We start from the raw sequence: 57671 nt of genomic DNA on the forward strand, positions 1-57671 counted from the left end.
TAATCAATACGAAGCCGTGGCGCTCATTGTCAGTATCTGGGCGGTAAGCAACACAGCTAACTCAATTACATCAATCCTTTTTTCCGTTCCCGGGGGTGCTGGGTCGCAAGCGACCATTATGGATGGCTATCCGATGGCTCAGAATGGTGAGGCAGCCAGGGCGCTTGGAGCGGCCTTTACCGCGTCCGCGATTGGTGGCGTAATCGGCGCCTTCGTTCTTCTGCTTGCGATACCGATTATCCGGCCCTTGGTTCTCATTTTCGGGCCACCTGAGTTTTTCATGCTCGTCATGCTGGGTGTCGCAATGGTAGGGGCGCTGAGTGGCAAAAATATTGTAAAGGGAGTGGCGGCCGGTGCGATTGGCTTCGCTATTTCCATGATTGGGATACAAGGTCAGACGGGGTTTCCCCGATTCACTTTTGATCAGATTTATCTTTTCGATGGGATAGGGTTGATTCCTATGACCATCGGATTGTTTGCCATACCTGAGCTCATTTTCCTTGCATCGCAGAAGTCGACGGTATCGAAAGTCCCATTGTATAACTTGAAGGAAGGAAGAGCGCAAGGCGTCCGCGATTGCTGGGACAACAAGTGGTTGATCGTCAGGAGCAGTTTTATCGGTGTCTGGGTCGGAGTCATTCCGGGATTGGGCTCGGCAGTCGCGGACTGGTTCGCTTACGGGTCAGCACTGCAAACGTGTAAAGGCGCTCGCGAGACCTTTGGCAAGGGAGACGTCCGGGGCGTGATCGCGGTAGACGCTGCGACCAATGCAAAAGAGGGTGGTTCGCTGATACCCACACTCGCGTTCGGCATACCTGGCAGCAGTACACTGGCATTAATTTTCGGTGGCCTGGTGATGGTAGGGATCACACCAGGTAGAGAAATTCTTACAACACGACTTGATATCACCTTTTCAATTATCTGGTTGTTGATTATTGCGTCAGTTCTCACGTCGGTTGTCTGTCTGTTATTCACGCGCCAGTTGGCCATGGCAACAAGGGTGCGATCCTCTATATTGGTCCCCATCATACTTGGGATGGCAGCAGTCGGCAGTTTTGCCAATTCGAACTTAACCGAAGATTTGGTTGTGATGGCTGTTTTTGGAGTGATCGGTTATTTCATGCGGGCCAGCGACTGGCCGCGGCCTCCTCTTTTGCTTGGGATGGTGCTTGGACCACTGGCAGAAAACTTTCTTTGGACCTCCTATCAGATTTTTGGATTCGAATTTCTCTTACGTCCCGGAGTGATCACTCTTGGGACTGTAATGACCCTTATTATCGCTTATCCGATCTATCAAAAGAAAAAAGCGGAAAAAATCCAGCGCATTATCAAATCCAATGGTAAGAGTTCATAAAGAGGCCTTGGCAATGTTTATAAAAATAATAAAGAACCATGCGTTAACTGCGATTTTTTGCGGTCTTTTTTTTTATTTGATTTATGAAAGTATCGGTTTTTCGATACAGGCAAGACTGTTTCCTTTAATTATCGGTATCGTCGGTGCCGTATTGACTGGTATTCAGCTGGTTCGCGAATTACGCAGCACTCTATTTGCCTCGTCCGAGCCTGAAATTATCAAGGACGATCCAGGCCCGGGAGGGGACAGTGACTTTGCGATAACGGAGTCCGAACTTACGTTGGAAGGTCGCCTTCGGGCACTGGAGCAATTCGGATGGGTTGCCGGGCTTTTGCTCAGTATCTGGCTTTTTGGATTTTACGTTGGGGTTCCCCTGTTGGTGGGGCTCTATATGTTGCGAGAAAAAGAAAAATTGAAGGTAGTGATTCCAGCTGTGGCAGGTGTTGCTTTGGTTGTCTGGGGTGTTTTTCACAAGCTGATATCTCTGCCTTTTCCCGAGGGCATAGTTTTTAATGCACTGGGTTTTTGAAGATCGTTTTGGTGAGAAGTCTGATGTGTGCCTGAAGACGATTTTAAAAGACGGGTTATTTGAAAAGTTTACCTTGAGTCAAATGGCAAAAGAGGAGGTAAAAGCTCATTTGGCAACTAAGCCATTGAGAAAGAGAAGCACCACAAAACATGGGGTCGCCTGATAATGTTCAAGATGTAAGCGCATCCCGCCACGAAATAGACATCGCATATCTCAGGATGATTCGGTCTATTTATCCAAATATTTGGAGGCAATTATGACAATAAAAAAGCGAAATATTATCTCAGTTCTTTCTGCATGTGTTTTGGGTTTCGGTGTCGCCAGCACTGCCCCGTCCGTCAGTGCGCAGGAAAATTTTTACGAAGGAAAAACGATTAAGGTCGTTATCAGGTCCACACCGGGGGGAGGGTATGACGATTATGGCCGACTCGTTGCCCGGCATATTGGCAAACACATTCCCGGTAACCCGGATACGGTCGCGGTGAATATGCCGGCTGCCGGCGGCCTGGTGTCGACAAACTATATGTACAACCGAGCGGCACAAGACGGGACAGAAATTCTAATACCGTCCCGTGAGTTTGTATTTGCCCAGAGAGCAGGCGTGCCGGGTGTTCGGTATGACGCAAATAAGTTCAATCTGCTGGGAAGCATCGAATCTGAAGGACGGGTGTATTTGGCAGGCCCGGATGTCCCAGTGGCAAACCTGGCAGACCTTGAAGCTCTTGGGGAAACCTTCCTCTTTGCTACCAGTGGAGTCGGGGCAGGGGATTATCTTTTCATGCAATTGTTGGAGGAGGGTGGCTACGACGTCAGGGGAATCACCGGTTTTACGGGCAGCAGTGAGGCCAACCTTGCTGTGCTGCGCGGGGATACACATGGCACCAACCGTACTTTCGGAAGCGCTGTAGATGTCATCGAGAACGAAGGATTCAAAGTTTTCGCAAAAATAGGAAAGATTCCTCCCGAGTACAACGATACGGACGATCTTTTTGATTTTCTAAAGGGAGACGTTCTTCAGTTGGCGAAGGTTATGGCGGTTCCATTATCTGTCGGCCGCCCATTTATCACCGGGCCAGATGTTCCTGCAGATCGTGTGAAGATTCTTCAGGATGCCTTTAAGGCAATGGTCGAAGACCCTGAGCTGCTTGCCGACGCTAAACGTGCTGGTCGAGGCATTAGCTATACCAGTCCGGAAGAAATGCGGGACTTGTACGATGCCACCTTGAATGCATCTGACAAAGTCATGGACCTTGTTGGAACGAATTAATCACCTGAAATCGAGCAGCGGAAATGAAGGCTTATGGGGTTTCCGCTGCTTGCATACCCAACGCTTATTAGGCCCATAGCAAGAGCGTGGTCAGTGCAATTTTGGCACCGACCAATTTACCACGAGGAGTCGAGGACGATGGACGAAAAATCCAAGTACAGCACGAATATTGAAGATCATTACCACAGTAAAAAAGACAGAATCTTCGTACGTGGCATTCAGGGGGAGTACAACCTGAATGAAGAACTCAAGCGACTGCGCGCGCAGCCACGAGTGCGTCGAGGTAAGGACCTTAAGTTTGTTGATGGACCGCAGGCGTTTACGAAGCATTACGTGGAGCCCAAGGACAACATCACTCAGACATTCCACCTGCACCTTGAGGAATACGCCCCAGGGGCGGAGTCACAGAAACACGGACATGTGAATGAGGCCGCATTCTATATTCTCGACGGCACGGGTTATGAAATTCACGACAACATCCGTTACGACTGGGAAGCGGGTGATATTGCGATAGTGCACGCCAACTGTGTGCACCAGCATTTCAATGCAGACCCTTACAAGCCGGCACGTGCACTGGTCATCAAGACTAAGCCGATGTATGTGTTTATGAACATGCTGTTTCAGAAAACGGTCATCCCTCGACCAACTGAGCCGACCGAACATGGCAAGGGCTTTGTGCCGCGTGAAGAAGGCGACAAGTAAAAGCACACCTTTAATTTAAACAGTGATGGAGAGTGTAGTTATGGCATGGGGTGAATTCAAAGCTTGGTCTCAGGGCATGTTGTCGCAGCCCTTGTATCAGCATTTGCTGGACGATGCGACAGAGAAGCCGGCGCGTGATCAGGAGCGGAAAAAAACGGTTAAACCGCACGAAATGCCGTGGGAAATGTCTCGTCAGGGATTACTCAAGCACCTGATCAACGAGGAAATGAACACGCGAATGGACACGGTGGATGTCTACATGCAGATTATCCCGCCGGGCAGCCGGTCGGGTAAGCATCGCCATCTTGCTGAAGAGTGTCTTTATGTTCTGGAGGGTGAAGGATACGACCTGCATCAGGACTGTGATGTAGAGATTACGGATGAGTATTTCTGGAAGCCTCAGGAAGAGGTGCAGAAGTTTGAGTGGGAGGCTGGCGATATCATCTACATTCCGCCGAATACCATTCATCAGCATTTCAATGCGAATCCGGACAAGCCGGTGCGGCTGATTTCCGCCATCAACCGCATCTACAAACACTGCGGTCTGAACGATCTGGAGCAGATCGAAGATGCGCCAGAGTATGACCCGTCAGTCGAACTGAACGCAGAGGTCATCGCACGCTATTTGAAGAAATAAGGTGATGCCTTAACAGGAAGTGAGCGGCGGGCCTGGCAACGAGTGTTCAACCTTCGTCCAGGCCTCGCGCCGCAGGCTATCAATTTGCTGGTACTGAATTGGTCGAAACCGATTTGCCCAATTCTGTATCCGAACGACCTGACATATCAGCGACTGCTTGCCCCGTTACATCTGGAACAGCACTGGTCGTTGGAATGCCTAATCCATCTTCTTGACGGTGAAACAATGGGACAATACCGCGTAACGGTTGACACTGGAGGGACTTTTTCAGATTTTGTTTATGTTAATGAGGACACTGACGAAGTTACGATCGCCAAGATTCCCTCAACCCCGGACGATCCTTCGAAGGCTATTCGTGCCGGCGTCCAGTTGCTAATTGATAAGGGCGTGCCACCGTCCGACATACGCTATTTTTGTCATGGCACCACGGTTGGCACCAACGCTCTGCTGGAAGGGAAGGGCGTGCGTACTGCGCTTCTGGTGACCGAAGGCTTCCGGGGCATTTACGAGGTACAGGAGCAGTCACGGCCGCATGGTTCGGTCATATTCGACATCATGTATGACCGGCCCGCCCTCCTGGTGCCCGCCAATCTTACTTGCGAAGTGCCCGAGAGAGTGTCTTTCAAGGGCGAGGTCTTAAAAGAGCTGGATGAAGAAACCCTTCGCCAGACACTTCGCAAGCTGGCGTTAAAAGATGTGCAGTCAATTGCCGTCTGTCTGCTTTTCTCTTTTTTGCATCCCCAGCACGAACAGCGTGTACGCGACATTATCGGCGAAGAACTACCGGGCGTCAGCGTATCTCTTTCGAGTGAAGTGATACCGCAAATCCGGGAGTACTATCGTCTCTCAACCACGGTTATAAACGCCTACCTGCAGCCGATCCTCGCCCGCTACATCGCCAATCTGGACGATCGCCTTGCACAGGCCGGCGTTGAAACAAAGCAGAAGTACATCATGCAGTCGAATGGCGGCATGGCGACCTTTTCTGCAACGGCGAAAAAAGCCGTCGCCACAGTGCTCTCCGGCCCTGCCGGTGGTATAACCGCTGCTGTTCACGCATGCAGAACGACCGGTGCCCAAAACCTCGTCACCTTCGATATGGGCGGGACCTCATGTGATGTTGCTCTCATCAAGGATGGTGAGCCGTCGATCGCCACTCGCGGCAAGATTGACGGCCGTGATATTGCGTTGCCGATGATCGGTATTAACACAGTCAGCGCGGGCGGCGGAACTCTCGCACGGGTTGATCGCTTCGGAATTCTGGAAGTCGGGCCTGAGAGTGCCGGTGCCGTACCTGGCCCCGCCTGCTACTCAAGGGGTGGTGAACAGCCGACCATCACCGACTGCAATCTCGTACTTGGCTATCTGGGCGAGGACAACTTCCTTGGCGGCGGCATGCCGCTCGATAAAGCTGCGGCCATGCGGGCCGTCGAAACCGTTGCCAAACCTTTGGGCATGGACGTTATGGATGCGGCGGAGGGCATAGTTCGCATAATCAATGTCAAAATGCAGGAAGCTGTTAAGGCAATCTCCACCATGCGTGGCCACAACCTTCAGGAGTTTATGTTGCTTGGTTTTGGCGGCGCCGGGCCTCTGCACGCAGGCCGTATTGCGGCTGATCTTGGCATGGCCGGCATCATCGTACCGCTGTATCCGGGTGTCTATTCCGCGATGGGGTTGGTGATGTCCGATGTGAAACATGACTACATTCGCTCGCGCCTGAGCAATATTGCGGAAGTCCGCGAGAATGAGGTTGAAGATCAGTTTGAAAGCCTTGTTCAGGATGCCCACTCCGAACTCCAGGCCGAAGGCTTCGATACGACTCAGATAAGCATTGAACGCTCTCTGGACATGCGCTACGCCGGGCAAGGGTATGAAATCACAGTACCCATCCCGGACCAATTGTCCGAAGGCGGGCTGGCCCAAGTCAGGGCAGAGTTTGATGAGGCGCACCGCCAGACCTTCGGTCACACAGCACCCGACCAACCCGTGGAAATCGTATCATACAGGTTGCGCAGCGTCGGGCGCGTGCCACCGGTCAACCTGCCAAGTTTCGAGCCTCAGGGACTGTCTCTGGAAGATGCTATCCGTGAACATCGACCCATGCGGTTTGACAAGCACACCCTTGAGTGTCCCGTCTACCAGCGTGAAAAGCTGGATGTCGGGGTCAGCTTTACCGGGCCCGCGGTCGTTGATCAGCTTGACTGCACGACGGTCGTTTTCCCGGGGCAGACTGCTCGAGTGGACAGCCACAAGAACCTTGTTATCACTATAGAAGGGGGCTGAAATGTCATCCTTGCAGAATGAATCGAATCCTGATGCGGTCGAACTCGAGATTATCCGTGCCAGTCTCAGCGGTATTGTTCAGGAGATGCAAAACTCGCTGTTCCGTACGGGATTTTCGACCATTATCCGTGAGTCTCAGGATGCGTCTTGCGCGATTATCGGGCCGGATGGCGCAGTCATTGCGCAGCATGTTGTCCTGCCGTTACACATTGGCGCTTTCCCGGCTTGCTGCGAAGCCGTTCTTCGCAGCTATGACGATATTGAAGAAGGGGATGCCTTTCTTATCAATCATCCTTATGAAGGTGGCAGCCCACACGCGCCTGATATGGCTCTGATTACACCAGTCTTTTTTAACGGTGAGCTCATTGCATTTTGTGGGTCCATCGCACACAAAAGTGATCTCGGAGGGCCGGTTCCAGGCTCATGTTCCGGTCAGGCTAGGGAGACTTTCAACGAGGGGCTGCATCTGCCGGCCGTCCGTTATCAGCGCGGCTCGCGTCGAGATAACGAGATAGAGCGTATCATCGCTGCCAACAGCCGCACACCCGAACTGGTACTCGGTGATATCCGCGGCCAGCTTGGCTGCAGTCGTCTTGGTGAAAAGCGACTCATCGAGCTTATTGGCAAGTTTGGCCGGGATCGCACAGTGGCGAGTTTTGTGCGCCTGCTTGAGCTCAGCGAAGTCAAGATGCGTGCTGCGATTGCCGAATGGCGTGACGGCCGTTATGAGGCCGAGCGCTTTATCGATGACGATGGGGTCGAGCTCGAAAAACCGGTGCGCATCCACGTCGTGATAGAGAAGGCGGGTGACCGTCTGAAATTTGACTTCAGCGGCTCTGCTGATCAGGCCAAAGGCCCAGCAAACATCCGCCCGCCACTGGTGCGCGCGGCGATCGGTTACGTGCTGATTTCGCTCGTTGATCCGAACATGTTTATTAACAGTGGCCTGCTGCGCGCGTTCGAGATGGATGTGCGTGAAGGCAGTGTTCTGAATCCACGGTTTCCGGCACCGGTGAACACCTACAATCCAACAGTCCACGCCTTGGTTGAAGCGCTTTACGGGGCTTTGACCGATATTGCTCCAGGCATGGCCCGGGCAGACGGCTGTGGGAGCCGCTCGATCATACTCGGTGGCCGGAATGCCAACACTGGCAAGGGCTATGTGCAGTACGAAATACTGGGCGGTGGCGCTGGCGCCAGGGCGCGCAAAGATGGGGCGTCGGGCACGTCAGTAAACCAGTCAAATGCCAAGATCGCGTCCATTGAAATTGTCGAGAGTGAGTTCCCGACTCGCATCTTGCGTTTTGAACTTATACGGGATTCAGGCGGTGCAGGAAAGTTCCGTGGCGGGCTCGGCATCCGGCGTGAATATCTCAATCTGGAGGATGCCAGATTCTCTATCCGCTCGACAAAGCACGTCATCGCTCCTAATGGAGCAGCGAATGGCGGTCCAGGTCGCACGGGCGACATTATAATTAATCCGGACACCGACAACGCAGAACGCCTGCCTACACGTTACGCCGACTATCCCTTGAACGCAGGAAGTTGCTTTCGACTGGATACGCCGGGTGGGGGTGGTATGGGCAACGCTTACGAACGAGATGTCGATCTCGTTCTACGTGACGTAAAGGAAGGCTATGTCTCGATAGAAGGCGCAAACCGCGACTACGGTGTTGTAGTTCAAGAGCAAAACGGTGCACTGGCAATTGACGAGCGCGCGACCAAACGCCTGCGCTCAGCGGAGTCGGCGGGCGCGTGAATAAAAAACTCAATGCGGAGTACAACGAATGAAGCTTTCAGGAAAGGTCGCTATTGTCACAGGTGCCGGGCGTAATATCGGTGAGGAAGTGTCGCGTATGCTGGCGGCTGAGGGCGCAAGTGTTGCTGTCGTGGATCTGGACGAAGCTCGAGCTGAAAAGGTGGCGGCCGATATTGTCGCGGCCGGTGGCAAGGCGCAGGCATTCATTTGTGATGTTGCCAATGAGGATGATATCAGAGCGACTGTCAACGGCGTGGCGGATGCCCTGGGAGGCGTCGATATTCTGGTGAACAATGTTGCGATGTCCGATAACAAACACATCTTCGATATCACCACTGAAGAATGGAACCGAACAATCGCAATTACCCTGACAGCTCCCTTTCTGTTCGGTAAGCATGCGGCAAAGGCAATGGCTGAAGGCGGAAATGGCGGCAGGATCATCAACGTCAGCTCCACCTCTGGTTATTACGGTCGGGACCGCGCTATTGCGTATACCGCAGCAAAGGGCGGGGTAGTCAACCTGACTCGCTCTATGGCAATTCAGCTCGCGCCGCATAATATCCGCGTAAACAGTGTTGTCCCTAACAAGATTGGCTCGCCGGTCGGTAAAGACAATTTTGACCCTACCCGTCCAGTCTCGAATCTTCGTGGCCGGCCGGGCGTTCCAGCCGATCTCGCCAAGGCGATCCTGTTTCTGGCATCGGACGAGTCTGACTTTATCTCTGGCACTGATCTGTTCGTCGACGGTGGGGTTTCGGCAATGATGCCCGGAAGCAAGTAAGTCTGGCGCCAGGCCAGGGTCTATTGCGGCAGGTGCGTCTGTCAAAAATGCCGGGCATGTCGCCGAACGTTGGGAAAGGCCGCTTAGGGGGTAAAACATGCCATCAAAAAGCTGGAGGGGATCAATCGGGGTCGTTAAACCCACTGCCCGGGGCGCTCTGGAGGACTTCATTCGTCTCCTTCCCGAGGATATTGAGGTAGTGCCTGTTTACCTTGGCCTTAAGTTGGGTACTGAAAAAGAGTTTATGGACGCGATGGACTCCATAAAAGAGAAAGTTGCCGAATTGGCTGAGTTGGATGTAGATATCATTCATCCGGAAGGTGCCCCTCCGTTCATGATAAGAGGGTATCAGGGTGAGGCCGATATCATTAATGAGTTGGAAAAAAAGCACGGTAAGCCGATCTTCACCTCCGGTACGAGTCAGGTAGAAGCGCTGCGGGCTCTTGGTGTCACCAAAATGGTTGGCATCACCTACTTTTCGGGAGATATCAATAAGAAGTACGCAAGCTACTTCACTGAGGCCGGATTTGAGGTGCTTGCGATGGAGGGGATTCCCGTTCCTTTCAGCGACGTGACGCTCCTTGCGCCTCAGGAAATCTACGCTTTTATAAAGAAAGAATTCTTGAAACACCCAAGTGCTGACGGAGTTTATCTTCTAGGCACTGCGTGGCCCACTCTCGAGATTGTTCAACGGTTGGAACAAGACCTGCAGGTACCCGTAGTACATCCAGTGCCCGCAAGGGTATGGGCAACCCAGAAGCGACTGCATGTCAGTCAGCCCGTCAAGGGCTATGGGCGTTTGCTTGAGGAGATGCCCTGAGGGCGGTTCAGTTTCCAGCGCACTTTCTGGTTAATATTGCATTGATGGGATACTTGTTTGTTTGATTCTTATTTAAGTAATAACAAGGAATATTGTTCTCGATAATACCTGGAGGCGTTATGGCAAATTAACTAATCATAAAAACTGAGTAAATCTTTAAAGATTAAAAATACTATATCTCTAGCAAAAAAAATAAATCAAAAAGGAGATTACATGATGAAAACTTATGGAAGTTCGTTCTGCAAAGCACTCGCTGTCTTTGCAGTATTAGTGCTCTCTTCCACCAGCACCAGCACCAGCGCAAATGAAAAGGACGTTGCAGACTTCTACAACGGGAAAACAATACAGATTCTCGTCGGATATTCCGCAGGTGGCGGATACGATGCCTATGCACGCACATTAGCTCGCCATTTTTCCAAGCATATGGCTGGTAACCCCAGTGTGATTGCTAAAAACGTACCGGGTGCGGGTTCCCTCGTATTGATGAATCAAATTGCTAATACTCTTCCCCAGGATGGCACCGTATTCGGAGCCGTTAATTCCGGGATGGCTTATGAACCGCTTTTTGGCAATGATAAGGCCCAGTTTGACGTAAATGAGGTTAACTGGATTGGCAACTTGAATGTTGAGGTCGCGCTGGGAATGGCCCGAAAAGATTCCGGGATCGAAAAGCTTGAAGACCTGAAGACCAAGCGGATGACCATGGGGTCAACCGGTGCTGGTGCGAACAGCAACGTTATTCCTCGAGTTCTCGCCAGTCTGTTTGATCTCAACATCAACGTTATTGCCGGTTATCCGGGTGCCAACGATGTGCGCTTGGCAATGGAGCGTGGCGAAGTCCAGGGCATCGGGACGCTTCTTCTGAGCTCCACCAAGGCTACCGCTCCGGAATGGTTGGAAGAAGGTAGTGACTACAATGTTATTTATCAGGTAGCGGATCAAAGACATCCCGAGCTGCCCGATGTAACGCTGGTCAGTGACTTGGCCAAGACCGAAAGGGAACGGCAAACCATTAATCTCCTTATTGCTCGCCTGAAGATGGGGCGTCCTTACGTTGCACCTCCAGGAATCCCGCAAGAACGAGTGACGGCGTTGCGCAACGCAATGGCTGAAACGGTTAAGGATTCTGAGTTTCTGGCGGATCTCAAAAATCAGAATCTGCCTGTAACGTTTGTACCGGGAGACGAGATGCAAGGCTATTTTCGCGAGGTGTATCAGTATCCACAGGACGTCGTGGATGTGGTCAAAGATGCTATGAAGTAACAACTGATGTGCGACATGGCTTAGTGACCCTGTGTGCCAACCTAAGTATGAACCACCTGATTTTGAGTTAACATAGAAATCAGGGTGCTTTAGGAGGCCGTTATGCCAAAGCCAATGATACAAATTCCACTCAATCCCAAGCTGGAAAAGCGGGGGCGTCGCTCATCGGTAATCCCCTCTAAAAATGGGGGGATTACCTTTGGTTTTGGCACTATCGCAGTAGGGCATTTAAAATAATACGCCGTTCGACATAGCAGAATAATAGAAAGGTTTTGATTTAGCAGAAAGAGAGTCTGGTTTGGGCCTTGGACGCTAGCACCAAATGCTAGAACAGGTTGTCAGCTGCCAGTGCTGCGATTCCAGCTAATAGAGGAAGTGGAAGGCAGGCAAGCAGGCGCCGACGTACGAACCTGGACCCCAGCATGGGTAATTCGAAAGCGATAATGCGATGGAACGCCAGCAGCAACCATGCAGTGAGCAGAGCGATCATTTGAGGTATTCCCATGCCGGCTTTAAACAGTGCTAGAAGAAGGGGGAACGCAATCATCGGGCCGCCAGGCAAGAAACCGCCCAGTATCGAGGCCAGGAGAATTCCCTGCAGCCCAGAAGAATCGCCTAATAACGCTACTACATACGCTTTTGGAATCAACTCAGCCAGGAAGCTGCCAGCGAGAATGGCAGCGGGTATTCGGAACAGCAACGGCAGCGTATCAGCAACACCCTTGGAGACCACCTCTTTGTGAGACACCTGGTGTTTCCGGTGCGCGATCAAAGCCAGACAGGAAAGGATAGTAATGAGCGTGAAGTAGGCGCTAAGCATTACGATTCCTGCGCCGGACCAGAAGTCTTGCAAGCATCCAGGCGATGACTGGAAGTGGCAATGAAACCAAAAGGCGTGTCAAAACAAAGTCCACACCAAGGAACGGAAGTTCCCAGATAAGCACCCGGTTCAGGCCGAGCACACTCCAGGCAGTGAGATAGGCAACACAGATTTCAAACGACGCCCCGGTGCGATAAAAGCCCACGACGAGTGGGAAGGCTGCAAACGGCCCCCCCGGGGTGACGATACCACCCAGAATTGCCACCGCCAGGCCACGAAGACCACTCTCAGAACCAAGCCAGCGCTCCACCACGGCGGTCGGAAGAAGTTGCCGCACGTAGCCGCTGATAACCATCGCGATCAGCATGATCGGCGCAATCATGACAACAAGCGTTACGCCGCTGATTGCTGCGAGTTCGAACACCTCCTCTCCTTTCATCCACCAAAGGGCAGCACCTGAAGCTAAAGCAAGTGCAATAAAAAAGAGAGTGCTGGGATCGAACAGTTCCCGCTTAACGTAGGCGAATAGTGACATTAGATTCAATTAAGACCTCATGAAGACGACATGGAAGTCTATTGCTCTGGCAAAAGGGAATCATAAGGGTTTTCTGGCGGAGGCGGAATCACTGCTATCAAGAAGAGATTCCGCTCGGTCTCCGGATACTTAGTCGTAATAGGGAATGACGAGAACCGGGAACTTGCCGTGATGCATCACTTTGTTGGTTGTGGAACCTATAACCTGCCCAATGGCACCATGAGTCCGGCTGCTCATTACGATCAAGTCCGCATGTTCCAATTCCGCTGTGCGGAGAATGGTTTGCGAGGCATATCCTTCCAGAACCTGTATTTGAATGTCAACCGGGCTGTCTGATTCTGGGTATTCGTCAGTCAGAAATTTTCTGACGTTTTCTTTCATTCTGGACTCGGCCTTGGCCGTTGCTTTTGTCAGTATTTCCTGAATATCCACGCTACTATTTATCTCGAAATCTTTCATCGTGTCGCGTAGTTCTTTAACGTGATTGACAACATGGGCATAAATCATCTTGGCCCCATATTGTTGGGCAATAGAGCAGGCAAGTCTCATCGACGGCCAGGTGCCGCCCTTTAAGTCAGAAACGTAGAGAATGGTCTTTATTGTTGAAAGCATCTTTGTCAACCTCAAAAGTTGCGATTGAATCTCACTGCGATTATTCGTAGCGCACCGAAATCTGCCATGACAGGGCAACTATTAATGGACACTGATAGCGGCCCTCTATACGGAACATTATCCCATATAGAAGAATAGTTCAACTATGAATTATAAAATGTCCCGCTTTGTTGAAGGCTGGAGAATAAGTGTCAGCATTTGCTTGACGATACTTTCATTAAGGGGCAAAGTGAAACGGTGTTCCTTATAACGTAACACTCGATGCGCTCATACCGTAACAACAATTACAATCGGAGATTAGTGAGACTATGAAACTTTTAATATCTGCCGTTATTGGCTTGGGAGTATTGTCTGTAAGCCTTGCTGTCAGCAGTGCATCGGCACAACCCAATTTCCCGCAGCGGGATGTCGAGTTCTTGGTGGGCTATAACCCGGGTGGTGGTTACAGCACCTGGGCGCAAGCAGTAGCTCCTTTCATTGAAAAACACCTTCCCAACAATGTAAACGTTCGAGTCCGACACATGCCGGGGGCCGGCAGTGTCATAGCAACCAATTACATTTATCGTCAGCAGCCCGATGGCTACACAATCGGAATCGTGAATCTGGGCGGTCTTGCTGCAGCTCAAGCGGCGGAGGAAGTCGCGTATGATCTGACTGAAATGACATGGCTTGGGAGACTTTCCCTTGACCCGACCATCATGTCGGTCAGGGCGGATTCGGATATTGAAACGATCGAAGACTTTATGAAACTGGATAGTATTAAAGTGTCTACCCAGGGAATGACAGCCAACTCGACCATAACTGCGGCTGTTACCCTGGATCAGATGGGCAAAGAATGGACAGCAATTAATCATAACGGTACCAGTGAGGCGGTTTTGTCAGTTGTGCGTGGCGACGCAGATGTGATCTGGGGCTCAATGGATAGTCAGATGTCATTTGTTCGAAGCGGGGAAACTCGGGTCTTGATGTATTATGACGGCCAAAGAAACCCAGAGCTGCCAGGTGCACCGCTGCCGTCTGAGGTTGGATTGTCGGTTGAACTCAACCAAGGCTTCAACAGCCACCGGGTGATTGGCGCTCCACCGGGAATGTCAGCGGAGATCCGTGCAATCCTGGGAAAAGCCATTCGCATGGCAGTCCAGGACCCGGAGTTTCAAGTGCAGCTTGACCGCATGGAATATTCTTCGCAGTACGTAGACGGGGACGCGACAGCAGAAATCGTGCGGGCCTCTGTGGTCGGTTTCAGGGATTATTCTGACGTCATTTCGAGTTTACTTGAGGAATGATCTATAGCGCCTGTGAACGGCGGCGGCTTTCGGCCTGCCCCGTTGCAGGCCACCAAGGGGGCCAAGCCTCAGGGTAAAGGCAAACCCACGAAAGTCACCAAAGCCGATGTGGCCCTTAGCCACATCAACAAACTCTACGCCATCGAATGCAAGATCAAAGAATTGAGTGTAAGCGAGCGTTACCGCATCCGTCAGGAACTGAGCGTGCCCGGACTGAAGACTTGGCTGGAAGCCAATGCCGGCAAGGTCGCAAAGGGTACCCTGACGCGCAAAGCCATGGACTGCACACTCAACCAGTGGCCCACTCTAATCGGCTACTGCGAGCGCGGTGATCTGCAGATCAGTAACGTGCTGGCTGAAAACGCCATCCGTCCGTTCGCTCTGGGTCGCAAAGCCTGGCTGTTCGCCGATACCTCACGGGGCGCCCGTGCCAGCGCAACCTGCTATTCCTTGGTCGAGACGGCTCTATGCCGCACCCCCATTCGGAAGCCTGTATTCCCCGGACTTGCCGTCAGCCTATTCGGCATAGTTTGATCTCTCTCTCGTCATTCGATGAGGAGTAGAGGACATGACTGCCAATGCATACTTTAAGTTACCAAAGGTACTTCGACGATTGTACGAAGGTCCGTTGGGGGATTACGTTGATCTGTATGCCGCACAACTGCTGAGATAGGATCATTGCTATCAGAGTGGACGCGCTGTATCCGAATTGTGGGTGATTTCAGTCAGTGGTTGGCCCGCAAGCATTTCAATATTAATGACGTGGACGAGAGTCTCGTGGTGCACTACCTTCGTTACCGGACGCAATATCAACGGCCGTTTTGCAGCGACCGGCCTGCACCTTGCCAACTTCTCGGACTGCTTCGACAGATCAATGTTATCGCGCCACAAACAATCATCCCGCCAAAGCCACTTGAGCAAATCGAACAGGACTTCGAGCATTACCTGTTAAGAGAGCGCGGACTTTCTCAAACAACGGTGATTCGACATCGGCCCCCCCCCCACCGCTTCGGAAGTTTCTTCAGGAATGCTGTAGCAAGGGAGCGGCAAGGTTTCCGAGACTTTCCTCGGAAGACATTATCCGTTCTATAGCCGACCACGCTCATGACCATTTCCCCCGAACAGCAAGATCCATGTGCTGGACGCTGCGCGCATTTACTCGTTATTTGGTGTACAGGGGGCATATCGTTGACGATCTCGCCGCCGCTGTTCCAAGTGTGCGGAGCTGGCGATTCGGACCACTGACTATCTTCCACCTCCTAAGATCCAGCTTGTGCTCGATGGTTGTGACCGGACAACTGCGATTGGGAAACGAGACTATTCAGTGCTACTTTTGATGGCACGCCTCGGATTGAGGGCCAACGAGGTTGCCACACTGGAGCTGGAAGACATCGACTGGCACTCGGGCCTCCTGACTGTAAGGGCAAGGGCCGTCAACTCGTAGTTATGCCCTTCTTGTCCGAGGTCGGCATTGCGCTGGCCGATTACCTGCAACACGGGCGATGGACTACCGACAGTCGCCGGATATTCATCCGTTCACTCGCTCCACACCGTGGATTCACATCATCGAGCAGTATCTCGATGATCGCTGTCTCTGCGCGGGAACGGGCCGGAGTAGATGTGCCTCGTAAAGGTACCCAAATTTTTCGCTACAGCCTTGCAACTCAGCTGTTAGGTGCAGGCGCGTCTTTACGCCAAGGTGGACATCAACGCTCTTCGTAAACTCCGGCTGCCGTGGCCGGGAGGTGTTCAATGAGCACCTTGCGGACAGCGCTGCGAGACTATCTCTCGCTACAGCGGGGCCTAGGATACAAGTATGTTCATCAGGAACGCACCCTGACGAGCTTCACCCTGTTTATGGAACGGCGCAAGACTACTTTCATTACGACTAAGTTGGCGCTTGAAAGGGCAACACAATCGCCCGGGAGACACGCCAGTTGGGCCCTACCTCTGCTCAGATACGGAAATACAAACACTGCTGACAGCTGCATTGGCGCTGCCCCCCGAGCAAGCGCTTCGACGGTGGACATACCACTGTTTGTTTGGGCTCTTGGCGGTCACGGGCCTACGAATTGGCGAGTCACTGGCGCTGAGGCGTGATGATGTCGACATTGAAGAGGGTATCCTCACGATTCGGGGGGCCAAATTCGGAAAATCACGCTTGGTGACAATACATCCGAGTACCCGACAGGTTCTATTGGATTATGCGCCTCGACGGGATGTGCACCTCGCCACTCCCCACAGCTCGTATTTTCTCGTTGCGGAGCGTTGTGGTTAGTTGCTACCGCATTATGTCTATTGGGTTTTCTGGGCTCTGTCGCGCCAGACCGGACTCCGGGCTGCGACCGCTCACGCAGGTCCGAGGCTGCACGGCTTTCGTCATCGATTTGCGGTGGCCACGTTGCTCGACGGGTACCGGGCCGGGAAGGATGTGGACAACCTGGTGCCTGTGCTGTCGACGTATCTCGGTCATACGTGCGTTCGTGACACCTATTGGTATCTGTCAGCTTGCCCCAAGCTCATGGAACACGCCACGCGCCGACTTGAGAAACACTGGGAGGCATTGCCATGAACACTCCCACTCTGCCGGCTCTGCTGGAACGCTTCTTTACCGATCGGCTTATGCGTCAGCCACACGTCAGTGCGAACACCATAGCGTCCTATCGCGACACCTTCCGGCTGCTGCTGGTGTTTACCCAAAAACAATTGGGCAAGCCGCCGTCATCTCTCAACTGGGACGATATCGATGCAGCGTTTGTCAGTGCATTTCTCGAGGATCTGGAAGTCAATCGTTCGATTAGCGCCCGGGCCCGAAACCTGAGGCTGACTGCCATTCGATCTTTCTTCCGTTTTGTGTCCTAAGAAGAACCCGAACACAGTGCACAAATCCAGCGAGTACTGGCAGTGCCCGGTAAGCGTCAGGACAGTAGGATAGTGTATTTTCTGGCGAGACCAGAAATTGAGGCGCTACTGGCGGCACCGGATCAATCAACGTGGATCGGTCGTCGGGATCACATGTTACTGCTGCTTGCTGTACAGACAGGTTTGCGACTCTCCGAACTCACAGGTCTTGACCGCGCTTCGGTTGTGCTGGGCAGCGGTGCCCACGTTCATTGTCTGGGTAACGGCCGGAATGAGCGTTGCACACCTTTTACACGCACTGTCTCGAGGGCAGTTCAGGAATGGTTAAAGGAACCGGCCAAGTGTGACAGCACGGCATTGTTCTCGACAAGACAAGGCCGGCGACGGAGCGCCGACGCGGTCCAGTACCTTGTTGCAAAATATGCGGATATCACGCGGCAGCATTGCCCTTCACTAAAACAGAAGCGGATCACCCCGCATGTTCTGAGGCACAGCGCGGCAATGGAGCTGCTTCAAGCGGGGGTAGACTGTTCAGTTATAGCATTGTGGCTGGGGCATGAGTCGGTTGAGACCACCCAGGTTTACCTTCATGCTCATATGGCTCTGAAGGAAGCTGCGCTGGCAAAAATAGATCCATTAGGGCATGCCGGAGTAAAGTGCTATCAGCCCGGAGATGAACTGCTGGCGTTCCTGAATAACTTGTAGCTGATCGCAAACTATGCCGAATCGGCACCGTTAGTGAATGACCCAAAATGGTGTGGTGTCGGCTTATTTACGCAAACGACAAAGCTAGTTCTGCATATTTCTGGGTTCGACATAAACGGCTAAGGCCAACGGCCTGGAACCCTCCGCTTATATCTAGTATGTACTGGAGTGCATTGCTGAAACAGACACGTTGGAAAAGCTGGAAGCCTTGCTACCGAGGAATGTCGACTTGGAGCGGGCTTAAAAAAAATGCCGCAGATCGACTGAAAGCAAGTGGGTCGATTTAGCGGCGCTTACCATCGATTTAGTGTCTTTGACAAACTCCTGTCCGCTCAGCCGCTTTGCTGAAAGGTATCCAGATACATCCTGGACGCCTTCCTTGCATGCCTAGCCCCTATGCCACAATCTGTTCGGGCGTAAACCGTTGGCGCGGCACCTGGCTTAAATCTGTGCTTAAAAAACGTAGCACAAGAGCGGGCTCTGGCGTGGGGACCCGTGTCGAGTGAATTTCGCCGGGCAAGTACGCCACGGCATCACCGCCTTTTAGCCGATCAATACGATCTAACCGCACGGTATTGCTGGCGGCATTGTGGATATAAACCAGAATTTCCACTTCACCTTCGTATACCCCATAGACAACCCAATACGGCCCGTGGTCATGGGGCGTATTGGTGCGAAACCCGGCGTGATAGTGATTCATCTGAATGAATCCGTGGTCCGAATCTGTGTAGAGTGAGAAGCCGGACGATTTTTCGGCTTTCAGGGTACGCACCCAAGCGGTGTCGGGTGTTGTGGAATGAAGCCACTCGCTCATGAGCTGGCGCACGCGATTCGCTGTGTCCGGGTCTGTGGCGCTGTCTGGCTGCCACAGGTCATGTACAGCCGCGATGTAGTGTTGTTGGGCAGGGTCTTTTGCCTGTTTATTCATCTTATTGACTTCCAGGAAGATTGAATCTGTTATCCCAAAATATGCTTCTGTCAGTACATAGCTGATTAATGCATTGCCGAGCCGCCATCGACTACCAGTGTCTGCCCGGTAATGAAATCGCTGGCAGGGGAACTTAGAAACAACACAGCACCCAACATATCCTCGGGTTTCTGCACTCGTTTCAAGGCTCGCGTCTTGGCGGCAGCCTCGCGCATTTTAACAATGGACTCATCGGGATTTTCTTCACTCAGCGTGTTTCCCGGGGCAATACAGTTAACGCATACATTGTATTTCCCCAGTTCGTTGGCCAAGGTCTTTGTGAAACCCAGAATGCCAGCTTTAGAGGCAACGTAGTGGATCCGGCCATTGGAGCCCTTCAGGGCAGTTCCTGAGCTGATCGTAATAATCTTGCCATATCGATTTTTGCGCATCTCAGAGGCTACGGCCTTGCACACTAGCCAGGTCCCTTTCAGGTTTACTGACATCATCTTGTCCCACTCAGATACCGATAGTTCATCAAAGGGTGCCCGCGACATGGGAACAGTGGCAAACATGGCGGCGTTATTGACCACAATATGAACGGTGCCAAATTCATTAATCGTCGCTTCTACCATGTTGTTTACATCGGCTTCGCTGGTTACGTCAGTGCGCACGGCTAGCGATTTGTATCCCTCATCCTGTAATTCTTTTGCCACCGCTTCGCCGGCAGCGCCGTCCAACTCTGCAACCACCACCGCGGCACCATGCTCTGCCAAGTGACGGCAATAAAACCTACCAATACCATGTCCGCCGCCGGTTACAATGACCACCTTACCTTCAAGCTCATTGCTCATTGCTTGACTCTCCACATTAAATATAAAATGTTGCCCTTTATCCGGTTCAACAGTCCCTCCATCAGTACAATCGTTCCCCTTTAATCGTGACGCGGCGCAACTTTCTCAGTTCTCTCGCATCAAATTCTTCGCGGGCATGCAACGTGCAGCGATTGTCCCACATCAGCACATCTCCGGGCTGCCACTTGTGGCGATAGATGTACTTTTCCTGTTCTTGGTGCGCAAAAAGCTTTTGCAGCAGAGCTGTGCTTTCCGCTTCACCCATGTTTACAACCTGGCGGGTCATCACCCGATTGACATAGAGTGCTTTACGACCGGTTACCGGATGACGATAGACCATGGGCTGCGGGTAGGAGAGCTCAGTTTCTGATCGGTAGTCTGAGATTGAGCGAGTGGAAGCGTAATCACTCTTGCCGGGGTCATAGCTGTTGATTGCCATCCGCTGCTCAATGAAGCTTTTGGTCTCTTCACCAAGGTCTTCGTATGCCGTGTACATGTTGGCAAACAGGGTATCCCCACCGCTCTTTGGTATGTTGATGGCATACAGGATGCTGGCCATCGAAGGTCGTTCGAGATAACACATGTCCATGTGAAAATACATTTCACCATCGGGCAGTGCGCCCTGGTAATGGCCATCCTTTTTTTCGTTTGTGACGTACATGATTGCCGGATTTTTCGTGATCTCGAACTTCTTCAGCGTATGAGCCAGCTCTCCGAACTTTTCGCCAAAAACGATTTGCTGTTCTTCGGTCAGGGACTGGCCACGGAAAAGCACAATACAGCGCTCATACCAGTGCGTCTTAATGGTATCTAGCTCAGCATCAGAGATGCCTTTAGCGAGGTCGACGCCATGGATAACGGCACCCATGGCCTCAGAAAGAATGGCAATATGCAGATTGACCGTCTCAGTCTCTATGTTCATGGTTTTCTCCTATATTCAAAGCCTGAGTGGTGCCTCACCTGACAGAGGATTACCGCAAATTCCAAGACTCAACAGCGATCCATCACCAAAGAATTCCAGGAAACAGGGAATACTCGAGAAGTCGGCGAAAAATCAGATAGACAAAAGCGACGGAGCCCACTGCAATAGCAGTGCTAAGAAGATAACTGAAGCGACCGTGAAACCTCAGGAAAAGGAATACATACAGGACGACTGTGACCATGAAGCCCAGCAGATAAATCATTAGCAACAATAGACTCAGCCAGCCGAACCCCCAGAGTTGTTTCCGGAGTTCTTCTAGATCGACTACCGTTTCGGCTTTTCCAAATACCGATTTGAATACATGTATACCGAGTTCCAGTGCCGCCAGTCCGATAAAGATCACGCCCAGAAAGCGTGGAAACATGCCGCTGCTCCGTTCCCACTCCAGGGCGATCAACCAGCCACCAACGGCTAACCCCAGCAAAAGCAGCGCCGGTATGATGCCTGCGCTGAATGGCAATCTAATTGTTTTCATTTAGCGAGCATTCCTCGAATCTTGTGCACTGTCGGAAAGGCCAGTGCCAGCACAACTAAGCAGAAAATAATCAGCGAAGTGGTATCCCGGAAAAACCCTGTCCAGTCTCCACGGAAAATGGTTATAGACTGCAGGAAGCTACGTTCCATCATGCTTCCCAGCACCAACGCAATAACCAGCGTAATGCGTGGAAATTCAAACTTGATCATCATGTAACCGATAAACCCGAATATCACTGCGACGACCACGTCACCCATGTGGGCATTCAGCGCATAGGCACCAACCAGGGAAATCGCCAACACGGCTGGAATAATAATTGCGGAGTTCAGAAAGGAAATCATTACCAGCAGCTTTGCAGATGCCAGCACGACTAAGCTAGCCATTAAAGTTGCCAAAGCCAGCGCGATGATGAGGACCATAATGCTCCACTCACGTTCGATCAGGAGCATGGGTCCCGGGGTCATGCCATGCATTATCAGCACACCGAGGAACAGCGCCATTTCAGCGCTGCCGGGGATGCCGAACGCCAAGGTTGGGATCAACGATCCCCCATCCTTGGCATTATTGGCAGCCTCAGGAGCGATCACACCACGCACATCGCCGCTGCCGAAATGATTGTTTTTGCGGGTGAACTGCGACGCAAAAGAATAGGCAAGAAAGGAGGCAACCGTGCCACCTACGCCTGGCACCATGCCCACTATGGAACCAATAATAGAACCGCTGAAAACTGTAGGCATATTGGAAAATACCGACTTTATACCAAGCGATGTACCTGCCAGTTTGATCTTGGTGGGATCAGTATCCTTAGCTATCGCGCCCCCTTCGACGTACAGCTTTATCATCTCGGCAATGGCGAACAGACCAATCAGGGTGGGCACCAACGAAATGCCATCCCAAAGGAAATTGGAATCAAAGGTATAACGTTGTGTGCCGCCAAAGTCATCATAACCGACAAAGCCAATCATCAACCCAATGCAGGCAGCCAGCAACCCGCGGAGAAGGTTGCCGCTGGCAACGGTCAATGACGTCAGGCCCAGCACCGCAAGCATGAAAAACGCTGGCGGTCCGAACATCAGGACAATGCTTTTGGTAATGGGCAATACGACGATCAGGATTGCGACCCCGATCAGACCGCCAATGGAAGATGCGGCCATCGCCGCGCCAATGGCGATGCCGGCTTTGCCCTGGCGGGTCATCGGGTAACCATCGAAACAGGTGGCAGCGTTGGGCGCCGTCCCGGGCGCATTGAGTAGAATGGCGGCCACCGAGCCGCCAATGGCACTTGAACCAAGAATTCCCCCCATCAGGGTAATCGCCTGTTCCGGCTGCATACCGAAAGTCAGTGGCAACAGCAGGGCGACCGCAGTAGTGCCACCCAATCCGGGGATAACGCCAAATAGAACACCGATCAGAACACCGAGCATCAGGTAGACGATGGTCATCCAGTCTGCCAAAAAGAAATTAACGGCTAAATTGAGAGATTCCAGCATGCTAATTGTTGCCTTCTATCTTTCTCAATTGGGGTTCCCGAGGCTGTCACGGAACCGGTTGAACAGACCAAAGCTGGAATTAACCTCTGCGCCCGCTGCGTCACCGTCAAGCACGTTGATCTGCATGCCCATGGACTCGGCGGCCTTCAGGAAGGCCGGATTGCTGGTGGCAGCCATGAAGGCATCGCGCAGGATTTGCAGACGGTCCTGCGGAATGCCCGGAGGTCCGGCAATGGATCGTTGAAGGTTGATAGGCGTGAGTTCTGGATAACCGGCCTCTTCGAAAGTGGGTACTGTGTCCCAGACACGCGCCGTACCGGATACTGCCAGCGGCGTCAAATCACCAGAATCGACATAGCTCAGAGCCGTCGAAATGACAGAGACGGTAATATCGCCGTCACCGCGTATCGCACCGACTATGGCAGCGGTCGTACCACTGTAACCCCCTACATAAATAGGGTTTACAGATTCCAGCCCTAACACAGAAAACATGATCTGATTGGCGGCTAAGCCAGTCGAACCGAATCCATGCGATGTAACAACAATATCATCCTGAACTAATAGGTCATCGAGTGTTTTGATGTCTGACGAACCGCGTGACAGCAGCACGTAGTCCTGATTTTCCAGGCGCCCTATCCAGCTCAGCGTAGTCAAGTCATATTCCACTGACTCACCGAGCATCTCTGGCAATACGAATCCGGGCAGATTGAAAATACCGACGGTATAGCCATCAGGTGCTGACCGAGCAACCTGGGTCGCACCCCGCCGACCACCGGCGCCTGCGACGTTTTGAATAACGATAGTGGTATTGGGCCCCAGCGACTCTTCCATGTAGGGGGCAAGCGCCCTTGCCGCCGTATCGAAACCACCGCCTGGTCCATAAGGAACCACGAAGTTAATGGTTCCATCAGGGAAGTCCTGTGCCACTGCACCGACACTCAGGGCTGCCGAAATGACGGCAGTCGAAAGGATTGATTTGAGTTTCATAACTGTATCTACCTCTATTTTTGTTGATTATTATTTTCGTAAAGATCCTGTGGAGTCGCACCCCGGATTCTTGAGGATCACATTTCTTTCAGCCGGCACTCGCTAGGTGTTACGCAATGCTGTGCGCTATACTTATTTTTGTTGGAATGATATTCCGTTATACGGAACGAGATAAGATTAGTCAACACTCAGCGAATCGGTTAAGTGCTGCTGTAAATAAAAAGATCAATTTGGTGCAATTGACTCAGTAGCAAAATTGATAACGCAGAGGATGAGACTAAAAGTCGTCATGGTCAGCAGCATGAATGGTCCGGAGAGTAACTTCCGGCTATAAACTCATGGGGAAACCCACAAAGTCATACATACAGCAGGAGCGATTGCCGTGATTATACTCGACCACCTCCGAGCTCTGGCTCGCTATAACAAGGCGATGAACGAAAAGGTCTACGCTTTAGCCCGGCAACTGCCGGAGGCAACGGTGGAAGCAGACAAAGGGTCTTTTTTTGGCTCCATCATAGCCACACTCAACCATATGGTTGTGACCGACATCTGCTGGCTCAAACGCTTCAGGGCGCATCCGGCCGGCATGAAGGCTTTGGAATCGCTCGGTGAAATCCCCTGGCCTGATTGGTACAACACAAGGATGGCAGCTACGTTTAAAGGCCTTTATGGACAGAGACAGCATTTGGACGAAATTATCATAAACTGGGCTGACCAGTTGCAGGAAGCTGATATGGAACACTCCCTGCAATACCAAAATATGCAGGGAAAGGAATTCCGCAAACCCTTTGGACATCTCGCGTTACACCTCTTCAATCATCAGATCCACCATCGTGGACAAGTAACCACTTTGCTTTCACAGGAAGGACTGCATGTGGAAGGGACCGGTGTACTTCCCTTTGTGCCAGCCGGTCATATCTGATCTGCTTTTTTCTCATTAACGATGTAATGGAAAAGCTTGTAATATCAAACTCAGTTCTCTACAGAGGAGCAACATAATAGTGTCGCGAGAGCTTTTTTGAATTTATCCAAAGTTGCCTGGAGCTTGTAGCCTGAAAAAGGAACCGATCCAAAAACGCACCTACAAAACCCGTAGCTCATTGATGCAGCGTGATATAGAGCCCTTAAGCCCGGTTCCTCTCTCCGAGTCGGAGCGGAACTTCCGTGTCGTTTGCATTGCGCTTACCTGCGCGTTGGTCGTGCATTCGATGCTGTTGGTTGCAGTTCCGGTATACGCTCTGAAACTGGGCGCGTCACCCCTAATGCTAGGCGTTGTTTTCAGTGCGCCCTACCTTTTGCCGCTGCTGTTGGCGATACCTCTGGGGGGAATGGTGACCCGCTATGGTGGTCGCAGTCTCATGATCGCTGGTGCCGTAATGATGATGGCAGGTTTACTGCTCATCGTTGCTTTTCGTGGCTATGGGGGTTTGCTGGCGGGCCAGCTGTTAATAGGTTTGGGGCAGTTGCAGATGGTTTTGGCCGGCCAATCGGTGATTTCGAGCCTTGGAACGGGGCCAGTGCTGGAACGCTACTTCGGCTGGTATACTACGTGGCTCTCAGGCGGACAAGTGGTTGGCCCTCTCATTGCCGGTGCCTTGATTGATTTCGGTGAAACCACGCGGCCAGCGTTTTTCAGCATGGCGGGCGTGGCGCTGATTTGTGTCTTTTTCGCCTCCAGACTGACTGGAAAGGCCCGGCGAGGCATGCGTGTGGACCTCAGGAAAACTGGCTTCCGTGCTCAGTCACGCCTGCTGAAAAGCAGTTCGGGTGCGCAGATCTCTGTGGCGGTAACAATTACCTCAATATTTGCCTTGAGTGTTCACGGCAGTTACCTGCCAGCGTACCTCGAAGATTTGGACGTGGCTGCATCGACCATAGGGGTTCTGGTCAGTCTAAGAGCTGTCGCTTCGATGTTGATCCGACCTTTTATTGCTCGGGTGATTGCGGCCGTGGGTGGCCGGCAGATAGCCATGCTTGTGTCACTGGCGGCTTTGTCGACGGGGCTGGTGCTCCTGGGATTCAGCGAGCACGTACTGATGATTGGCCTCTTTTCGGTATTTGTGGGAGTTGGGTGCGGGGTTTTACAGCCCCTGTCTATTGTCATTTTGGCCGAGAGTGTCACGGACGAGCAGCGTTCAGGTGCCTTGGGTATGAGGATGATGGCTAATCGGGGTATCAACTTTCTGGCGCCGCTGCTGTTTGGGATAATGCTTGAGCTGGCGGGTTTTGGGGCTTCTTTTTTCACGGCTGGAGTGCTGGTCGCGATAGCCGGGTATCTGTTGTTCCGGTTTTTGCAGCGCCTGGAAAGCAGTTAGTACCTGCTACAGGACGGCTTTGTGACCGTGCGCATCTGGCAAGCCAATATCGGCAAAACCATCATCGCACGAGTCCCCATGAGCGGAGGGGAAGTTCAGGAAACTGGTGACTTCGAACTAGATGGGGTTGCCTTTCCTGCGGCAGAAGTACCGTTGGAGTTCATGTACCCGGCAGATGGCGGAGAGGGCGCTATTTTCCCCACAGGAAATCTCGTAGACGAGTTGGACATACCAGAATTTGGCCCAATCCGGGCGACTCTGATCAACGCAGGCATTCCAACAATTTTTGTGAATGCAGAAGATATCGGCTATACCGGCACTGAGTTGCAGGACACCATAAATAACGATCCAAGAGCCCTGGCGATGTTTGAGTCCATTCGCAGCCATGGTGCGGTGCGAATGGGGTTGGTAGAAAGTGTGGCGGATGCTGAAAACCGGCAGCACACTCCTAAAATCGCATATGTTGCCAAGCCCTCGGACTATATGGCAGCGAGCGGTAAGCAAGTGTGTGCTAATAATGTGGACATACTCGTTCGTGGACTATCTATGGGAAAGCTCCATCATGCGATGCCTGGAACGTTCGCAGTCGCCCCATTGGGGCCGCCGCTATCCCGGGAACGTTAGTGAACTTGGCAACAGGCGGTGGCAACCGCACTTCGGTGCACTTTGGTCATCTGTCTGGCACGCTGCGCGTCGGTGCCGAGGCCCGCGAGATCAATGGCTACTGGGTAGTGGAGAAGGCTATCATGAGTCGCAGCGCTCGGGTGCTGATGGAAGGTTGGGTGAGAGTGCCACGGGAGTCTTATTAAGAAGTACGGGCGTCGAATCTGCCTATTATTCGACGTAACAGGGGCCCCAGGGCTTCCAGCCCTAGTCGGCCAAGATCAGCAGCTTCACTCTTGTTGTACTGGATGTAGAGCATCACTGCCCTTACGCGATCTTCATACGAATACATGAACTACCTCCGATGTAGTCCAAGATTTAGTCCGCACCTCCTAGTGGGTCAGTATTACTGTGGCGGTGACACAGTTTCGCTGGTTATGGGTTAATCGCACCAATAGATCCGCGATCTCGGCATTTTCACTGCTGAGCTTAGCCCGGTAACGATAGCAGGACTCACTGACACTAAAGGCCTCGCAGGCTTGGCGAATGCTACAACGAGAAGTGATAACGGCTTTTTGCGCCATCTCGCGGCGGAGAGATGGCTTTACCACTTTCCCTCAAGAGCTTCTATGCAGCGTCAACTATCTTGTCCGCACTGGCCAAATTAATTGGCGCGCTATAAGCTTCCTTGCGCAACTCAGCTTTGAGCCGTTCTTCGGCATACATCTTCTTCAGCCGCTGGTTCTCATCTTCAAGCTCTTTCATGCGTTTAATCATGGAGGTATCCATGCCGCCGAATTTGGCTCGCCACTTATAAAAACTGGCACTGCTCATGCTGTGCTCGCGGCATAACTCCGGAACGGGCACTCCGCTCTCGGCTTGCTTCAAGATCGCCATGATCTGGCTGTCAGAAAACGTGATGTCTTCATGCAGAATCTCCCTGCGTTTAGCTTACGGAAAATTTTACTTCTGATCACCTTGGTTTCTAGGGGGGATTACCAAACTAGCGGACCCTTCGATATTTAAGTAAGTGTGTCGAATAATGACACGAATTTTTGCGAGTGCTGAGCCCTGAGTTGAGTGCAGTGGGAATGCTTTTATTAATGACTTGGAGCGATATTGGTTTTGGGTCAGGGTAAAATCGAAATTTTGGCGTCTTTTGAAAGTCCATTCCCGACGGTAGCGGGTGCGTGATGTTCGAGAATGGACAATCTGATTGTTCAGTGAATGGTCGTTGCTGGGTCGAGCAGGATATGAGCGCCGGTTTGAAGATCGAGTGTCGTATGCAGCCTGTGCGGCTCTTCTGAGTTTCGATACATATCCAGAGTAATCCAATCGTCCCCACGGCGCATCTGAACATTGAAGTGCATTTCTTCACTGCCAAATTCGCGGGTGAGGGCGCAGGCGAGCTTTTGTACTTGAGTCATGAAATCCATCATTTGCTCCTGGGCCTTAGAGCCACACGTTAGTTTTTATCGCGCCGAGCTGATCAATCAGCCGTGAGCGTGGAGGAGTTACGTGTGCGCTGGAGTCTTCGCCAATGGTGCTGTCACCATAGTCATGAAGGCTGTCATTTTGATTTATATACTAGAATGGTGCCCTCGGCAGGACTCGAACCTGCTACCTTCCCCTTAGGAGGGGGACGCTCTATCCAGATGAGCTACGAAGGCATAATGCCAAGAAGGGCGGTATGATAACGGGCTGAGGCGCGTGGCTCAAGGCTTTGCGCGGGTTGTTTATTATTGGAAGCGGTGTAACCAATACTGTGATGACGGATTTGAAAACGAATGTAAGGCTGAGTGTCGTTGTGCCGGTGTGGAATGAGGTCGTTGTGATTGGTGCTTTGTTGCAGTCGCTTCAGCCGCTGCGGGCGGCAGGCCACGAGGTGATTGTGGCGGATGGCGGCAGCACCGATGGCACGCAAGACTTGGCCCGGCTTTTATGTGATCAGCTGGTGAGTGCGGAGTTAAGGCGGTCGGCACAGATGAATGCCGGTGCGGCGGTTGCCCATGGTGACGTGCTTTTGTTTCTGCACGCCGATACGCAGTTGCCTGCGGATGCCGTGCAGCAATTGCAGGCATTTGTGCCAACGCTGAACGTGTGGGGTCGATTTGACGTTCGCTTAAGTGGCTCGCGGCCGTTGTTTCGTGTGATTTCCTGGTTTATGAATAAGCGTTCGCGGTTGACCGGTATTTGTACCGGCGATCAGGCGATGTTTGTACGCCGCGATACCTTTGACGTCTTGGGGGGCTTTGCACCTCAACCGTTAATGGAAGATGTTGAGTTGTCGCGGCGTTTGCGTGATGTGTCGCGCCCTTTCTGTATAGCAAGCCCGGTAACGACAGACAGCCGGCGCTGGCAACAACGAGGCGCCTGGGCAACGATTGTGCTGATGTGGCAGCTGCGCTGGCGCTATTGGCGCGGTGAGTCTGCCGAGTCTTTGGCCCAAGCCTACCCATCGGATGTTCGTAATGCCCAACAATGAAAACAACTCTGACCAAACGCTGGTCATGCAGTTTGCCAAATGGCCTGAGGCCGGCAAGGTAAAAACGCGTTTAATACCCGCACTTGGCGAGCAGGGGGCTCTGGCGGCGCATTGCGAGTTAACTCAGGCGGTGCTGGATAATTTGCTGGCGACGGCTTTACCGCTGCAGTTTTGGTGGGACTGTCATCGTACGCCCCCTGCAGAAGCCGCTGACGTGATGAAAAAGTTGCAAGGGCAAGGTGTACAGCAGCGTTTTCAGAGCGATGGAAACCTGGGTGATCGCATGGCCGCGGCTTTGTGTGGTGCTCTACGTAGCCACAAATACGCCATCATTGTAGGCAGTGATTGCCCGTCGGTGGATGCAGCTCATGTTTTGCTGGCTGCTGAGAAGCTGATTCACGTTGATGTGGTGTTAGGGCCATCGGAAGACGGCGGCTATGTGTTGATTGGCGCACGCAAGGTGGTGTCTGGCATGTTGGATGGCATTCACTGGGGTAGCGAGCATGTTCTGCGGCAAACCCGTGAGAAACTGGAAAGTGCGGGGCTAAGCGTTGGATTGTTGCCCATGCGCTGGGATGTGGATGAGGCTGAAGACTGGCAGCGGTTTCAGCGAGCAACATCGCGCTGAAACCGCTGCCAGTCTTAGACAAAGAGTTTTTAGCGCGCCGCGACCGGTGGCTGGGCTCTGAGTTTCTGCATTTGCTCGTCTGCGTTGCCGCGACTGGCTGGCGCGGTCTTGTCTGCTTCTGAGTCTACACCTGCGCTTTGGCCGTTCGAGGTGACCAATAACGCTCGCTCACGTTGTTCCAGAGCGGTTCGAAAGGTGCTTTGCAATTGCGCCAGACTGACATTTTCAATCGCTGCTGCTAATTGTTCGCGGGAGTCAAAATTGCTATTGCCGCGGTCAATTTCACTCCAGAAGCGCCCGGAGATATCGCCTAGTTGGCGTTCTTGTTCCAGTATGCCGCTGATGACTGCCTGCTTTTCCTGTTCCAACTCTTTGCTTCCAAGGCCTGCCAGGGTGCTGGCGAAGCTTTCCATAAACTCGTCCACAGCGGCATTAATGGCCTGCGGACGGGTGTCTGGAGATTGCACGATTAATGCGAGCGCCGGAGTTTCCAGCATTTCGAATGACGTTGCGTAAACGATGTAGCCCAGTTGGCGCTGGGTGCGAATGTTCTCGTAGAACGGGCTACGGATAATTTGAGTGAGAAGGCGATACTGCGCGCGCTCTGCCAAGCTGGTATTCGGGCCTTGCAGGTACAGGGCATAGCCGGTATCCGGGTGGCTTATGTTCATATTCACGCGGGTTTCGCCTGCGGGAATCTGGCGTATGCGGCTGCGCTCTACGTTCGTGTACTGGCTGTCGGCCATGATCAGAGCCCGTGCCTGTTGGGCCATGTTCAGCGCAGACGCGGCGCTGAGGTTGCCGTGAACCAGCATGACAGGGTCCAGGCCGGTCATTAGCTGTTGCTGAAAGGCTTGAAGGTCATTCAAGGTGACTTCTTGAGCGGCTTTTAGCTTGTCTTCGTTCTGCCAGGCGCCCTCAAGAAGTGCCGTTTGAATGTAGTCAGCAATCTGTTCGCTAGGGCGATTACGGGATTGATTCACTAGGCTGTCCACTAGGTTTTGGCGCGCGATGTCAAAGCGTTGTTGGGTCAGTTCCGGGTTAGCTACCTGTTGCAGAATCTGGCGTAGCAGCGTGCTTGTTTGGTCGCTGTAGCCACCCACCCTCAGTGTTAATCCACGTAGATGGGGGTAAATGCTGAAGTCCAGCCCGGCCAAGCGCGCGGAATAGGCCCAAGCGTTCAGGTTGGTATTCAGGGCGTCTGTCAGCAGTCGCAGCAGCACCGCGTTGCGGGCGGACTCCTGTGCCAAGGGTGTGCGCAGGCTCAGGTATACGTTGGCTTTGGGGGTGCCGAAACGGGTGTCGCGTGCGTACCACAGTTCAATTTCGCCACCATTATTAAGACCATCATTGGCACCAGCACTCAGCAGCTGTTCAGGCTGGTTCATGGTGTTGCCACTGAGCATGGCAAGGTTTTCCGGTATGAAGGGGTTAGCTTTCGGCAGCGCAAGCTGGCTGGCCAGGGCGGCGTTGGCGGGTTGGTTCAATTGTTGAGCACTCAAGGGCTCCTGCTGCCACTGGGTGTTATACCACTGCGTAGCGCGAGCCTCGCCCAGATCGGGTTCGGGTTGCAGCACAAAGAGCAGCAGGTTATCTGGGGTGAGTTGCTCAAGAATCTCGCGGTACTGGCCGGGCGCATAGCTTTCTAGCAACCAGGGCGCGCGCAAAATGTCGGCTGCCGGATAATGTTGCAGTTGCCCGGCCAGGCGCATAACTTGATGTACGGGATCGCTTTTTTCGTTAAAACGAAAATCAATGTCGGCCAGCTTGCGCATTTCTTCAAAACGTTGCTCGCTGATGCCGTTGTCGCGCACTTTATCGATGTAAGCGAACACCAGTGGAAAAATGGTGTCTTGCTGCTCCAGGCCTTGTTTGGTGAGGGCCATGGAGATTTCCAGTGTGGCACCATCGCCGGTGTCCATTCCCAAGCCCGCCGACAGGCTTTCGGCCAGTCCCGCGCGTTTCAGCACGTCAAACAGGCTGCCTGGGCCCTCATGGCCCAACAGGTTGGTCACATAGCGGGCTGGTTTGGTGCGATATTGATCCTGCTGTGAGGCAATAGGGAATACCAGGGACATGTTGCGGATGTCTTTCAGCGACGCCACGGTCACTTTTGTGGGTAGTTGCTCACGATCAACCAAAGGTGCGCTGTGGCGCTTCTGCGTCAGCTTGCGGTCTTCAATAGCGTCGAAGCGGCCGCGCACCAGTTGTTCCAGACGATCCAGCGATTGCGGTCCGTAAACCGCAAGGTTCATCAAGTTGGCAGAGTAATGTTGCTGCCAAAATTCGACCAGGTCTTCACGCAACGGCCGTTGTTCGCTGTTTTCCAGTGTGGTCAGATTACCCACAGCAAACTGGTGAAAGGCGTGCTCGGCAGGCGTAACCGCTTTGCGAACTGAAAAAAAGCGGCGGCCGTCTTCTTTGAGTTTGGAGCTGTATTCGGAGTGCACCGCGTTGCGTTCGCGATCGACCAGTTCGGCGGTGAACAGGGGCGCGGAGAATTGCTGGGCGAAACGGTCCAGAGCCGGCTCTAGAAATTCGGCCTGTACATCAAAGAAATAGTTAGTGTCCTGGAACGCAGTAAAGGCGTTGTGGCTGCCGCCGTGACTGGCGATGAACTGTTGGTACTCGCCGGGTTCAGGGTATTTCTCGGTGCCCAGAAACAGCATGTGTTCCAGGAAGTGAGACAGGCCCTCGCGATCTGCGGGGTCGTCACCGCTGCCAACGGCTACATTTAAGGATGCGGCGGCTTTGTCTGCACTTTTGTCTGACACCAGTAACACTCGCAGGCCGTTATCCAATTGTAAATAACGATACAGGTTGGCGTCGTTGGGGCTTTTTGTCAGTTCCTGCGCGGCAAGGCTAAATGAACTGGCGACTAACAGGCATAAGAAAGTCAGGGCTGCTGGCCAGAATCGGTTTCGGCGTGTTGGCCGCGTCAGGGCAGGCATCATTTCAGTGCATCCTTGTTTTGCCGTGGGTCTGTGGTTGTTGATCTAACGTTTTTCGCGCCAGGTCGACGGTTTTTTCTGCGCTGAGCTCGCCAGAGGCAATGCGTTCCAGTACTGTTGCCATCACCGCAACATTTTGGCGCTGGCTTTTAAATTCGGCTTGAAAAGCGATGTCTATGGCTTCGTAAACTGCCTGAATTTTTTGCTCCCGGTCGCCAGCATTGGCGGCGGTGTCGTTGATGGCTTTCAAGCAGGCGCGCGCGATCTCAATGTAGCGTTCGGCGTTGGGGTTTTTCTGGGACATGACGTTATTCCAAACAACAGATACGATGGATAACAGACGCGGGTGTGCGTCGAAGGTTCCTAATTATCGCATTGTTGGCTATAAGTTGCTAAAGCCTCAATGCTTTAGGTCTTTATACGCAAACACTGCTATAACTTGTTTTTACAATAACGTAACAATTAGGGCGGATACTGCATGAATTACTTTGTAACAGGCGGCACCGGATTTATTGGTCGGTTTTTGATAGCCAAGTTGCTGGCGCGCGGTGCTATCGTTCATGTACTTGTACGAGAGCAGTCGGTGCAAAAGCTGGCGGATTTGCGGGAGAAGCTGGGCGCTGATGAAAAACAGATCAAGGCGGTGGTCGGTGATTTGACGGCCCCAAGCCTTGGCCTTGATAAAAAAACATTGAAGCAGCTAAGTGGAAAGATTGATCACTTTTTTCACTTGGCGGCCATTTACGATATGTCTGCCAGTGAAGAGTCACAGCAAGCCGCCAACATTGATGGCACTCGTGCTGCTGTGGCCGCAGCCGAAGCGCTCGAGGCCGGGATTTTTCATCACGTGTCGTCCATCGCGGTAGCAGGTCTATTTAAAGGCACCTTCCGTGAAGACATGTTTGCCGAGGCCGGTAAGCTGGACCACCCTTACTTTCGCACTAAACACGAGTCTGAGCGGGTGGTGCGCGACGATTGCAAAGTGCCGTTCCGTATTTATCGTCCCGGTCTGGTGATTGGTGACTCCGCTACCGGTGATATGGACAAGGTAGACGGGCCTTATTACTTCTTCAAGATGATTCAGAAGATCCGCGGCGCGCTGCCTCAGTGGGTGCCCACCATAGGCATTGAAGGGGGCCGCCTGAATATTGTACCGGTGAATTTTGTGGCAGATGCGTTGGACCATATCGCCCACCTGCCAAACGAAGACGGCAAGTGTTTCCACCTCGTGGATTCTGACCCGTACAAGGTTGGTGAAATACTCAATATATTCTGTGAGGCGGGCCACGCACCCAAGATGGGTATGCGTATTGATTCGCGCATGTTCGGATTTGTGCCGCCGTTTATTCGCCAGAGCTTGAAAAATTTGCCGCCGGTTAAGCGAATGGGTCGCGCTCTGCTGGATGATCTGGGTATTCCTGCATCGGTGTTGTCTTTTATCAATTACCCCACCCGCTTTGATGCGCGTGAAACCGAGCGCGTGTTGCAGGGCACCGGTATAGAAGTGCCCCGCTTGCCAGACTATGCACCGGTGATATGGGATTACTGGGAACGCAATCTGGACCCCGATCTGTTCAAAGACCGCACTCTGCGCGGCACGGTGGAAGGTAAAGTGTGCGTGGTAACCGGCGCCACCTCCGGTATTGGCCTGGCGACAGCGGAAAAGCTGGCGGACGCGGGTGCGATTTTGGTGATTGGAGCGCGTACCCAGGAAACCCTGGACCAAGTGAGCGCGCAATTAAACGCGCGAGGCGCCGATGTGCACGCTTATCAGTGTGACTTTGCGGATATGGACGCTTGTGACCGGTTTATTCAAACCGTTAGCGAAAACCACGGTGCGGTGGATGTGCTGATAAACAATGCCGGCCGCTCCATACGCCGCTCATTGGATAAGTCTTTTGACCGTTTTCACGATTTTGAACGCACCATGCAGCTGAACTATTTTGGTTCGTTGCGTTTGATCATGGGCTTTGCGCCGGCCATGTTAGAACGTCGCCGTGGCCATATCATCAATATTTCGTCTATTGGTGTGTTGACCAACTCGCCGCGCTTTTCGGCCTATGTTGCTTCTAAATCGGCCCTGGATTCGTTCAGCCGTTGCGCCGCTGCGGAGTGGTCAGACCGGCGCGTTTGTTTTACCACCATTAATATGCCGTTGGTGAAAACGCCCATGATAGCGCCCACTAAAATCTACGATTCGGTGCCCACACTGAGTCCGGAAGAGGCAGCGGACATGGTGGTGAATGCGATTGTTTACCGGCCCAAGCGCATTGCGACGCGGATGGGCGTGTTTGCACAGGTACTAAACGCGGTGGCACCCAAGGCCAGTGAAATTCTAATGAATACTGGCTACAAGATGTTCCCGGATTCGATGCCTAAAAAAGGCAAAGAAGTGAGTGCTGAAAAGGGTGCATCCACCGATCAGGTGGCATTTGCAGCCATTATGCGGGGTATTCACTGGTAGCAAACACTGTAGGGTGAATTCACTGGTAATAAAAAAGGCGGTGCATTGGCACCGCCTTTTTTTGTCATTCTGTAATAACACTATTCGAAAGGCGGGGGTGGGAAACCCCCAAGTTCCTGCCAGCGATTAACAATACTGCAGAACAGGTCAGCGGTTTTTTCTGCGTCATAGGCCGCCGAGTGTGCTTCTTTACTATCAAACGGGATGCGCGCCAGTTTACAAGCCTGAGCCAGCACCGTGTGGCCATAAGCCAGGCCCGCCAGAGTGGCGGTATCAAACGTCGAAAACGGATGAAATGGATTGCGTTTGATGTCTGCGCGCATGCTGGCGGCAAACACGAAGTTGTGATCGAACGTGGCGTTGTGCCCCACAAGAACCGCACGTTTGCAGTCAAAGGCCTTCATCGCTTGGCGTATCGGACTGAATATCTCACTCAGGCCTTCGCGTTCTGGCACAGCTTCACGCTCTGGGTCCCACGGATCTATGCCAGTAAAGTCCAGCGATGATTGCTCGAAGTTAGCGCCTTCAAACGGGTCTATCTGCTGCAGGTAAGTTTCACCACGGTGCAGAAAGCCGTTTTCGTCCATGGTGACCATCACCGCTGCTATTTCCAGCAAAGCGTCTTTGGCGGGGTTGAATCCGGCCGTTTCAACATCGACGACGACAGGAAGAAATCCGCGAAAGCGACGGGACATGGGGTGCATTTGGCTGTTTTCTTCGATCACTCAAACTCCAACGATAGCGCTATGTGAAAAGGTAATGTAATAAAGGATTACGCCAGGCGCCAGTAAATGGTTTCACCGGCGGCCAATGGCACTATGCTGCCACCGGCAAGCGGCAGTTCATCAGGCATGGTCCAGGGCTCGCGTACTAGGGTTATGGTGTCTGTATTACGCGGCAGGCCATAAAAATCGGCACCGTTGAAGCTGGCGAACGCTTCAAATTTATCCAGCACGCCCAACTCCTCAAATACTTGTGCGTACAGGCTAATAGCACCAAACGCCGAATAGCACCCGGCGCAACCGCAAGCCGCTTCTTTGCGGTCTTTGGCGTGGGGTGCGGAATCAGTACCCAGAAAAAATCGTTTGTCGCCGCTGGCCACCGTTTCTCGCAGCGCCTGTTGATGCCGATTGCGCTTAAGAATGGGTAGGCAATACAAGTGAGGCCTTACACCGCCAACCAGCATGTGGTTACGATTGTACATCAGATGCTGGGGGGTGATGGTGGCTGCCAGATTGTCACCTTGGTGCTGACGCACGAAATCGGCGGAATCTGCGGTGGTGATGTGCTCTAAAACCACTTTCAAGGTGGGAAACGCCGCCAGTGTAGGCGTTAGAACCCGCTCCAGAAATACTCTTTCACGATCAAAAATGTCGATGTCGGCATCGGTCACTTCGCCGTGTACCAGCAGCAGCATGCCGCAATCGGCCATGGCCTCAAGAGCTGGAAAGATATTGGCTACATCGGTTACGCCTGAATCCGAGTTTGTGGTAGCTCCGGCCGGATATAGTTTGGCGGCCACTATGCCCTGCGCCTTGGCGTGTCGCACGCACTCTGGCGTGGTGGTTTCGGTCAGGTACAAGGTCATCAACGGTTCGAAATGGCTGTTACCAGCCGCGCTGCGAATACGCTCGGCATAGGCCAACGCCTGGTCGGCAGTGGTCACCGGCGGCACCAGATTGGGCATTATAATGGCGCGACCGAATACCGCAGCGGTCTTCGGTACCACGTCATTCAATATAGCGCCGTCACGAACGTGCAGGTGCCAGTCGTCGGGGCGGGTAATCGTCAGCGTCTGGGTCATGATTGCGAGCCACTCATTAAAAAACCGATGTAGTGTACAGTGCGCGAAAGATAGGCTGTGGCGCCGAAAAATTGACAATAGTATAACAGAAGGTTGCGCGGTTTGTTCTACTTGAGGGACCTTGATGGCAATGGCCGCGTCATAAAAATGGGTGGCGACCTAAAGATGCAAAGCGACTGGCCGATACCTTAGGAAACCGAGCGTTGAACGGTCACCCAGTGTGGCCATGAAACCCCCAAAGGTAGTAATCAATGGCGTTGCGAATGAAATTTTTGACCCGTTGTTTGCCGGTAGCCTTGATGGTTTGCCCTTTACTGAGCGCGCCTGCGCTGGCAACCAGTTTTGGCGCGGGCATCGAAAACAGCCAGTGGTATTTGTCGGAGTCGGTCTTTGAATGTGCCCTGGTACACGAGGTGCCCGGCTATGGTCGCGCAACCTTCCGCCACCGCGCGGGTGAAAGCCTGCTTTTTTCGCTGGAAGCCGACACGCCGCTGATGCGCCCCGGCAGGGGGATGCTGGTGGCTGAGGCGCCAAGCTGGAGGCCTGGCGTTGCGCCGCGGCCGCTGGGTTTGGTGACGGTTCCGGAAGGTAGCAGTGCGGTCGTGCTAAGCGCTATCCAGAGTATGCAGGTTGCATATGGTTTGCTGGATGGCCTTTCGCCGACACTCACCCGGCAGTCCTGGTTCGATGCTCAACTGGTGCGGGTGCACGTGTCGAACATCAACTTTGCTTCGCCATTTCAAGGCTATCGTGCCTGTGCGGGTAATCTGTTGCCGGCCAATCTGGATCAGTTGCAAGGTTCACAGATTTTGTTTTCTTCGGCCAGTGTGGCATTGAGCGACGCTGACAGGCGCAGCCTGGATAAGGTTGTGGCCTATGCACTGGCCGATTCAACGGTGACGACGGTATTGGTGGACGGACATACCGACAGAACGGGAAGCCGGATTGATAACCGGAAGTTGGCGCAAGATCGCGCCGAGGCGGTGGCGGGTTATCTGAAAAGCCAGGGTGTCGCAGAAAGCAAAATTACGGTGCGCGCTCACGGTGACCAATTTTCTGCGTCAGGAAACCCGGCGCAAAACCGGCGTGTTGTTATTCGCATGGAGCGAGAGGGCGATAGCACGCAGTGGCAGCAGGCCAGCGTTACCACTGAGCCTGACGCGGGTTAATGGCGCCGGCGCGGATTCACCTTACCGCGTGCAGCACTTCCAGATGGGTGGCCACGCTTTCCGCAAGAGCCTTCAGGTGATACCCACCTTCGAGTGTTGAAACAATCCGGTCATTGGCGTGGTCTTTGGCAACGCTCGCCAGCATTTCGGTTATCCAGCGAAAATCCTCTGTTTCCAGATTGAATTCGCCCATCGGGTCCAGCTTGTGCGCGTCAAAGCCTGCGGAAATCAATACCAGTTGTGGCTTGAAGTTCTGCAGACGTTTCAGCCAGCCAGTTTCCACGGCGTGGCGATAATCCAGTGCTGAGCAATCCGCCGGCAGCGGAATATTAATGATGTTTTCAGCCTGGCGGTGCACATGAGTGTGCGGGTAAAACGGGTGCTGGAAACTTGAACACATAAGAATGCGTTCATCACCGCCGACAATGTCTACGGTGCCGTTGCCTTGGTGAACGTCAAAATCAATAATCGCGACCCGTTCAAGGCGGTGAAAGCTCAGTGCGCGCATGGCCGCCAGGGCCACGTTGTTGTAAAAACAGAAACCCATGGATTTGCTGCGTTCGGCGTGGTGGCCAGGCGGGCGGGCGCACACGAACGCATTGGTGACCTGGCTGCTCATCACCATATCAACCGCCTGAATGTTGGCGCCGGCCGCCAGGCGCGCAGCGCGCAGGGTATCGGGCGTCATTGCGGTGTCTGGGTCGGTGAACACGCGGCCACGGGTTGGCTGCATCATGTCGAGCTGCTTTAGATAGCTTTCGGGGTGAACAGTCAGCAGTTGATCGCGGGTAATTTCATCCGGGCGAACGTAGTCAAGATCCTGGGCGAGTGCGGTGTCTGCCAGGTAACTCTGAATGGCGGCAATGCGCTCAGGGCGTTCTGGGTGCTCTGGGCCCATATTGTGTTTGTTGCCGTCGTCGTGGGAAAAAAAGGCCGTTGTCATAATACGTTGGCTGCCCCTCTGGGTTATTGTATTTTTTTGATGATATCAGGAAAAAATCGGTTGCGGTCTTTCTTTGGTCTTAGCTTAATTGTAGTCAAAATTACGCCAATAGACGTTTTGCACCCATTTATCAGCGCCTAAGATACACTGATCAGGATGACTCTGATCCATAAGGAACCTGCGCTTGAGCACTCGATACCTGGAAAGCCTTTTTAATCCCGAGTCTATTGTGGTTGTGGGTGCTTCTGAGCGTGCTGACAACTTGGGCGGTATGGTTTTACGCAACCTGTTGGGTGGCGATTACCCTGGCAAACTGCTTGTTCTGAACCCGAGCGATTACGAGAACGTGCACGGCGTGGCCTGCGCAAAAAGTGTTGCCGATATGCCGTTTGTGCCGGAATTGGCGATTATTTGTACGCCGCCGAAAACCGTACCGAAAATGATCCGGCGCTTGGGCAAGGCCGGTGCACGTACCGCCATTGTGATGACCGGTGGTATGTCGCGCAGCCACAGCAAAACCGGCCGGCCGTTGATGTATTCGGTCCGCGACGCCGCTCGTGAAAGCGGAATCCGAGTGCTAGGGCCCAACACCATTGGGCTAATGGTGCCGGCACGCAAGTTGAACGCCACCTTCGCCCACATGGGCGCCGTTCCGGGTCGGGTGGCTTTTGTTGGTCAGTCGGGCACCATTGCCAGTGCGGTGCTGGATTGGGCTTTTGCCCGCGGTGTCGGTTTCTCATATTTTTTGACACTGGGCGATGGCATGGACATCGACCATGACGATCTTATCGATTACCTGGCCCAAGATACCCGCACCCGCGCCATTTTACTGCACCTTGAGAGCGTGCCTAACCCGCGCCGTTTTATGTCATCGGTGCGGATAGCGTCGCGCACAAAACCGGTTATTGCCTTGAAGTCTGGTCGGGTGCCGGAATCGGAGTGGTTCGTTCACGAACTGCCGGCTGGCATCAAACACAGCGATCCTATCTACGATGCCATGCTCAAACGCGCCGGTGTGCTGCGGGTAGATGGCCTGGGGCAGATGTTTGATGCTCTGGAAACGCTGACTCGCATGAAGCCTCTGCGCCGTGAATCATTGGTTATGATGGCCAACGGTGTTGGGCCGGGCGTGCTGGCAGTAGACCGTTTGGCGTATCTGGGTGGTGAACTCGCGACCTTATCTGAATCGGCCATTAAGGCTTTGGCAGAGCTGCTGCCACCGTATTGGACGCGCCGTAACCCTATTGATCTGGGTTACAACGTCTCGCCGGAGCTTTACGCAAAAGTACTGAAGATTCTGTCGAAAGAACCAGAGCTTGCGAACGTGTTGGTGATGTACGCGCCAAGCCTGGCCGGCGATAGCCGCGAGATTGCCAACTCGGTGATCCAGGCCATAAAGGGCACACGGCTTAACGTATTTACCTGCTGGCTGGGCCAGAGCACGGTGATGGAATCCCGTGAGGAATTCTATCGCGCCGGCGTGCCGTCGTTCTTCAATCCGGAAAAAGCGGTGATGGCGTTCATGCAGCATGTGCGTCATCAGCGAGTGCAGCGGCTGCTGACAGAAACCCCGGAATCGTTTACCGATCATTTGTCAGACCACAGCAAAACCCGCCGGGTGATTGTGAATGCGTTGCGTGCCGGGCGTCATTATTTGACTAATGAAGAAGCGCGCGGAGTGCTGAGTGATTATAACATTCGCGCCATAGACACTCTATTTTGCGATGATGTAGATGAGGTGCTGGGGGCATTCTCGGTAGAGCGTCGGCCGATGGATATTACCTTGGTGCACGAGCAGGCCTGCCATCCGTTTCAGTCCTACAGTCCCAATCAGAAACGCTACAACTGCACCATGCCCAAACTTAACAGCGAGGCAGCCATTATTGATGGCTGTCAGAGTTTGTTGGAGGACTACGGCGAGCATTTTCCGGAAAGCGGTTTTTTGGGTTTTGCGGTGCAGTTCTCCTATCAGCATGTGGGCGGGATTGAGTTCAGCGTCGGCATCACCCGTGATGCGCTGTTCGGCCCCTTGGTAGTGTGCGGTGCTGCTGGCGCCCAGATCAACGTCATGACCGACCGACAGATTGCATTTCCGCCGTTGAATATGGTGCTGGCGCGCGAGCTTTTACGGCGCACTTATATGTACAAGCTCCTAAAAGAGCACAGTCTGGAACCGGAACATGATATTCGCGCTGTGTCGGAAACCCTGGTGACTCTGTCGCAAATTGTGATCGACATTCCAGAGATTCAAGGGCTGGAAATTTCGCCGCTGTTGTTTAACGACGAAGGCGCGGTGGCCGTTAATGTGGCAATCAACCTGTCTGACGAGCCGGGCAAACGGATCATTCAGCCTTACCCGCGGGAGCTTGAGGAGTGGATAGTGCTGCCAAGATCCGGCCGTCGTGTGATTATTCGGCCGGTGCTTGCAGAAGACGAGCCTGCCCATCGGGCGTTTCACGAACTGCAGTCACCGGAGTCTATTCGCTATCGGTTCTTTCAGTATCGCAAGCATTTTTCCCGCGAAGACGTGGCGCAGATGGTGCAGATCGATTACGACCGCGAGATGGTGTTCATTGCCAATGCGGCCCGCGAAGACGGCGAAGGCGAAGAAACCCTGGGTACCGTGCGCACCTGGACCGACGCAGATAACTTGCGTTGCGAGTTTGCGGTGATGGTACACGACAAAATGAAGGGCGAAGGTTTGGGCAAGACGCTGATGGGGAAAATGATTGACTACTGCCGTGCCCGTGGTACCGCGGAAATGGTGGGGGATGTACTGCCAGACAACCGGCCCATGCTGAACCTGGCCGAGTATCTGGGCTTTCACATCAAGTTCAATCAGAATGAGGAAGTGATGGACCTGAGCCTGGTATTGAACGAACCTGAAAAAGACTGGCAGAAGGAGCGATTAAACAAGGGCGGCCATTGATCTTTCAATCACGCCGCCCGTTTTGGATTACTCGCTGACCGGGGCAGGGCGGTCTTCGCCATCTATTAAAGCCGAGCGGTCTTCGCCGCCTAGAGCTTCGAGCAGCCCTGGAATCAGCTTTGCGAGTTCCAGAGTCATCAAGCTGAAACTGGCGTCGAATTTTGCCAGGGCGTCGTCAGCGTCAACGTTGTCCAGCTGTTCTTGCAGAGTTTCACCGAACTTGAGGCGACGAATGCCCAGCTCTTCGTCGAGCACGAACGACACGTTGTCGTCCCAGGTAATGGCCAGTTTGGTGACTTGCATGCCAGCCTGAAGATGGTTTTGAATTTCATCCGCCTGCAAGTTCAAGCCTTTACAACGTACAACGCCGCCGTCTTCCGCTGGGTCTTTCAGCTCGCATTCATCGCCCAGCTCAACTTGCGCCGGTAAATCAATGGATTCGTCCAGCCAGCCAGTAAAGGTGAAGGCGGGCGCCTGTTCTACGGCGGGCGGCCGCACGGGCAACGACCCGATGCTTTTGCGCAGCGCCGAAGCGATTTCTTCGGCCTGTTTGGCCGACCCCGCATCCACCACCATTACGCCATCTTTCGGTGCCAGATAGGCGAAACTGCGGCGGTTTTTGGAAAACGCTTGGGGCAGCATTTCCAGCATGACCTGCTCTTTTAGCTCGTCTTTTTCCTTGCGGCGTACTTTTCGGCCCTGATCAGTCTCAATGACTTCGGCGCGCTCTTCCACCAGTTCCTTAACCACCGAGCTGGGCAAGATCTTGTCTTCCCGGCGCAGTGTAATCAGGTGATAGCCATTGGCACTGTGCACCAGTGTTTCACCATGTTTGCCCAGTGGTGCTACCCAGCCCTGGCGTGTGGTTTCTTGAGGCCCGCATGGTTTGAACGTGTCTGCCTGGAGCTTTTCTTCCAGTTCATCGGCGGTGATATCGAAGGGCTTGGTAAAACGAAAAACACGGGCATTGCGAAACCACATACTGGAAGCATCCTTGAGTCAAAATCAGATTGTGCAGGGGTAGAAAAAGCAGATGTTGAATTGTAAAAGGTTCAACTGCAATAGATAGCACCGCTATATCTGGATGATTTCAACCAGCACGGTTTTGATGACAAAGCCCAGTACGCCCGCTCCCATGATAGTAAACATCATAAAGGTGCCGAATCTTCCTGCTTTGGATTTTTTGGCCAGATCCCAGACAATAAGGCCCATCCAGACGATAAGCCCGGTCAATAGAACAGCCATGGCAATTTTTGAGAATACCGCTTCGTTCATAAACAGTCCCCTTGAAAGTTTAAAATCAGAAATAATTACATTTGCTCCGGCTTAAAGTGCTCCGAGCAAAGAGTATTTGGGTTATATAGCCGCCAAGCCGCAGAATCAGGCCTTGGTTTGCTCCTCGCGCAGGAAGATCCAGTTGTTGGCATCAGACTGCTCGGGGCTGAAGTAGTAGCCGTCAAGGTCAAACTTTTTCAGATCGTCGGCTTTGTTGATGCCATTTTTTATGGCGTAGCGGCACATCAGTCCGCGGGCCTTTTTGGCATAAAAACTGATGATTTTATATTGGCCATTTTTTTGATCTTTAAAGTTAGGGGTGATCAGCCTTCCTTCAAGGTCTTTCTTGTGTACCGCTTTGAAATATTCATTAGACGCCAGATTCACCAGTACGCCGTCGTCGTCATTTAGCAGACGATTGACCTCTTGAGTGATGGTGTCGCCCCAGAACGCATACAGGTCTTTACCGTACTGGTTTTCAAATTTTGTACCCATTTCCAAGCGGTAGGGCTGCATCAGATCGAGCGGTTTGAGCACCCCGTAAAGCCCGGACAACATGCGCAGGTGTTTTTGAGCGAACTGGAACTCGCTGTCACTGAAGCTTTCCGCATCCAGACCGGTGTAGACATCACCCTTGAACGCAAGAATTGCCTGGCGGGCATTGCTGGGCGTGAACGGCGTGCTCCAATCACTGAAACGCTCGGCGTTCAGCTGTCCCAGCTTGTCGCTAATGCTCATCAAGTTGCTGACCTGGTGCGGCTCCAGTTCTTTGAGCTGGTCAATCAGCTCCCGTGCTGGCTCCAGGAAGTTGGGCTGGGTATGGTGTTCGGTTGCCAGCGGGCTTTTGTAATCCAGAGTTTTCGCAGGGGAAATCACCATCAGCATGTCAGGCAAACCTCATTGTAAAAAGCTAAGAAGCTGGTCTTGGGTAAATGGCCAGCTCAGTTCATTGCCGGTGTCGCTGCGGCGTAAAACCGGTATGCGAGTGCCGTAGCGGGCGACCAACTGCTCTGATTGGGCAATATCCACCACGTTCACGGGTATTGGCTGTGGCGTGGGGGTGTTGACCAATAGCGCCTCTGCAAGTTCACACAAATGGCACTGGGCGGTGGTATAGAACGACAGGTCCATTATTTTGGCTGAGCGTCTAGCTGCTGTCCGTTAACCCCTGCGCTGTCGCATCCCATCAGGTACAGGTAAATGGGCATCAATTCTTCCGGTGCCCGGTTTTGCTGGGGGTTTTCCGCCGGATACGCGTGGGCTCGCATGTTGGTGCGGGTAGCACCCGGGTTCAGGGTGTTAACGCGAATGTTATTTCGCTCGTCATCGAGCTCGTCGGCCAGTAGCTGACTTAACCCTTCCACCGCAAATTTTGATACTGCATAGGCACCCCAGTAGGCCCGCGCGGATCGCCCTACGCTAGACGAGGTAAAGATCATTGATGCATCACCGGACTTACGCAGCAACGGTATCATTGCACGGCTCAGCAGGAACGGCGACATGCTGTTGACCTGCATCACCTTGGCCCATTTTTCCGGGTTGTACAGTTCCACCGGGCTTCGATCGCCCAAAATCGCGGCGTTGTGCAGCAGACCATCGAGTTTGCCGAAATTGTCTTCCAGGGTCATCGCCAGTTCTTCGTAGTCTTTCATGGCGGCGCCATCAAAGTTCATGGGAACTATGGCGGGCTTGGGATAACCGGCGTTCTCAATTTCGTCGTACACAGATTCCAGTTTAGACACGGTGCGGCCGACCAGTATCACCGTTGCGCCGTGGGCGGCGTAAGCGATAGCCGCTGCGCGGCCAATACCACTGCCTGCGCCGGTGACCATAATAACGCGATCTTTTAATAAGTCGGCGGGGGCCTGGTAATTCTGCATGACCTGTCTCCGTTTAGGGCAAAAGTGCACGACAAAACCCGATGGGTTACTTGCCCGCTGGTATCGGTATGTAACGGACGCTATTGTAACAGCTTTGCGAGTTCGCTGACGCTATCAACGGTATAGTGAGAACCCCATAGATCCGCTTCTTCAGGCTTCTCGAGATAACCGTATCGCACGGCGATGGTGGTCATGCCAGCGTTAATACCGGCGTCTATGTCGCGCTTGTGGTCGCCCACGTAAATAGCTGTTTGAGGCTCTACATTCACTTCTTTGCAAGCCAGAAACATGGGTTCCGGGTGAGGCTTGCGCTGGCTCACGTGGTCTGGGCAAATTAAGGTGCCACAGCGTTCCGCCAGACCCAGGGCGGCAACCACGGGCGCAGCGAAACGCACCGGTTTGTTGGTCACTATGCCCCAGGGAATAGCCCGCTGCTCCAAATTGCGCAGCAAGCTGTCCATACCTTCGAACAGGCAGGTGTCTATGGTCATGCCTTGTTCGTAAAGGTCGAGAAATTCGGTGTGTTTCTGTTGGTAGCCGTGATCGTCCGGCTCTAGCCCAAATCCTACACGAACCATCCCACGAGCGCCGTTCGATACCATGCAGCGAATATACGGCACCGGCAACTCGTCAAGGCCGTAGGCAGTGCGCATGCGGTTTAGAACACGGACAAAGTCCGGCGCGGTATCAATCAAGGTGCCGTCCAGATCAAACAGCACTGCTGAGGGAGTCAGTTCAGGCTTCACGGGTATCCTTTGCATGCATCATATAATTGACATCAACATTGCGGCCAAGCTTGTACACCTTGGTCAACAGGTTATAAGTCATTCCGGTCAGCTCACGAATATCCAGGCCGACATTGCGTAGGTGGTCTGACATTTCTGACGGACGAATGAACTTTTTCCATTCGTGGGTGCCTTTGGGCAGCAGGCTCAACACGTATTCAGCCCCGATAATGGCAAATAGAAACGATTTCGGGTTGCGGTTGATGGTAGATACAAACAGATGGCCACCGGGTTTTAGCAGGCTGGCGCAAGCGCGAATGACCGAGCCCGGATCGGGCACGTGCTCAAGCATTTCGAGACAGGTAACAACGTCGTATTGGCCGGCGTGCTGTGGGTCGCGGGCCAGTTCTTCCACGGTAATTTTTTGATAGTCGACTTGAACACCACTTTCCAGCCCGTGCAGGCGCGCCACGCTTAGCGGTGCTTCGCCCATATCGATACCGGTCACGTGGGCGCCACGGCGGGCCATGCCTTCGGATAGCAAGCCGCCGCCGCAGCCAATGTCGATGACTTTTTTACCGGGCAGAGACACGCGTTCGTCGATGTAGTTCAGGCGCAACGGGTTAATGTCATGCAGGGGTTTAAATTCGCTGGTGGGATCCCACCAGCGGCTGGCCAGTGCTTCAAATTTGGCGATTTCGTTACGATCCACATTACGGTTCAAGTTTGAATCTGAAGGGTGATCTGAATTGGGAGTAGTCATGTTTGCCTGCCTGGTGATGCGATTTGGATACGGTTACACAAAGCTCGTCGTGTGGCTATTTTAGCCGGCTTTATAACGACCAATGCGTTCAGCCCAGTCTGCCACGCGCAGCATAAGGTCGGGCACATCAATGCGTGTTAGTTCGCCATTTTGTACCTGCGGCACTCCGTTGATCCAGCTGTGGCTGACAGCGCGACCGTGCAGGCTGTAAACCAGGTGCGAAGCAGGGTTGTATACTGGCTGCAAAAACGGGTCACTAAGATCAACGGCAATGATATCGGCGCACTTGCCGGCCTCCAGTGAGCCCAGATCTTGTTCCCGGCCCAGAGCTTTTGCACCCTGCAAGGTGGCCATGCGCAGTGCCTGGTGAGCTGAAAGCGCGGCAGGGTCACCGGCCAGATGTTTGGCCATCATCGCGGCGCTACGCAGCTCGCTGAACAAGTCTAGGTCGTTATTGCTGGCAGCGCCGTCAGTGCCTATGGCGACATTAACGCCAGCTTTGCCCAGGCGTTGGACAGGACATTGGCCGCTGGCCAGTTTCATATTGGATTCCGGGCAGTGGACAACGTGGGCGCCGCTGTGCAACAGGTGTTCGATGTCGCTGTCATCAACTTGGGTCATGTGTACGCACTGGGTGTCTGGCCCCAGCACGCCCAGCTTCGCCATTCGGCTGACTGGGCGCTGACCTGAGTCCCGTTCGGCGTTCTGCACTTCTAGCGCGGTTTCGTGTAGATGGATCTGTAGTTTTACGCCGGTCTTTTTCTGCAAAGCGACGGCGCCAGCTAGCGTGTCATCGCTAGCGGTATAGGGCGCATGGGGACCTATGGCGGGCATAATGAATTCATCGCCCTGCCAGGCATTGATCAACTGCTCGCCCTTGCGCAGGTATTCTTCCGGACCACTGCCCCAACAGGTGGGAAAGTCTAACAGCGGAAAGCAGATTTGTGCCCTCATGCCGGCATCAGCGGCGCATTGGGCGGCAATCTCAGGGAAAAAATACATATCCGAAAAGGTGGTAGTTCCGGTGCGCAGCATTTCCGCCATGGCCAACTGGGTGCCATCGGCAATAAACTGCTCGCACACAAATTTGCCTTCCAATGGCCAGATGTGGTCGTTCAGCCAAGTCATTAGAGGTAGGTCGTCAGCGACGCCGCGGAAGAGCGACATGGCGGCATGGCCGTGCAAATTGATGAGCCCTGGCATCAGCACATGATGCGGCAGATCCAGAGTTTCGCGGGTGCGGTAATGAGTGTCGGCCTCGGCCTGGGGCAATACGGCAACAATATAACCGCCTTGTACAATCACCGCGTGGTGATGCCAAACCTGATCCGCAGGTTCGATGGGAATCACCCAGCGGGCGTTGATACGGGTATCAGCCGCGATAATAGTCTCTGCCGTCATGAATCAGCCTTTCGGGCGGGGCGCAGTTAACGGCGCACCGGCAATAGGTATCACCGCTGTGGCGGCCGCGGTGTTGAATTCCACCGCAGCCGCCACGGCGCATACGTTCGGTTAGAACCCGATTAGAGCTCGGTTGACGCCTGTGCAGTTTGTGCTTTGGCCGTCAGCGGCGAGCCCATCGCCGGCAGCGCGGCCGTGCGGCGGTCCAGCTCAAGCATGTCCGCCATAATTTGGCCGCCTTCGCGGATAACAAAATCCGTTTCTTCATCATTGGAGTTCAGGTCAGCAGCTTGCAAGTCCTGCCAATCGTCCAGCTCTTCCATGGAGTCGAATGGCGTTTCGCCGATCAGTTCACGGCGGGCGTTGGCAATGGTCAGCCGGGTGCGTTCGATTTGCTTATGCTGTTGCTGGCGTTCGTCCATATTCAGGCTGACCGAGTTCTGCTGGCGTTGCTGTTTCAGAAAGTCGATTTCCTGTTGTAATAAACTAAACTCTGGGCTGGCGTCAAAGCGCTTGTCGTGGCGCAGGCGCAGTTCGTCAATTATGTTGCTAAAGTCAAAATATTGGGTGTGGTCAACCGCGTCAATTTGATCCCAGGGCAGGGCATGGTCCAGCGCATCTTCTCCAATAAGAGTATTGTCAATTCGCGACGGAATTTCGATGTCGGGCATAACGCCTTTATGCTGGGTTGAGCCGCCGGAAACCCGGTAGAATTTGGACTGAGTGATTTTCAGCTGGCCGTGATTCAACGGCCGCACTGCTTGTACAGTGCCTTTGCCGAAGGTTTGAGAACCTACGACTAGGCCGCGGCCATAATCCTGAATGGCGCCGGCAAAAATTTCAGACGCAGATGCGCTCATTCGGTTTACCAGCACCACCATTGGCCCTTTGAAGGCAACATCCGGGTCTTCATCGTTTAAAATCTGCACGTCGTTATTAGCGTTGCGAATTTGCACGGTTGGGCCGCTGTCTATAAACAGTCCCACCAGATCGTTGGCTTCGTGCAGGGCTCCACCGCCGTTGTTGCGTAGATCGATGACCAATCCTTCAACACCTTCAGCCTGAAGCTCCTCCAGCAGTCTGCGCACATCGCGGGTGGTGCTTTTGTAGTTGCGATCGCCGGCCTGCATGGCTTGGAAGTCGGCGTAAAAGGTAGGAATGGTGATGGCGCCGACCTTATAGCTTTGACCGTTGCGATCGAGCTCTATCACTTTTTTGCTGGCGCTCTGTTCTTCTAGCTTGACCTGATCGCGCTTGATAGCGATGGCTTTGGTAATGGTTTCATCGGCCGCGCCAGACGGAATGACTTCCAGTGTGACCACGGAATCACGCGGTCCGCGGATTAGATCGACCACTTCATCCAGACGCCAACCGATCACGTTGACTGGCGTTTCGCCTTCTTGGGTGACCGATACAATCCGGTCTGCGGGTTGCAACTGACCTTGCTGAAATGCTGGGCCACCGGGAACCAATCGCACCACTTTGGTGTATTCGTTGTCTCCTTGCAGTACAGCGCCTATACCTTCCAGCGAAAGGCTCATATTAATATTGAAGTTCTCGGAGGTGCGCGGTGAAAAATACGACGTGTGTGGGTCCCACATGCCGGCAAAGGCGTTCATGTAGGCCTGAAACGCATCTTCGCTGCGGGCTTGGTAAGCGCGCTTGAGCTGGGCTTCGTAACGCTGCCGCAAAGTGTCTGTTAGGGTGTCGTCGTCGCTACCGTTCAGGCGTTGAGCCAGCACGGCATTTTTGATGCGTTTGGTCCAAAGTTCGTCTAGCCGGACACTGTTAGCGACCCAGTCGCTGTCAGAACGGTCTAGCAATATGCTGTCGTTGCCGCCAAAGTCTAAGTTGCCAACGCCTTGGTCCAGCAAGTTCAGAGCAAAATGCAGACGCTCGATGATTCGTTTTTGCACCAGATTGTAAATGTCGAATCCCGGCTGCAACTTACCGGTGCGCAGGGCCGAACCCAAGTGATCTCGAATATCGACGAAACCGTCCAGATCGTCTTGGGTCAAATAGACCTTCTGGCCGTCCAGATATTTCAGATACGTGTCGAAGATGTCGCCAGACAAAGCATCGCTAACCCGCAAGTCGCGAAAATGAGTGAACTGAAGTTGCCTTGCAATCAGTATGTTGGCTCGCGCTTGATCGATGGTGGGCGCAACCGGCTGATAGCTTTGGAGCGACTCGCTGCTGGCGACGGCCCCGAAAGACACGGAAAGCGAAATCGCGAGCGCCAACGCTTTTACGTGCTTGCTGCGGGCTACGCGCTGTGAGCAAAGTCTTTCCAAAATGGACATAGAACCTACCTAACCGAGTTAAATGCTGGTGGTCGCGGTTAAAGTGTTCAACCAGCGACCTGTTTAATGATTGTAGGCAAGCGTTACACGCCTGGCTATAGATGTACCGTTGCGCCAAGTGACAATCTATTCATTACTATTACGGCGAAAAGGTGTATGCGGATGATAGTGTCTGCTTGCGCAGAAACCTTAAACCAAGCTTTCAAGCGCAGTCACCATGCGTTGTTCCAGCTCTTTGGAGGCGGCGGCGGAGGCCGGAGCCAGGCACCATAATGCTACCAGCTTTTCGGCATCTGTGAATGGGCTGGCCGATTGTTCGGCGGCGCCAATACTCTGTGCCAGTCGCTGCACCTGAATCTCCAAGCGCTTACGCTGGTCTGCTGCGGGTGACGGCTGGTCGGCGAGTATTTCGGTACGGATAGTCAGTTCCTGAAAATCGATGGGCTGATCGAGCTGATTAAACTTTGTCCATTCAAAGGGAACGTCGGTTCTATCGATAGGAGCCTGGCCGCGAGCCTGAATGCATCCGGTCCATTGTTGCAGGCGAGCAACCAGTTCTTGCCGCTGTTTGGCAGTGTGCAAGCGCTGGCGCACATCGCTGTAGCGGTCGCGAGTGCTGGTAGACAGCGTTTGTGGATTGTAGGTGGCCAGTTCGGTCCAGATGGCGTTGAGTTCATCGCTGTTTGTGCTTGCACTCAGGGCCTGGTCGGCGCGTTCCAAAATGTTGGTTACTTGCTCATCGGCTGCCACAACGGCTTGCTTTTGGAGGCTATTTTCTTGTTCACGACGGGCAAAAATGGCGTCGCAAGCTTGGCGGAATGCCTGCCAGAGTTTGCGGTCTTCGCGATGACGGGTAATCCCGATAGCCTGCCAATGGCCTTGTAGCTCCTTGGCTTGCACCATGGCGTCGGTCAGCGGTTCGGCGCTGATCAGCTCTTCGGCGCTGGTAACGATGGCCTGCTTTAGAGCTTCATTGCGCTGCCGTTCATCGTTCAGTTTAGCATCCAGCTGTTTCAGTAACTCGTCGAACTTTTTTTGTAACGGACGATTGTCGCGGAATTCTACCGGCCATGCGGCCTTCCATTCCTGGCGTGCGGTTTGATGGATACGCTCGGCCACTTTCCAGTCAATATTAGACCAGTCGGCCTGAGCCACAAATTCCTGCAGTTGTTGGCAGATCAGTTGGCGTGTGGCCAGGTTGGCATGCTTTAGATCGGATTTTGCGGCGAAGTAAGCTTTGCATGGTTCGTAGGCGGCATCGGACGCCTGCCTGAAGCGGGCCCACAGCAACCGGTCAGAAGAGCCGCCCAAGTTTTTCCATTCTTCTTGCAGCTCTTTGATGTGAGCCGCCTTGGCTTCTGGATCAATAGGCTGCTCTGCCAGGTGTTCCATTTGTTCGCACAGTGCGATCTGCTTGGGTGTGGTGGCAAAGCCCTGCCAGTCGCTGAGTTCGTTACACTGGCCTTGTAGCAATTGCATGCGCGCAAAAAATGGTTTCTGGTGTCGGGAATCGAGTTTTTTGGTAATTTGCTGGACATTTTTTAGTAGCTGCTTGGCGGGCTTCAGCTGTTTGTTCTCGAGTGCGCTATCAAGCTCCGTAAGGAGCCTGTCCAGATCTGCTGAAAGGCTGTTCTGGCGTGCCAAGTCTGGCTGTTCGACCGGTTCTGCTTTCTTGCGCTGTTTAGCCAGCGTCTGTAACACAATAACGGGCTCGGGCTGCGGAAACGTTGTTGGCCAGTCCAGTATGACGAGCAGGGCTTTGGCCTGTTCTGCTGTCTCAACGCCAAGCTCTGCGTCATCTTCGGTTCCGTCACCTGGAACTGCGTTGGTCGCCAGCTTGGCGATTTGTTCTTGCACCTGCGTAAGTCGCTCGTGTGCTTCTACATAGGCGCGCAGAGCGGCGCTGGCGGTGTTGTAGCGGCTTTGTTCGGGTGCGCTAACGTCGGTATTTTCACTGGCTTCAAGCCAGCGGTTGAGCTGGGTTTTCAGCAGTGCGTCCAGAGCTGTCAGCGTGGGCGGCTCGCGGGTGTCGTCGGTTTTTAATTGGATCAGCGTTTCGTCCAGTAGCGTCAAGGTTTGCTTGCGCTGGTCGAGTTTTTCATCCTGTTGCTGTTTTTGTAGCTGCTGTTGCTGCACCTGGCGAATGCGTTCACGGCACTGATGGGTAGCGCTCAGAAATTCTGTGATCTGCTCGTTACTCGCGTCAGTCTCTACGCTTTTCCACTGTTTGATCAGCGTGTCCAGACGTGGCTCGTACAGGGTGTTGTCTTCACTGCGGGCTTGGTCCTGCGCTTGTTGAATCAGCTGCTGTCGCTTTTCCTCCAGTTCATTCTGTGCGGCTTGGACGTCGCGCAGCTGTTGAAGCGTTTGGCGGACTATCTGGAAAACCCCTTTGTCCCGGCCTTTCGCCTGGCGGATAACGTCGTGTAGCAAGTCTTCGTCGCGCAGGTCGCTGGCGGCACGACTGCGAACTTCAGCGGTTAACCCGCCAATGGCCAACTCCGCCAGTTTTGTTTGCGCTGGCATACCTTGTACGGCTTCGAGCTGCTTCGCAATCCGGGCGTCGCGATCCTCTTTTGCAGATTTGGCAGCCTCCGCCTGCTGAAGCTGTTTGTTGACCGCCGCTGCGGGTGTTTTCAGCTTTGTTGTACGGGATTTGAACAATCTGCGAAGAAGTGCGGCCATGGGTGTTTTCCTTAAAGTATCTTTCTGGTTGATACCAGTCTGCGGTGTCGGGCAAAGTGTGCCGCTACCGTTCTTCAGCACCCGTTGAGGTTGGCGCTGGACGCTTGGATTTCTAAGTACGAAGCTACCGGGCGTATAGAACGCGAGCGCTAGTCTAGCGTTTTGTGAAGCGATGCGGAAATAGATGTCATGGCAAAATCTGAAAATGATCAGGATGACGATTATAAAGCCCGCTCTGTGGCGCTGCGCCTACTGGCCCGGCGTGAACACAGTCGGCTTGAACTTACTCGTAAGTTGTTGCAGCGCCAGTTGTCAAAAGCGGTTATTGAGACGGTGCTGGATGACTACCAAGAGCAGGATTGGCTGAGCGATGAACGCTTTGCCGAAGCCTATGCGCGGCAGCGTATTGAGGCGGGTTACGGGATGCTGCGCATAACGGGTGAATTGAGCCAACGTGGCGTATCTGAAAATGCTGACACTCTGCAGGCAATGAGCTCGCAAGATTGGTGCGACCAGGCCGTACGACTGCGCCGTAAGCGCTTCGGGTTATTAGATTTGCGCGGGCAGTTGGAAGAACGTTTGCGCCAGATGCGTTTCCTCCAACGCCGTGGATTTACCCATGAACAAATTAATGCTGCGCTGGATGCGGTAGAGCCGGCATAAATGCAAAAGGCACTGGGCACAGAAAGATCACAGCGTAGGTGGTACGTCAGTCAATTGCTCTGGTAAAGCGGCTTGAATTTCTGGCGCGGCCATCAGTGCCTCGCCATTGTTGCCAGGCGGTGTTGAGGAGTCATCGGCTAAAAGGGTATCTGGTGTTGCAGCGGGTTCGGTCATGCGCACCAGCACATCGTAGTAGCGGCGGATGTTCTGTACATAGATCACTGGCTCGTGGCCGCGGGCATAACCAAACTTTGTTTGGCTGTACCATTCTTTTTGCGTCAGCAGTGGCAGAAATTCTTTTACATCCAGCCAGCGGTCCGGATTCCTTCCTGCCTGTTCGGTCAGTATGCGTGCGTCCTCCAAGTGGCCAAACCCAACGTTATAAGAAGCCAGAGCAAACCAAGTGCGGTCGGGCTCCTCAATACGGTCGGGAATCTGGTCATGCACAATATTTAAATACTTGGCTCCGCCGCGAATGCTCTGCTCAGCGCTGAGGCGATCTTTGACGCCCACGTATTTTGCCGTTGAGCGAGTAAGCATCATCAGTCCGCGAACGCCAGTGGGCGAGGTTGCCCTAGGTCGCCAGTGGGATTCTTGATAACCAATAGCCGCTAGAAGCCTCCAGTCCATGGCAAATTGGTCGGCGTAAGTGCGAAACAAGCTTTCATATTTCGGCAGGCGTTTCTCGGTGTGGCGCACAAATGTTAACGCGCCAACGTAGTTCAGCCGGTCCAGATGACCGTAAAAACGCTCGGTGATCTGCTCCATGGTGCCGTCTTCGGCAAGCATCCCAAAGAATTGCCCTGCAGCATCAATCAATGACCGATCCTGCTTTGCAGGAAACAACCAGGCCAGTTCACGAGGCGGACCCAGCGGTATCGCTTCTTTTACATCGGGGAAAAACACGTGGTTCAGCGCCAGTTCGTTGGATGATACCACCGCGTAAGGCAACTCACCGGTCTCGACCCGTGCCAGTAAACCGGCGGCATCCAGGCCCGGGTGAACCTGCCAGGACAACTGAGGGACATCAATTCGCGCCTCTTCTAGTTGTGGTTCGTGATTGCTGTCGACCACTATGTGCAATGGTTTTTCTGCTAAATCGGCAAGAGCTTGGGGCTTGGGAGAGTCGCGGTGATACACCACCACTGACTCTACTTCTATACCAGTCGCCAGTGCCCGCATCTGACCTTGGAACTGTTTTTGCCCTGATAGCCCCGCTAACCCTATGTGGGCGAAGTCTTGGGCTAGCACAGATAAAATTTCGGTGTTGTCTTCGGCAACGCGAATCCTAAGCTCTACGCCTAGGTGTTCTGCGAATAGCTGCACCAGTTCGTAGTCATAGCCGGTGGGACCGTCGCGACCTTTGTAGTAAATTGAGGGGGCAACCCGGGTAATGACATGCAGTACACCTTCGGCTTTGATCTGTTGCAGGGTTGTTGGCCGTGAGCAGGCGCTCAAAACCAAGGTAAACGTCAGCATTGCTACCATGGCTGAGCCCCTGCGGACTCGCTCAGGCAACGATAACCCCCGCCGGGAAGTTAGCTGCAACTGGGTGTTTGCCGGCAAATTCGTTATCTCCGTAGGGTTTCAAGCGGATGAGCGGCCAATTTATGATTGTCTGTCTTGGTGCCGATAGGTTTTTGCAATCATCTACGTTGTGCGTGGTCCGGTCAATTAAAGAGCGATCAGCGGCATCCTTGATGGCGTTGTTTAGTAAGGTGCTGGATCGCTGTATCCCAGAGGCGCTTTCGAGTATGATGCGCGTTCAAAATGTCTCCCAAACCCCCGCTACGCGCGATACAGGTTGCTACCATGCTTGAACTTCGCGGCGCACCAGCGCTATCACCTTTTCGTTTCAATAAATTGCAAGCCTGCCTGAAAGGCAGCGTCCCCGAAATTGACCATGTGTACGCCGAGTTCATGCATTTTGCCGACTTGGATGGCGACTTGTCTGACGTGGAACAGGCGATTCTTGATCGCCTGTTGAGTTACGGCCCAAGTGTTTCCGTAGAGCAGCCCGAAGGCGTGTTGTTTCTTGTTGTTCCCCGCCCTGGCACCCTTTCGCCATGGTCATCCAAGGCAACCGACATTGTGCGCAACTGTGGCTTGCGTCACATTCTGCGTATTGAGCGGGGTATAGCTTACTATGTTCGTTCAGCGAAGAAGTTAAGCCTCGAACAGCGGGGAAAAATTGCGGCGCTTTTGCACGACCGCATGACAGAAAAAGTATTTCACGAGATGGGCGGCGCCGAGTTGCTGTTCAGCCACGACGAACCTCGTGAGTTGGGTCGCGTGGGTATTCTTGCCGGCGGCCGCAAAGCACTGGTGGACGCCAATCGTCGCTTGGGTATGGCACTGGCGGACGACGAGATTGATTATCTGGTGGCTGCGTTCTCTGATCTGAAGCGTGACCCCACAGACGTTGAACTGATGATGTTCGCCCAAGCCAATTCCGAGCACTGTCGTCACAAGATTTTCAATGCGTCTTGGGACATTGACGGCAAAAAACAGCAGAAATCCCTGTTCGAGATGATTCGCAATACCTACGAAATGAACAGTGAAGGCGTGTTGTCTGCTTACAAAGATAACGCCTCTGTTATTGCCGGGAGCCGTGGGGGCCGCTTCTTCCCAGATTCGAATACCGGTGTCTACGGCTACAATCAGGAAGATATACACATCCTGATGAAGGTGGAAACCCACAACCACCCAACAGCGATTGCGCCATTTTCCGGAGCTGCCACTGGCGCCGGTGGAGAAATCCGTGATGAAGGCGCAACCGGTCGTGGCTCCAAGCCAAAAGCGGGCTTGAGTGGGTTTACCGTTTCTAACCTGAATTTGCCGGGTGACATCCAGCCTTGGGAAATTGGTTATGGCAAGCCAGACCGTATTGCCTCTGCGCTGGACATCATGATTGAAGGTCCGATCGGTGGTGCGGCTTTTAATAACGAATTCGGCAGGCCAAACCTCACGGGCTATTTCCGTACCTTTGAAGCCAAGGTGTCAGGCCCTGCAGGCGAAGAAGTGCGCGGCTACCACAAGCCGATCATGATTGCCGGCGGCCTGGGTAACATTCGAGCCGAGCATGTAGAGAAGGGCCACATTCCGGTAGGCGCCAAGCTTATTGTTCTGGGTGGTCCGTCTATGCTCATTGGCTTGGGCGGCGGAGCGGCATCCTCTATGGATTCCGGTTCCAGTAACGAAAATCTGGATTTTGCCTCGGTACAGCGTGGCAATCCGGAAATGGAGCGCCGTTGTCAAGAGGTGATTGATCGCTGCTGGCAGATGGGTGACACCAACCCGGTCTGCTTTATTCACGACGTTGGCGCAGGTGGCTTGTCAAACGCCATGCCGGAGCTGGTGAAAGACGGTGGTCGCGGCGGTAAGTTTGAATTGCGTGAAATCCCCAGCGACGAGCCGGGTATGTCACCGTTGGAAATCTGGTGTAACGAGTCTCAGGAACGATACGTTATGGCCGTGGCGCCAGAAAATCTGGAGTTGTTTGATGCGCTCTGTCGTCGTGAACGTTGCCCTTATGCGGTGATTGGCGAAGCCGCTGAAGAACACCATCTGGAGTTGGCGGATTCGTACTTCAATGATAAGCCGGTCGATCTGCCAATGGATGTGCTGTTTGGCAAGGCACCGCGTATGCATCGCAGCATCACCCGTTCGTCATTTACCAAACGCTTATTCGATTCCACCCGGGTGGACTTGCACGAAGCGATTCGTCGCGTGTTGCGTTTGCCGTCGGTGGGTTCCAAGAGTTTCCTGATCA

General features: G+C 53.3%; 51 protein-coding genes, 1 tRNA gene and 4 pseudogenes (2 of these 56 running past the window's edge). 27 read left to right on the top strand and 29 right to left on the bottom strand.

Features of this window, described 5'->3' with window-relative positions:
- From MRBBS_RS06440 to MRBBS_RS06485, 11 genes are all read left to right on the top strand, one after another.
- Positions 1-1354, top strand: partial view of a tripartite tricarboxylate transporter permease gene (locus MRBBS_RS06440; protein ID WP_041635138.1) — the 3' portion only. It extends 158 nt beyond the left edge of the window; 1354 of the gene's 1512 nt are visible here — the last part of the coding sequence; the start codon falls outside the window, past its left edge; the stop codon is at positions 1352-1354.
- A 13-nt stretch (positions 1355-1367) separates the two neighbouring features.
- Positions 1368-1883: a tripartite tricarboxylate transporter TctB family protein gene (locus tag MRBBS_RS06445; RefSeq protein WP_014870640.1), complete on the top strand. Its 516-nt coding sequence runs from the start codon at positions 1368-1370 to the stop codon at positions 1881-1883.
- Positions 1867-2046: a hypothetical protein gene (locus MRBBS_RS19355; protein WP_014870641.1), complete on the top strand. Its 180-nt coding sequence runs from the start codon at positions 1867-1869 to the stop codon at positions 2044-2046. The genes MRBBS_RS06445 and MRBBS_RS19355 overlap by 17 nt, the downstream gene beginning before the upstream one ends.
- Positions 2047-2139: 93 nt before the next feature.
- On the top strand, positions 2140-3150 hold the full coding sequence (locus MRBBS_RS06450) for a Bug family tripartite tricarboxylate transporter substrate binding protein (RefSeq protein WP_014870642.1): 1011 nt from the start codon (positions 2140-2142) through the stop codon (positions 3148-3150).
- A gap of 138 nt (positions 3151-3288) precedes the next feature.
- Positions 3289-3852 (top strand): cupin domain-containing protein, encoded by a 564-nt coding sequence (locus MRBBS_RS06455; protein WP_014870643.1) that lies wholly within the window; start codon positions 3289-3291, stop codon positions 3850-3852.
- 40 nt (positions 3853-3892) lie between these two features.
- Positions 3893-4489: a cupin domain-containing protein gene (locus MRBBS_RS06460; RefSeq protein WP_014870644.1), complete on the top strand. Its 597-nt coding sequence runs from the start codon at positions 3893-3895 to the stop codon at positions 4487-4489.
- A 225-nt stretch (positions 4490-4714) separates the two neighbouring features.
- Positions 4715-6775, top strand: a complete 2061-nt coding sequence (locus tag MRBBS_RS06465) for a hydantoinase/oxoprolinase family protein (protein ID WP_041635506.1) — start codon at positions 4715-4717, stop codon at positions 6773-6775.
- 1 nt (position 6776) lies between these two features.
- On the top strand, positions 6777-8534 hold the full coding sequence (locus tag MRBBS_RS18630) for a hydantoinase B/oxoprolinase family protein (RefSeq protein ID WP_014870646.1): 1758 nt from the start codon (positions 6777-6779) through the stop codon (positions 8532-8534).
- 28 nt (positions 8535-8562) lie between these two features.
- The gene (locus tag MRBBS_RS06475) at positions 8563-9315 is read left to right on the top strand and encodes an SDR family NAD(P)-dependent oxidoreductase (RefSeq protein WP_014870647.1); all 753 of its coding nucleotides are present in this window, start codon (positions 8563-8565) and stop codon (positions 9313-9315) included.
- A gap of 97 nt (positions 9316-9412) precedes the next feature.
- On the top strand, positions 9413-10135 hold the full coding sequence (locus tag MRBBS_RS06480; RefSeq protein ID WP_041635139.1) for a hypothetical protein: 723 nt from the start codon (positions 9413-9415) through the stop codon (positions 10133-10135).
- A gap of 213 nt (positions 10136-10348) precedes the next feature.
- Positions 10349-11398: a Bug family tripartite tricarboxylate transporter substrate binding protein gene (locus MRBBS_RS06485; protein WP_014870648.1), complete on the top strand. Its 1050-nt coding sequence runs from the start codon at positions 10349-10351 to the stop codon at positions 11396-11398.
- Between the two features lie 325 nt (positions 11399-11723).
- Here MRBBS_RS06485 and MRBBS_RS06490 read toward each other — a convergent pair whose 3' ends face one another.
- The 3 genes from MRBBS_RS06490 to MRBBS_RS06500 form a co-directional block, all read right to left on the bottom strand.
- Complete coding sequence (locus tag MRBBS_RS06490; RefSeq protein WP_041635140.1) at positions 11724-12218, bottom strand: hypothetical protein; 495 nt, start codon at positions 12216-12218, stop codon at positions 11724-11726.
- Entirely contained in the window at positions 12211-12753 is a 543-nt protein-coding gene (locus MRBBS_RS06495) for a permease (RefSeq protein WP_014870651.1), read from the bottom strand. Before MRBBS_RS06495 ends, MRBBS_RS06490 begins: the two co-directional genes overlap by 8 nt.
- Before the next feature lie 129 nt (positions 12754-12882).
- A complete protein-coding gene (locus MRBBS_RS06500; protein WP_014870652.1) occupies positions 12883-13365 on the bottom strand; it encodes a universal stress protein in 483 nt (160 codons plus the stop codon).
- A gap of 308 nt (positions 13366-13673) precedes the next feature.
- Between MRBBS_RS06500 and MRBBS_RS06505 the strand changes: the two genes are divergently transcribed.
- The 6 genes and pseudogenes from MRBBS_RS06505 to MRBBS_RS20405 all read left to right on the top strand — a co-directional run.
- Entirely contained in the window at positions 13674-14651 is a 978-nt protein-coding gene (locus MRBBS_RS06505) for a tripartite tricarboxylate transporter substrate binding protein (protein WP_041635141.1), read from the top strand.
- A gap of 42 nt (positions 14652-14693) precedes the next feature.
- Positions 14694-15116: pseudogene (locus MRBBS_RS06510) on the top strand (IS66 family transposase); the annotation flags it as partial.
- 1525 nt (positions 15117-16641) lie between these two features.
- Entirely contained in the window at positions 16642-16929 is a 288-nt protein-coding gene (locus MRBBS_RS19920) for a tyrosine-type recombinase/integrase (RefSeq protein ID WP_264641558.1), read from the top strand.
- Positions 16930-17219: 290 nt separating this feature from the next.
- Entirely contained in the window at positions 17220-17513 is a 294-nt protein-coding gene (locus tag MRBBS_RS19925) for a site-specific integrase (RefSeq protein ID WP_014870654.1), read from the top strand.
- 72 nt (positions 17514-17585) lie between these two features.
- On the top strand, positions 17586-18218 hold the full coding sequence (locus MRBBS_RS19930; protein ID WP_227497594.1) for a tyrosine-type recombinase/integrase: 633 nt from the start codon (positions 17586-17588) through the stop codon (positions 18216-18218).
- Positions 18219-18333: 115 nt separating this feature from the next.
- Positions 18334-18462: pseudogene (locus tag MRBBS_RS20405) on the top strand (transposase domain-containing protein); the annotation flags it as partial.
- Between the two features lie 150 nt (positions 18463-18612).
- On the opposite strand, the gene MRBBS_RS06530 reads toward MRBBS_RS20405, so the two are convergent.
- The 6 genes from MRBBS_RS06530 to MRBBS_RS06555 all read right to left on the bottom strand — a co-directional run bounded on the left by MRBBS_RS06530 (position 18613) and on the right by MRBBS_RS06555 (position 23913).
- The gene (locus MRBBS_RS06530) at positions 18613-19146 is read right to left on the bottom strand and encodes a hypothetical protein (protein WP_014870656.1); all 534 of its coding nucleotides are present in this window, start codon (positions 19144-19146) and stop codon (positions 18613-18615) included.
- A gap of 65 nt (positions 19147-19211) precedes the next feature.
- Entirely contained in the window at positions 19212-19979 is a 768-nt protein-coding gene (locus MRBBS_RS06535; protein ID WP_014870657.1) for an SDR family NAD(P)-dependent oxidoreductase, read from the bottom strand.
- Between the two features lie 61 nt (positions 19980-20040).
- A complete protein-coding gene (locus MRBBS_RS06540; RefSeq protein ID WP_014870658.1) occupies positions 20041-20901 on the bottom strand; it encodes a TauD/TfdA dioxygenase family protein in 861 nt (286 codons plus the stop codon).
- An 82-nt stretch (positions 20902-20983) separates the two neighbouring features.
- A complete protein-coding gene (locus MRBBS_RS06545; RefSeq protein ID WP_014870659.1) occupies positions 20984-21436 on the bottom strand; it encodes a tripartite tricarboxylate transporter TctB family protein in 453 nt (150 codons plus the stop codon).
- Positions 21433-22926, bottom strand: a complete 1494-nt coding sequence (locus MRBBS_RS06550; protein WP_041635142.1) for a tripartite tricarboxylate transporter permease — start codon at positions 22924-22926, stop codon at positions 21433-21435. Before MRBBS_RS06550 ends, MRBBS_RS06545 begins: the two co-directional genes overlap by 4 nt.
- A gap of 24 nt (positions 22927-22950) precedes the next feature.
- Complete coding sequence (locus MRBBS_RS06555) at positions 22951-23913, bottom strand: Bug family tripartite tricarboxylate transporter substrate binding protein (protein WP_014870660.1); 963 nt, start codon at positions 23911-23913, stop codon at positions 22951-22953.
- A gap of 382 nt (positions 23914-24295) precedes the next feature.
- Here MRBBS_RS06555 and MRBBS_RS06560 point away from each other — a divergent pair, with 382 nt between their 5' ends.
- The 3 genes and pseudogenes from MRBBS_RS06560 to prpF form a co-directional block, all read left to right on the top strand.
- Positions 24296-24835: a DinB family protein gene (locus MRBBS_RS06560; RefSeq protein ID WP_014870661.1), complete on the top strand. Its 540-nt coding sequence runs from the start codon at positions 24296-24298 to the stop codon at positions 24833-24835.
- A 181-nt stretch (positions 24836-25016) separates the two neighbouring features.
- Positions 25017-26228 carry an MFS transporter gene (locus MRBBS_RS06565; protein ID WP_144012694.1) on the top strand — a complete coding sequence of 404 codons (1212 nt, stop codon included), beginning with the start codon at positions 25017-25019 and terminating at the stop codon, positions 26226-26228.
- 9 nt (positions 26229-26237) lie between these two features.
- Positions 26238-27037 (top strand): annotated as a pseudogene (gene prpF / locus MRBBS_RS06570) (2-methylaconitate cis-trans isomerase PrpF); the annotation flags it as partial.
- Here prpF and MRBBS_RS19625 read toward each other — a convergent pair.
- The 4 genes and pseudogenes from MRBBS_RS19625 to MRBBS_RS06585 form a co-directional block, all read right to left on the bottom strand.
- Positions 27034-27183 (bottom strand): hypothetical protein, encoded by a 150-nt coding sequence (locus MRBBS_RS19625; RefSeq protein WP_187290778.1) that lies wholly within the window; start codon positions 27181-27183, stop codon positions 27034-27036. The pseudogene prpF and the gene MRBBS_RS19625 overlap by 4 nt on opposite strands.
- Positions 27184-27262: 79 nt before the next feature.
- Positions 27263-27760: pseudogene (locus MRBBS_RS18885) on the bottom strand (transposase); the annotation flags it as partial.
- A 291-nt stretch (positions 27761-28051) separates the two neighbouring features.
- Positions 28052-28270 (bottom strand): hypothetical protein, encoded by a 219-nt coding sequence (locus MRBBS_RS06580; RefSeq protein ID WP_227497595.1) that lies wholly within the window; start codon positions 28268-28270, stop codon positions 28052-28054.
- A gap of 154 nt (positions 28271-28424) precedes the next feature.
- Positions 28425-28501: transfer RNA gene (locus tag MRBBS_RS06585), tRNA-Arg, on the bottom strand.
- A gap of 98 nt (positions 28502-28599) precedes the next feature.
- Between MRBBS_RS06585 and MRBBS_RS06590 the strand changes: the two genes are divergently transcribed.
- Together MRBBS_RS06590 and MRBBS_RS06595 are read left to right on the top strand one after the other, a co-directional pair.
- A complete protein-coding gene (locus tag MRBBS_RS06590; RefSeq protein ID WP_050996715.1) occupies positions 28600-29316 on the top strand; it encodes a TIGR04283 family arsenosugar biosynthesis glycosyltransferase in 717 nt (238 codons plus the stop codon).
- Positions 29303-29944 carry a TIGR04282 family arsenosugar biosynthesis glycosyltransferase gene (locus MRBBS_RS06595; protein ID WP_014870670.1) on the top strand — a complete coding sequence of 214 codons (642 nt, stop codon included), beginning with the start codon at positions 29303-29305 and terminating at the stop codon, positions 29942-29944. Before MRBBS_RS06590 ends, MRBBS_RS06595 begins: the two co-directional genes overlap by 14 nt.
- A 29-nt stretch (positions 29945-29973) precedes the next feature.
- On the opposite strand, the gene MRBBS_RS06600 is transcribed toward MRBBS_RS06595, so the two are convergent.
- Positions 29974-32898 carry an insulinase family protein gene (locus MRBBS_RS06600; RefSeq protein WP_014870671.1) on the bottom strand — a complete coding sequence of 975 codons (2925 nt, stop codon included), beginning with the start codon at positions 32896-32898 and terminating at the stop codon, positions 29974-29976.
- A 1-nt stretch (position 32899) separates the two neighbouring features.
- Entirely contained in the window at positions 32900-33199 is a 300-nt protein-coding gene (locus tag MRBBS_RS06605; RefSeq protein WP_014870672.1) for a hypothetical protein, read from the bottom strand.
- A gap of 174 nt (positions 33200-33373) precedes the next feature.
- Between MRBBS_RS06605 and MRBBS_RS06610 the strand changes: the two genes are divergently transcribed.
- Entirely contained in the window at positions 33374-35359 is a 1986-nt protein-coding gene (locus tag MRBBS_RS06610) for an SDR family oxidoreductase (RefSeq protein ID WP_014870673.1), read from the top strand.
- A gap of 80 nt (positions 35360-35439) precedes the next feature.
- On the opposite strand, the gene rnt is transcribed toward MRBBS_RS06610, so the two are convergent.
- Together rnt and pyrC are read right to left on the bottom strand one after the other, a co-directional pair.
- Positions 35440-36084 carry a ribonuclease T gene (gene rnt / locus MRBBS_RS06615; protein WP_014870674.1) on the bottom strand — a complete coding sequence of 215 codons (645 nt, stop codon included), beginning with the start codon at positions 36082-36084 and terminating at the stop codon, positions 35440-35442.
- Between the two features lie 47 nt (positions 36085-36131).
- A complete protein-coding gene (gene pyrC, locus MRBBS_RS06620; RefSeq protein ID WP_014870675.1) occupies positions 36132-37163 on the bottom strand; it encodes a dihydroorotase in 1032 nt (343 codons plus the stop codon).
- A gap of 263 nt (positions 37164-37426) precedes the next feature.
- On the opposite strand from pyrC, the gene MRBBS_RS06625 reads away from it, so the two are divergent.
- Positions 37427-38332 carry a flagellar protein MotY gene (locus MRBBS_RS06625; protein WP_227497596.1) on the top strand — a complete coding sequence of 302 codons (906 nt, stop codon included), beginning with the start codon at positions 37427-37429 and terminating at the stop codon, positions 38330-38332.
- A gap of 16 nt (positions 38333-38348) precedes the next feature.
- Here the strand turns inward: MRBBS_RS06625 and MRBBS_RS06630 are convergent, their stop codons facing one another.
- The gene (locus tag MRBBS_RS06630; protein WP_014870677.1) at positions 38349-39275 is read right to left on the bottom strand and encodes a histone deacetylase family protein; all 927 of its coding nucleotides are present in this window, start codon (positions 39273-39275) and stop codon (positions 38349-38351) included.
- Positions 39276-39459: 184 nt separating this feature from the next.
- Here MRBBS_RS06630 and MRBBS_RS06635 point away from each other — a divergent pair, with 184 nt between their 5' ends.
- Positions 39460-42204 (top strand): GNAT family N-acetyltransferase, encoded by a 2745-nt coding sequence (locus MRBBS_RS06635; protein WP_014870679.1) that lies wholly within the window; start codon positions 39460-39462, stop codon positions 42202-42204.
- A gap of 27 nt (positions 42205-42231) precedes the next feature.
- Here the strand turns inward: MRBBS_RS06635 and rdgC are convergent, their stop codons facing one another.
- From rdgC to MRBBS_RS06685, 10 genes are all read right to left on the bottom strand, one after another.
- Complete coding sequence (gene rdgC / locus MRBBS_RS06640) at positions 42232-43185, bottom strand: recombination-associated protein RdgC (RefSeq protein WP_014870680.1); 954 nt, start codon at positions 43183-43185, stop codon at positions 42232-42234.
- 93 nt (positions 43186-43278) lie between these two features.
- The gene (locus tag MRBBS_RS06645) at positions 43279-43479 is read right to left on the bottom strand and encodes a DUF2788 domain-containing protein (RefSeq protein ID WP_014870681.1); all 201 of its coding nucleotides are present in this window, start codon (positions 43477-43479) and stop codon (positions 43279-43281) included.
- A gap of 105 nt (positions 43480-43584) precedes the next feature.
- Positions 43585-44364, bottom strand: a complete 780-nt coding sequence (gene yaaA / locus MRBBS_RS06650) for a peroxide stress protein YaaA (RefSeq protein ID WP_014870682.1) — start codon at positions 44362-44364, stop codon at positions 43585-43587.
- 12 nt (positions 44365-44376) lie between these two features.
- Positions 44377-44610, bottom strand: a complete 234-nt coding sequence (locus tag MRBBS_RS06655; RefSeq protein ID WP_014870683.1) for a glutaredoxin family protein — start codon at positions 44608-44610, stop codon at positions 44377-44379.
- The gene (locus tag MRBBS_RS06660) at positions 44610-45359 is read right to left on the bottom strand and encodes a YciK family oxidoreductase (protein WP_014870684.1); all 750 of its coding nucleotides are present in this window, start codon (positions 45357-45359) and stop codon (positions 44610-44612) included. Before MRBBS_RS06660 ends, MRBBS_RS06655 begins: the two co-directional genes overlap by 1 nt.
- An 80-nt stretch (positions 45360-45439) precedes the next feature.
- The gene (locus MRBBS_RS06665; RefSeq protein WP_014870685.1) at positions 45440-46105 is read right to left on the bottom strand and encodes an HAD-IA family hydrolase; all 666 of its coding nucleotides are present in this window, start codon (positions 46103-46105) and stop codon (positions 45440-45442) included.
- Entirely contained in the window at positions 46095-46847 is a 753-nt protein-coding gene (ubiG, locus tag MRBBS_RS06670; RefSeq protein ID WP_014870686.1) for a bifunctional 2-polyprenyl-6-hydroxyphenol methylase/3-demethylubiquinol 3-O-methyltransferase UbiG, read from the bottom strand. Before ubiG ends, MRBBS_RS06665 begins: the two co-directional genes overlap by 11 nt.
- A gap of 60 nt (positions 46848-46907) precedes the next feature.
- Entirely contained in the window at positions 46908-48248 is a 1341-nt protein-coding gene (locus MRBBS_RS06675) for a TRZ/ATZ family hydrolase (RefSeq protein WP_014870687.1), read from the bottom strand.
- Between the two features lie 122 nt (positions 48249-48370).
- Positions 48371-50551 carry a carboxy terminal-processing peptidase gene (locus tag MRBBS_RS06680; RefSeq protein WP_014870689.1) on the bottom strand — a complete coding sequence of 727 codons (2181 nt, stop codon included), beginning with the start codon at positions 50549-50551 and terminating at the stop codon, positions 48371-48373.
- Positions 50552-50740: 189 nt separating this feature from the next.
- On the bottom strand, positions 50741-53236 hold the full coding sequence (locus MRBBS_RS06685; protein ID WP_014870690.1) for a DUF349 domain-containing protein: 2496 nt from the start codon (positions 53234-53236) through the stop codon (positions 50741-50743).
- Between the two features lie 189 nt (positions 53237-53425).
- Between MRBBS_RS06685 and MRBBS_RS06690 the strand changes: the two genes are divergently transcribed.
- Positions 53426-53899 carry a regulatory protein RecX gene (locus tag MRBBS_RS06690; protein ID WP_014870691.1) on the top strand — a complete coding sequence of 158 codons (474 nt, stop codon included), beginning with the start codon at positions 53426-53428 and terminating at the stop codon, positions 53897-53899.
- A 27-nt stretch (positions 53900-53926) separates the two neighbouring features.
- Here MRBBS_RS06690 and mltF read toward each other — a convergent pair whose 3' ends face one another.
- Positions 53927-55387, bottom strand: coding sequence for a membrane-bound lytic murein transglycosylase MltF (gene mltF, locus MRBBS_RS06695; protein WP_050996598.1), 1461 nt, complete (start codon positions 55385-55387; stop codon positions 53927-53929).
- Positions 55388-55711: 324 nt separating this feature from the next.
- On the opposite strand from mltF, the gene purL reads away from it, so the two are divergent.
- Positions 55712-57671, top strand: partial view of a phosphoribosylformylglycinamidine synthase gene (purL, locus tag MRBBS_RS06700; protein ID WP_014870693.1) — the 5' portion only. 1946 nt of this gene lie beyond the right edge of the window; only the first 1960 of its 3906 coding nucleotides appear in the window; its start codon is at positions 55712-55714; its stop codon lies off the right edge, out of view.

Origin of the sequence: Marinobacter sp. BSs20148 (genome assembly GCF_000283275.1) — a bacterium.
Lineage (GTDB): Bacteria > Pseudomonadota > Gammaproteobacteria > Pseudomonadales > Oleiphilaceae > Marinobacter > Marinobacter psychrophilus.

Coding starts and splice junctions, on each gene's coding strand:
- MRBBS_RS06625 (WP_227497596.1), top strand. CDS start 37,427: ATGAAATTTTTGACCCGTTGTTTGCCGGTAGCCTTGATGGTTTGCCCT.
- MRBBS_RS06480 (WP_041635139.1), top strand. CDS start 9,413: ATGCCATCAAAAAGCTGGAGGGGATCAATCGGGGTCGTTAAACCCACT.
- MRBBS_RS06555 (WP_014870660.1), bottom strand. CDS start 23,913: ATGAAACTCAAATCAATCCTTTCGACTGCCGTCATTTCGGCAGCCCTG.
- MRBBS_RS06490 (WP_041635140.1), bottom strand. CDS start 12,218: ATGCTTAGCGCCTACTTCACGCTCATTACTATCCTTTCCTGTCTGGCT.
- MRBBS_RS06465 (WP_041635506.1), top strand. CDS start 4,715: ATGGGACAATACCGCGTAACGGTTGACACTGGAGGGACTTTTTCAGAT.
- pyrC (WP_014870675.1), bottom strand. CDS start 37,163: ATGACCCAGACGCTGACGATTACCCGCCCCGACGACTGGCACCTGCAC.
- MRBBS_RS06580 (WP_227497595.1), bottom strand. CDS start 28,270: ATGATGGATTTCATGACTCAAGTACAAAAGCTCGCCTGCGCCCTCACC.
- MRBBS_RS06630 (WP_014870677.1), bottom strand. CDS start 39,275: ATGACAACGGCCTTTTTTTCCCACGACGACGGCAACAAACACAATATG.
- yaaA (WP_014870682.1), bottom strand. CDS start 44,364: ATGCTGATGGTGATTTCCCCTGCGAAAACTCTGGATTACAAAAGCCCG.
- MRBBS_RS06475 (WP_014870647.1), top strand. CDS start 8,563: ATGAAGCTTTCAGGAAAGGTCGCTATTGTCACAGGTGCCGGGCGTAAT.
- MRBBS_RS06600 (WP_014870671.1), bottom strand. CDS start 32,898: ATGATGCCTGCCCTGACGCGGCCAACACGCCGAAACCGATTCTGGCCA.
- MRBBS_RS06645 (WP_014870681.1), bottom strand. CDS start 43,479: ATGAACGAAGCGGTATTCTCAAAAATTGCCATGGCTGTTCTATTGACC.
- MRBBS_RS06450 (WP_014870642.1), top strand. CDS start 2,140: ATGACAATAAAAAAGCGAAATATTATCTCAGTTCTTTCTGCATGTGTT.
- MRBBS_RS06590 (WP_050996715.1), top strand. CDS start 28,600: ATGACGGATTTGAAAACGAATGTAAGGCTGAGTGTCGTTGTGCCGGTG.
- MRBBS_RS06485 (WP_014870648.1), top strand. CDS start 10,349: ATGATGAAAACTTATGGAAGTTCGTTCTGCAAAGCACTCGCTGTCTTT.
- MRBBS_RS06500 (WP_014870652.1), bottom strand. CDS start 13,365: ATGCTTTCAACAATAAAGACCATTCTCTACGTTTCTGACTTAAAGGGC.
- MRBBS_RS06455 (WP_014870643.1), top strand. CDS start 3,289: ATGGACGAAAAATCCAAGTACAGCACGAATATTGAAGATCATTACCAC.
- MRBBS_RS06505 (WP_041635141.1), top strand. CDS start 13,674: ATGAAACTTTTAATATCTGCCGTTATTGGCTTGGGAGTATTGTCTGTA.
- MRBBS_RS06545 (WP_014870659.1), bottom strand. CDS start 21,436: ATGAAAACAATTAGATTGCCATTCAGCGCAGGCATCATACCGGCGCTG.
- MRBBS_RS06535 (WP_014870657.1), bottom strand. CDS start 19,979: ATGAGCAATGAGCTTGAAGGTAAGGTGGTCATTGTAACCGGCGGCGGA.
- MRBBS_RS06595 (WP_014870670.1), top strand. CDS start 29,303: ATGCCCAACAATGAAAACAACTCTGACCAAACGCTGGTCATGCAGTTT.
- MRBBS_RS06605 (WP_014870672.1), bottom strand. CDS start 33,199: ATGTCCCAGAAAAACCCCAACGCCGAACGCTACATTGAGATCGCGCGC.
- MRBBS_RS06660 (WP_014870684.1), bottom strand. CDS start 45,359: ATGCAGAATTACCAGGCCCCCGCCGACTTATTAAAAGATCGCGTTATT.
- MRBBS_RS06685 (WP_014870690.1), bottom strand. CDS start 53,236: ATGGCCGCACTTCTTCGCAGATTGTTCAAATCCCGTACAACAAAGCTG.
- MRBBS_RS06540 (WP_014870658.1), bottom strand. CDS start 20,901: ATGAACATAGAGACTGAGACGGTCAATCTGCATATTGCCATTCTTTCT.
- MRBBS_RS06565 (WP_144012694.1), top strand. CDS start 25,017: ATGCAGCGTGATATAGAGCCCTTAAGCCCGGTTCCTCTCTCCGAGTCG.
- MRBBS_RS19355 (WP_014870641.1), top strand. CDS start 1,867: ATGCACTGGGTTTTTGAAGATCGTTTTGGTGAGAAGTCTGATGTGTGC.
- MRBBS_RS06445 (WP_014870640.1), top strand. CDS start 1,368: ATGTTTATAAAAATAATAAAGAACCATGCGTTAACTGCGATTTTTTGC.
- rdgC (WP_014870680.1), bottom strand. CDS start 43,185: ATGTGGTTTCGCAATGCCCGTGTTTTTCGTTTTACCAAGCCCTTCGAT.
- MRBBS_RS06530 (WP_014870656.1), bottom strand. CDS start 19,146: ATGAATAAACAGGCAAAAGACCCTGCCCAACAACACTACATCGCGGCT.
- MRBBS_RS06550 (WP_041635142.1), bottom strand. CDS start 22,926: ATGCTGGAATCTCTCAATTTAGCCGTTAATTTCTTTTTGGCAGACTGG.
- MRBBS_RS19925 (WP_014870654.1), top strand. CDS start 17,220: ATGAACACTCCCACTCTGCCGGCTCTGCTGGAACGCTTCTTTACCGAT.
- MRBBS_RS06680 (WP_014870689.1), bottom strand. CDS start 50,551: ATGTCCATTTTGGAAAGACTTTGCTCACAGCGCGTAGCCCGCAGCAAG.
- MRBBS_RS06655 (WP_014870683.1), bottom strand. CDS start 44,610: ATGGACCTGTCGTTCTATACCACCGCCCAGTGCCATTTGTGTGAACTT.
- mltF (WP_050996598.1), bottom strand. CDS start 55,387: ATGGTAGCAATGCTGACGTTTACCTTGGTTTTGAGCGCCTGCTCACGG.
- MRBBS_RS18630 (WP_014870646.1), top strand. CDS start 6,777: ATGTCATCCTTGCAGAATGAATCGAATCCTGATGCGGTCGAACTCGAG.
- MRBBS_RS06675 (WP_014870687.1), bottom strand. CDS start 48,248: ATGACGGCAGAGACTATTATCGCGGCTGATACCCGTATCAACGCCCGC.
- MRBBS_RS06690 (WP_014870691.1), top strand. CDS start 53,426: ATGGCAAAATCTGAAAATGATCAGGATGACGATTATAAAGCCCGCTCT.
- MRBBS_RS19625 (WP_187290778.1), bottom strand. CDS start 27,183: ATGTATTCGTATGAAGATCGCGTAAGGGCAGTGATGCTCTACATCCAG.
- MRBBS_RS06460 (WP_014870644.1), top strand. CDS start 3,893: ATGGCATGGGGTGAATTCAAAGCTTGGTCTCAGGGCATGTTGTCGCAG.
- MRBBS_RS06610 (WP_014870673.1), top strand. CDS start 33,374: ATGAATTACTTTGTAACAGGCGGCACCGGATTTATTGGTCGGTTTTTG.
- MRBBS_RS06495 (WP_014870651.1), bottom strand. CDS start 12,753: ATGTCACTATTCGCCTACGTTAAGCGGGAACTGTTCGATCCCAGCACT.
- ubiG (WP_014870686.1), bottom strand. CDS start 46,847: ATGACTACTCCCAATTCAGATCACCCTTCAGATTCAAACTTGAACCGT.